Consider the following 57671-nt stretch of genomic DNA (forward strand, 5'->3'; position numbering starts at 1 on the left):
GGCCTGGGTGGGGCGGGTGGCCTTGAGGAGCTCCAGTTGCGAGCGGACCGAGACATATTCGCCGGCACCCATGGACAGGGCGCCCGCCAACAGGCCCGCGATGCCGCTGAAGAGGACCACGGTTGCGGGCACACCTGTGGCGGCCATGCCCATCACAAGGGAAAGGTTGCTGACCAGGCCGTCGTTGGCACCGAATACCGCGGCGCGGAAAGTGCCGGACAACCTGTTGCGGCCGCGTGTCGCCAGGCCGCGGACAACTTCTTCGTGGATCTGTTCATCGGCAGCCATGGCCCGGGTTGCCGCGGGATCCTTCGCGTAAGGGGAGCGGCCTTCCGCCCTTTGCGCGAGGGCCAAGACGAACACTGAACCGAAATTCCGTGCCAGGAAGCCAAGCATTTGGCTGCGGATGGAGGCCGCCTTGGGCATGCCTGCGTGTTCGCCGAGGAGCTTGAGCCAGTGTGCCTCATGGCGGCCTTCGGCCTCTGCGAGGGCCAGAAGGATCTCGCGTTCCTCACCGTCGCGGCGCTGAGCGAGTTCGCGGTACACGGCGGCCTCGGCGCGTTCGTCGGCCAAGTATTGCCGCCAGCGCTTGATGTCCGACGACGATGGGGGAGTCTTGGCGGCTGCTGCGTCTTGCGATGGACTGCTTGAGTCCAACGGACTGTCTGAATGCGGGGCTTTTGCGTGCGGGTGCACCGGGACTCCTGGGTTGCTGGGGCGGGCTTCATCGCCTCATTGCACGTCCACTTTATCGCCAATTTTCGCGGCTTTTCGGCCGGTAATCCTTACTCGGCGTTTTAGGTGTGCCTCAAAAACGCCAGAGGCCCCCGCGAAGCCTTGACCACCGGATGGGGCAGTGCTGGGATGGATGGACAGGGTCCACGAAGGGCGGGGTGGCGTGTTGACCGGCTGCCTGATCTGCCTGGCGATGGGCTCAGCGGCACGTCGAACGGAGGTTGCACCATGGACAGCACCGAGACCCACGCCCGCCACCCCGACCGTCCCACGGTCGAGGCCGATCCCGCCTACGACTATAACGAGGACCTGGAGGTGGACGAGGATTGGGAAGAACAATCCGAGGTCCTCGACGACGACGAACGGCCGGTTCCGCTCGACGTCGACGAACACCGTGAGGTTGGAGAGATCGAATAGCTCCGGCAGCGTCGAATAGCCTCGACTCGCTGAATCTGGCGCTAAAACGCGCTCAGGATGAAGTGACGCTCCACGCCCGCCCGGTGCCCGGTTGCGGCCACCGTGAGCGTGAGCTTCCGGGTGGCCGGAAACCAGCGGGCAGGCTGCACTGCTTGTGACAGGGCTTGCGTGATGAGCCGCGGCTCGTGATGCCAATGGCGTTCCAGCCGGCCGTCCACCACGAACGTGATGGAACCTTGGGAGAGGTCGACGCCGGGAATCACCCGGACGAACTCGTCAACACGCCTGGCTCGGGCCGCGGGCAGGGTGCTTGGCTGTGTGATGTTGCTGGCTGTGGCGGTAGCGCCGGTTTCCAAAGGCATTGCCTTCTCCTGGTGGAGTTGCTCTTGCCCGCTCGGTTGTCTCTGGTCCGGGGTCGGGCCGCTTCTTCATCCGAACCACCCGTGAACATGGGGTTGGCGTATGGCAAGTCGGAGCTTGGCGCCACATCTCTTGAAGCTGTTCCTACTGTACAGGCAGGCCCGCCCCAGGCGCCTCCGTATTCCAGTGCCTCTAAACTAAAGCCCCCAGACACGGCAGCGGCGCCGCAGCCCTCGAATGAGAAGGTGCGGCGCCGCCGTCGTGATCAACTCTGTGAAGCTTAGTGCGTGGCCACCGGGTGGGCCTCCAACGGGAGCTCCTCCGTGACCGCTCCGGCGACACGGCGGTCCCAGGCTTCGCGGACCTCGGGCTCCGTGGGAGGTGTGAGGAGGGAGACCACGATGTAGATGAGCAGTGACGCGCCGAGTCCCCAGTAGATGGGATCGTTGGCGTAGACGCCGTCTTCGCTGGGAATGAGCCCCGTGGCGTACGCGATCAGCAAGGCCAGGGTCAGGACCGAGCCGACGGCCATGGACCATGCCGCGGCGATGCCTGTGCCGCGCTTCCAGACCAAGCCACCCAGGATGGCGACCAGCAGGCCGCCCACCAGGATGTCGTAGGCGATGGTCAAGGCCACTACGACGTCTTGCGCCGCCATGGAGATCAACACGGCCACGATGCCCAGGCCAAGGACCCAGTAGCGGTTGGCCTTGACGTCGTGCTCCGGGTTTTCGGTGTCGTCGGTGTTGATCGTCTTGCCGAACCAGCTTGCCACGAACGGGACAACGTCGGCGCGGGCCACAGTGGCTGCGGCAATGAGGGCACCGGAGGCCGTGGACATCATGGCGGCGACTGCTGCGGCCATGACCAGGCCGCCGATGCCGATCGGCAGGATGTGCGTTGCCACCTCCGCGTACACAACGTCCTTGCCGAGGGCCTTGACGTCGATGTTGGGCAGGGCCACACGGGCTGCCAGGCCGATCAGGGCGCCGGCGACGCCGTACAGGACGCAGTAGACGCCGGCGGTGGCGCCGCCCCAACGGGCCACCTTGGGGGTCTTGGCGGTGAAGACGCGCTGCCAGATGTCCTGGCCGATCAGCAGGCCGAGCGTGTAGACCACGAAATACGTGATGATGGTCTGGGCTCCGATGCCGTCCAGCTGGAAGAAGCTGGCGTCAACGCGGGCACGGATGGCGTCGAGCCCGCCTGCTGCGTTGAGGGCGAACGGGAGCATGAGGAAGAAGATGCCCACCGTCTTGATGATGAACTGCACCTGGTCGGCGAGGGTGATGGACCACATGCCGCCGATGGTGGAGTAGACCAGGACGATCGCGCCGCCGACGGCGATGGCGAGCCAGCGCTCCCAGCCGAAGAGGACAACGAAGATGGTGGCGTAGGCGCCGGTTGACGTGGCGCAGAGCATGAGGGTGTAGGCCAGCATGACGATGCCGGAGGTCTGCGTGGCGCGCTGGCCGTAGCGAAGGCTCAGCATCTGGGAGACCGTGTAGATCTTCAGCCGCTGGATGGTGCCGGCGAAAAGCAGGCTCAGGAGGAGCACACCGGAGCCGATGGCGACCACCAGCCACATACCGGAGATGCCGAACTTGTAGCCGAGGCCGACGCCGCCAACCGTTGATGCACCGCCGAGGACCACGGCGGCCATGGTGCCGGTGTAGAGCATCGGGCCGAGGCGGCGTCCCGCCACCAGGAAGTCGCTGTTGTTCTTGGTGCGCGACTTGCCCCACCAGCCAAAGGCCAGCATGGCAAGCAAGTACACCACCACTATCGCAATATTGATGAACGAAGAGTCCATGGTTGGCTCCTGAAGCTGATGCGCAGAGCTCTTGGGGATTCCGACGCCGGTCCCGCTGGGTATCCGTGCGGGTTGCGGAAGGTCTCTGCGCTGGTGATTGGGGAGGGTAGTCTGTGATGTATGCCTCACAAACAACACTTGTTGCCTATGAGGATACGTAGTGATGCGAGTAACAGTCAAGACGCCGCTGTCCCCACGAGACGCTCCGGCGTCCCAAAAGGCCCGCCATGCCAGCGATCCGGCTACTATTGCTGCAATGACAGGGCCGCAGCAACGGCCTGAAAGGTTCGTGAATGAAGGCTCTCCCCGTTGAACCGAGCAACGTACCCGTTGCCATCGGTTCCAGAATCCGTGCCGCTCGCCAATCGCAGCGGCTCACCATAGAACAGGTTGCGGATGCCACCGGCCTGACCAAGGGTTTCCTGAGCCGCGTCGAGCGGGACCTGACATCGCCGTCGGTCGCTTCTCTTGTGACGCTTTGCCAAGTCCTTTCAGTGTCTATCGGCGACCTTTTTGCCGCCCCCGAAACGCACTTGACCCGGCGCGATGATGGTCCGCGGATTTCGCTCGGCGGCCAGGGGATCGTGGAGCGGCTCCTGACCGCCCGCTCAGAGCGGCGGTTGCAGATTCTGCAGGCAACCATCGAGCCCCGGGGCCGCGGAGAAGCCGAGCTTTACGCCGTTGATTGCGACGTCGACGTCCTGCACGTCGTCAAGGGGCGCATCAGGCTGATCCTCACCAACGAAGAGTATGAGCTCGGAGAAGGCGACACCTTGTCCTTCCCGGGCCGCGAACCCCACACCTGGGTCAACCCCACGGACGAGCCTGTCGAGGTGCTCTGGATCCTGGTGCCGGCAGCCAGCCGCTGACCCCGGCTCCTTGCGACACGCGCCGCGTAACAAGCCGGAAACCTGGCTGACTTCAGAAGTTAACCTACGGGCCTTCTGTGTTACGTGCCTGAAATGATTCGTGCCGAATGCCGAAACAGGGCGGCTGTACCTTCGAGTCAACGCACCTTGTCAAGGTCGGTACCTCGTCAGGTATCAGGACCTGTTCGTTTTAAAAATGGTCTCGCCGTGCAGGCGCCATGGAGCGCCGTATATGCAGGAAGGCTCCCAAAATGGACACAGCATTTCTTAGCGTAGGGCTGGATGTGAACCCCCAGACCCTTGATCCCGGCGCCACAGCCTGGATGCTTGCAGCTTCCGCCCTCGTACTCCTCATGACGCCAGGCTTGGCGTTCTTCTACGGCGGCTTGGTCAGGATGAAATCCGTCCTCAACATCATGATGATGAGCTTCGGCGCCATTGGCGTCGTCGCGGTGGTGTGGGCCCTATGGGGCTACGGACTCGCGTTCGGCCCTGACACCTTGGGCGGCTTCATCGGAGACCCCTTCGCAAACTTCGGCCTCAGCGGCCTGGCCAGCGTCATCGGCGGGAAAGCCCCTGGACTCCCGGACATGGTCTTCATAGGATTCCAGGCCACCTTCGCGATTATCACCGTCGCCCTGATCAGTGGCGCGGTGGCTGAACGCGTCCGGTTCGGTCCCTGGCTGTTGTTTGCCGGCCTCTGGGTCACCCTCGTCTACGCGCCCATTGCCCACTGGGTCTGGGGCGGTGGCCTCTTCGGATCCACCGGGATCATCGGCAGCAAGATCTCGGCGCTCGACTTCGCCGGTGGCACTGTGGTGCACATGAACGCAGGCATGGCCGGGCTGATGCTCGCAGTAGTGCTGGGCAAACGGCTCGGATTCATGAAAGATCCCAACATCAGGCCGCACAACCTCCCCTTCGTGATGCTCGGCGCGGGCCTGCTGTGGTTCGGGTGGTTCGGCTTCAACGCTGGTTCGGAACTGGCTGCTGACGGCATTGCCGCGCTCGCCTGGACAAACACCCTCCTGGCCACGAGTGCCGCGCTCCTGGGTTGGCTTCTCGTCGAGAGGCTTCGCGACGGCCATGCGACATCCCTTGGTGCCGCATCCGGCGCCGTCGCGGGCTTGGTGGCAGTCACCCCGGCGTGTGGATTCGTGGACCCCGTGGGTGCAATCGTGATCGGCGTGATCGCCGGCGCCGTCTGCGCACTTGCCATCGGGCTGAAGTTCAAGATCGGCCTGGACGACTCCCTGGACGTGGTTGCCGTCCACTTTGTCGGTGGCCTGTGGGGGACCCTGTCCCTCGGATTTTTCGCCGTACCCTCGGCCAAGACTGAAGGCGGCCTTTTCTACGGCGGCGGCCTGACCCAATTCTGGCCCCAGATATTGACTGCGCTGATGGTCACCGCTTGGACGGCGATCATGACCACGCTCATTGGGCTGGCCATCCACAAGACAGTGGGCATGCGCGTCAAAGAGCACGAGGAATTGGCGGGCATCGACATCGCGGAGCACGCGGAAACCGCGTACGAGCTGGCCATGGTCGGCGGAACATTCCACCCGGGTGATGGGAACGGCAAAACGCCCGTGACCGCGGGCACCTCCGAAGAAACAGTCGAGGAAACGGAGCTGACGCGCAGCAGGGCCTCGACGTGAAGCTTGTCACCGCGATAGTGCGGCCGGAGAGGATCGACGAGGTCCGTGACGCCTTGGAACGTTTTGGAGTCAACGGGATGACGGTGAGCCAAGCGAACGGCTACGGCCAACAGCGGGGGCACATCGAGGTCTACCGCGGTGCCGAGTACAACTCCGATCTCCTCCCGAAAATCCGGGTTGAGGTCCTCGCTACCGACGAACTGGTGGACGGAATAGTGGACGCCATCATCTCCGGTGCCAGCACGGGCCAGTTTGGGGACGGCAAGATCTGGACCGTCGAGGTATACCAAGCCGTACGCGTCCGGACCGGGGAGCGTGGCGCCTCGGCGATCAGCTAGGCGGCCAGCTAGAAAGACTGTGTCGGTGCCGCACCAAGGTGCGGCACCGACACTGCCATGTCTAGCCTACGTGCACCCAAGGCCTGCGCGTGATGTCCGGTTCTGCCTCCCGGAGCACTTCGCGCGTTACCGGGGCAATCTCGCCCTCGCCGAAGAATAGGAATTTGCTCAGGTTGGCGATCGGATTGCCTTCGGTCCAGCGGAAATAGATGTGCGGCATGAGCCCCGTGACGTCGCGGATGTGGAGCAGCACTGCGGCCAGCGTGTTGGGCACGTTGTTGCTGTGGATCTCCAGGATCTTGAAACCGTGCCGGCGCTTGCCTTCGACCAGGAGTTCCTGCTCAAAGTCGGAGCTGTCGTCCACGATGATTTCGATGAAGATCGCGTGGCTGTCTTCCGGCAGGTGGTTGGCCTGCTGGGCATGCTGCAGCTTCAACTGGTACCGGTCGGCGCTCAGCCTCTTGGGCTCGTGCGCGATGATCCGGATGGGACCTTCCTCGTTGGCGGCCGTGAATTCGAGCGCCGTCTGGTCCATCTTGATGTGCGTGGCGCGCAGTTCGAAGGAACGGCGTACCCGCGACGCGAAGCTCACCAGGACAATGCCAAGGATGAACAGCGCCGCGATCCTGATGCCGTCCGGTCGCTCCACCACATTGGCCACCGTGGTGTAGGCGAAGACCACGGCCACCGCGCCGAACGCGACGGTCTTGCCCTTTTGCTTCTTCCTGCGGGCGGACAGGGTGACAGCGATCGAGGCCGAGGTCATCAGGACCAGCACGCCAGTGGCATAAGCGCCGCCCTGGGCTTCGACGTTGGCTTCGAAGACCAGCGTGATGATGAAGGCAACCGCGGTGAACACCAGGACCAGAGGGCGGACGGCCTTGGTCCAGGCCGGGGCCATGCCGAAGCGTGGCAGGTAGCGGGGCACCAGGTTCAGCAGGCCGGCCATGGCGGAAGCGCCGGCAAACCACAGGATGGCGATAGTGCTGATGTCGTAGACCGTGCCGAAGCCGTCGCCAAGGTATTCGTGGGCCAGGAAAGCGAGGGCACGCCCGTTGGCCTTCCCGTCGGGCTGGAATTCAGCGGCCGGGATCAGGAACGTCGTGATGAAGCTCGAGGCCACCAGGAAGGCACTCATGATGAGCGCCGCCGTCGTGAGCAGTTTGTGGGTGCCGCGGATGCGGCCGGCGGGATTTTCTTCCGTGTCGCTCGGGCTGCCCTTGATCTGCGGCATGACCGCGACGCCGGTCTCGAAGCCTGAGAGGCCCAGCGCGAGTTTCGGGAAGACAAGGAGGGCGATTCCCACCATGATCAACGGGTTTCCGTGTTGCTGGTTCAAGGCGGCCCACCAGTCGGTCACCACATGCGCCTCGGCCACCACGTGCGTCAGGCCGACAACGACGACGACGGCGTTCAGCACCAGATAGACGCCCACCAGCACGACCGCGACGTTGATGGCTTCCTTGAATCCGCGCAGGAACACCACGCCAAGGCCCGCGATGAGCGCCAAGGTGATGGCGATTTCCTGTCCGTGGAGCCACTCCGGCGCGAACGGGTTTTCGATGGCGTGCGCGCTCGCGTCCGCGGCGGAGAGGGTCATGGTGATCATGAAGTCCGTGGCTGCGAAGCCCAGCAGGGCCAGCACGAAGAGTTTGCCGCCCCAGCGGGGAGGAGGCGCTCGAGCATCGCGATGGAGCCTTCGCCGCGCGGGCTCTCGGAGGCGACCCTGCGGTAGACCGGCAAAGCGCCAAGGAGGGTGACGGCCACCAGGACGATCGTCGCCAGCGGTGAGACGATGCCGGCCGCAAGTGCCGCGATTGCCGGTTGGTAGCCGAGGGTGGAGAAGTAGTCGACGCCGGTGAGGCACATGACCTTCCACCAGGACTGTGGCGTGTGGTCCTCGTCCGGTTTTCCGTGCGGACCTTGCCGCTTTCCCGATGTTTCGGGCATGCCGTCGAGCAACCATCGCTTGAATTGCCCTGTGGGTTTGCGCCGGTCGGTGGGGTCGGCGGGCGGCCTGGTCAGCGTTGTCACGTGGTCCTTTCGCGCAGCCTGGAAGCTGCTCCAGATGGAGCGTACGGGCGGCTTGGAGGCGAGGATGGCGGTTTTTATGGAATCTTTACGCCTCCTGTGATGGGAGTCACCATCATGAAGATCACCCTTCTGTAAACAGATGATGCATATAAGACAACTTTGAGTGTATGATTGGTATCACAGTCAGTAACCCGATCTCAGCTATTCACTAAAGGAGTGGCGCATTTTGGAAGAGCTTCGTATTGAGGCCAACGGCAACCTTGGTCCCATTGATTCGGCCCGAATCCCGCGCTACGCCGGTGCTGCCACCTATGCCCGCCTGCCCCGGTTGGACCAAGTGTCCAAGGCCGATGTCACCGTTGTCGGCGTCCCCTTCGACTCGGGTGTTTCCTACCGCCCGGGCGCCCGTTTCGGTGCCAATCATGTGCGTGAAGCCAGCCGCCTGCTGCGCCCGTACAACCCGGCGTGGGACGTCAGCCCCTTTGAGAACATCCAGGTTGCCGACGCCGGCGACATGGCCGCGAACCCCTTCAACATCAACGAGGCCATCGAGACCATCCAGCAGAACGCGCTGGACCTGACCGCCAACGGAAGCAAGCTCGTGACGCTCGGTGGCGACCACACCATCGCTTTGCCGCTGCTCCGCGCCGCCGCCGAACGCGCCGGCGAGCCCGTTGCCATGCTGCACTTCGACGCCCACCTGGACACCTGGGACACCTACTTCGGCGCCGAATACACGCACGGCACCCCGTTCCGCCGCGCTGTCGAAGAAGGCATCCTCGATACCGAGGCCATCAGCCACGTCGGTACCCGCGGCCCGCTTTACGGCAAGAAGGACCTCGACGACGACCACCGCTTCGGCTTCGGCATCGTCACCTCGGCAGACGTCTATTACCAGGGCGTCCTGGAAACCGTGGCCAAGATCCGCGACCGCATCGGAAACCGCCCGCTGTACATTTCCGTGGACATCGACGTCCTGGATCCGGCCCACGCGCCGGGCACGGGTACTCCGGAGGCCGGTGGCATCACCAGCCGCGAGCTCCTCGAAATCATCCGCGGTTTCCGTGGCATGAACCTCGTGGGCGCGGACATCGTCGAGGTTGCTCCGGCATATGACCACGCTGAGATCACGGGTGTCGCGGCCAGCCATGTTGCCTACGAACTCGTCACCCTCATGGCGGACAACGCCGTCGAAGGCAACCGCCACGGTGCCCCGAACGGCTATGCCGCCCAGGCGCTTGGCCAGGAATCCCGGCGCCCGGCCGGTTTCGCCGCGGCGGTCACGAAGTGACGGACCAGCGCAACGGCGGGGACCTCGTCGTCGAGACCCTTGAGGCGCTCGGTGCGAAGACGGTCTTCGGCATCCCAGGCCAGCATGCCCTGGGCCTGTTCGACGCCATGGGCCGCGGCAAGCTGCATTTCGTGTCGTCTCGTGTGGAGAACAACTCCGCTTTCGCTGCGGACGGATATTCCCGTGCCACGGGCGAAGTGGGCGTGCTGTTCCTGTCCACCGGGCCGGGCGCGCTGACGTCCCTGGCCGGGCTCCAGGAAGCATACGCGACTGGCGTGCCCATGGTTGTGGTGGCTAGCCAGATCCCCCTGGAGGGCCTGGGTGCGCGCCGCAAGGGCATGCTCCACCAGCTCGATGACCAGAAGGCCTCGGCTGCGAACGTCACCAAGAGCCAGCGCCTCATCCAGCATGCCTCCGGGATTCCCTCGGCCATCCAGGACGCCTGGACCGAGGCCATCTCCTCCCCGCAAGGCCCGGTGTGGATCGAGATTCCGCAGAACGTGCTTCTGGACCCCATCATGGTCCCGCCGGTGGAGGACGCCCTCGCCGAAGCAGCCGACAACCCGCCGCGGGTGGAGCTGATCCGGGAAGCCGTGAAATGGCTCTCGACGGCGGAGCGTCCAGCGATCATTGCCGGCGGCGGTACGCGCCGGGGCAGGGCGGAGAAGTCGCTCCTGTCGATCGCCGAAAAACTTCGGGCGCCGGTCATCTGCACGCCGGGCGGCAACGGAGCGTTCCCTTGGAGCCATGAACTGTCCCTGCAGTCCTGGATCGAAGACCGCCACATGACGGACGTCCTCGAGGACGCCGACGTGCTGATCGTCATCGGTTCCTCCCTAGGCGAGGTGACGTCCAACTACTTCACCTTCGAGCCTCGCGGGCGCATCATCCAGATCGACGCCGAACCCCGGGTCCTGGAGTCCAACCGTCCCGGTTTGGGTATTCGCGCCGACGCAGGCCAGGCCCTCGCGGCCCTCGATTCTGCTTTGGATGAGGCACTGTCGGCGACGGTGGCGGCACCGGACTGGCACGGCGCCTCGCCCGAGGACCTAGTCAAGGAGTCCCTGGCCAAAGTCAAGGCTCGCCTTGAATCGCAGGATCTCGGCAAGGAACTGAAGTTCATGGCCGATATCCGCGAGGCCGTTCCGGCTGACATGCAGACCTTCTGGGACATGACGATCTCCGCGTACTGGGGATGGAGCTGCTGGGATGCCCGCGAAGGCCAGTTCCACTCGGCCCAAGGCGCCGGCGGCCTCGGCTACGGTTTCCCGGCAGCCATCGGCGGCGCAGTGGGCCTGGAAACCGTCGGCAAACCTGGCCGCGTGCTGGCGGTCTCCGGTGACGGTTCTTCGATGTACTCGATCTCGGAGCTGGCCACCGCCAAGCAGCACAACATCCCGGTGACCTGGCTGATCGTGGACGACGGCGGTTACGGCATCCTGCGCGAATACATGGTGGGCGCCTTCGGCAAGGCCACGGCCACCGAGCTGTCCCGGCCGGACTTCGTGAAGCTCGCCGAGGCCTTCGGTGTCCCGGCCCGCCGCGTGGCCCCCGAGGAAGTCGGGGACGCGCTCAGGGAAGGCTTCGCAGCGGACGGCCCCAACGTCGTCGTGGTTGAAACCCTCCTGAAGATGTTCGGCCCCACCCACTTGGGCGACTGACACACCAATCACTCCAAACCCCAGCGCGAGCTGGCAGATAATGACCCCTTCTTCGAAGATTGAGGGCATCATCTGCCAGCTCGCGCTCGGCGTTTAACGCATCTCACACATCATTAGTTTCCCAAAGCAATCAAATCGGCGTATAGTTGCTTTAGGCAAACAAAAGTGAGGTGTCTTCCATGGCTGTCGCATCCAGCACGGCAACCGAGCTCGTCCACCAGATCTTCGATCTGCAGCGGGTCTTGCGTTGCATCGTGACCGCAAATATCGCGAAGGATGCCGACGTCGGGTTCGCCCTGCAGGGTGTCATGCGCTTCATCGGCGAGGGGGAGTCCCGGGCCACGAAGCTCGCCTCGCGCCTCGGCGTCAGCCCACCGGTCCTCAGCCGGCACATCGCCGAGTTAGAAGAACTCGGCCTAGTGGTCCGGCGACCCGATCCCGCGGACGGCCGGGCCCAACTGGTGGCGTTGTCCGAAACCGGCATTCAAAAGGTCCGGGACTTCGAAGAACAGCGCAGCCTCAACTTGCGGGCCTACCTCGCGGAGTGGAGCGAGGAAGACGCCCTGGAAGCTGGTCAAGTCCTCGAGAAATTGACCGCGTCACTCAACCACTCAGTCCGGGCAACGGCGGCCGGCTCCCACCACTCGAACCACAAAGCTTAGGAGCAGCAGCAATGGCAACCCGAATACAAGAACGTTCGACGGCGGTGCCGGCATCATCCGCGCCCATGACGCACCGCCAAATCATGGAAGCCCTGACCGGCCTCCTCGCGGCATTCTTCACCGCTATCCTGAGCAGCACCATCGTGGCCAACGCCCTGCCCACCATCATGTCCGATCTCCATGGCACGCAAACGGACTTCGCGTGGGTCATCACGGCCGCGCTGTTGGCCAACGCCGCCACCACCCCCATCTGGGGCAAGCTCGCCGACCTGTTCGACAAGAAGCTCCTGGTCCAGCTAAGCATCGTGATCTTCGTAGCCGGCTCGGTCATGGCCGGCTTCTCCCAAAGCATTCCCTTCCTGCTGACCGCCCGCGTCATCCAGGGCATCGCCCTGGGCGGCCTCACCGCCTTGGCCCAGGCCATCATCGGCACCATGATTCCGCCGCGGGACCGTGGCAAGTACTCGGGCTACATGGGCGCCGTCATGGCGGTCGGTACCGCAGGTGGCCCGCTGCTCGGCGGCTTCATCGTTGACAGCCCGCTCGGCTGGCGCTGGACGTTCTTCGTCTGCGTGCCGCTCGCCGTCGTCGCGCTCATCCTGCTCCAGGTGACCCTCAAGATCCAGCACATCAAGCGCCCTGCCAAGATCGACTGGCTCGGCTCCATCCTGCTGACCTCGGGCGTGAGCCTGCTCCTCATCTGGGTTTCCTTCGCCGGCAACCCGGACTACTACGACTGGATCTCCTGGCAGTCCGCCCTCATGGTGGGCGGCGGCGTGGCTCTGCTGGCCCTGTTGGTGCTGGTCGAATCCAAGGTGGCCCAGCCCATCATCCCGTTGAAGATCATCTCCGAGCGCACCACCGCTTTGGCCATCCTGGCTTCCGTGGCCGTCGGTATCGCGATGTTCAGCTCGTCGACGTTCCTGGGCCAATACTTCCAGGTAGCCCGCGGGGCCACGCCAACCGAGGCCGGCTTGCTGACGCTCCCGATGATTGCCGGCAACCTCTTGGGCTCGGTGGCGTCTGGCCAGCTGATCAGCCGCTACGGCAAGTGGAAGCGGTTCCTGTTGGCAGGCACCGTGCTGCTGGCCGGCGGCCTCGCCTTCACCGGCACCATCGACCACACCACTGAGCTGTGGATTACCTGCTGCTACACCGCCATCTTCGGCCTGGGCCTCGGCCTGCTGATGCAGAACCTGGTCCTCGCCGTCCAGAACACGGTCCGTGCCCAGGACATCGGTACAGCCAGCGCGTCCGTGGCATTCTTCCGCTCCGTGGGCGGCGCGATCGGCGTCTCGGTGCTCGGTGCCATCATGGCCACGCACGTCAAGGACCTTGCCACCCAAGGCCTCGCCGCAGCCCACATCCCGGTGAGCGGCGGATCCAGCGGTGGAAGCATGGATCTTGCTGACATGCCTGCCCCGCTCCGGGACATCATGCGGGCCGCGTATGGCGATGCAACCGCCCAGATCTTCCTTATCTCAGCGGCCATTGCCGTGGTCGCTTTCCTCGCGGTCCTGTTCATCAAGGAGGTTCCGCTGCGGAAGACGGTGGACGCAACGCCTGAGAAGGAACTGCTGGCAAACGCTTCCGGCGAGGCCGCGATGACACTGGACACCTCGGCGCTGCCCGTTATCGAATCCACCGAGCTTCCCCAAGCAGCCGACGACGGCGGCACCCCCTTGGGTGCCAGCCGCGCCCGTGCGGCAGCCGAGAAAGAGCACGATGATCTGGACCTTGAGTTCGCACGGATCCTGACCCAGGAACGGCCGGATCCCGCCGCAGGCCTGCGCGAGGTCCAGGACCAGCTTGCCCGGACCCAGCGGCTGTTGGCTGAGCAACAGCTTCAGCTGAGCCAGGCACAGCGCGAACTCCAGGCGCGCGCGCAAGAACAGCACGCCACCGCCGTCGAGCAGTCGCGGACCGCTGAGGAGTTGGCCGCGCTGCGCAAGGAACTCAAGCGTGAGCGTCGCCGCCAGGAACGGGCAGCCCTGCTGCTCATCGCGGGGGAAGCTTCGAGGGCAGGGGAAACCGGGCGGCACGCCGGCTAGGGCGCGCTCCAAGAGCCGCTGCGGCGGGCTTGGAAGCGCGGCAGCGGCCAAGATACGCCTCAAGGATGATATTTAGCTATCAATATTTCGCTGAGGCAACGGATTTCGTAGAGTTGAGGGACTAATACTGTCAGCGCCTGCTGCTATCTGTGTATTAACTCATTCGCGCACTCTCTCATTAAGGATCCGTGGGCATGCTTGTCACCCTGATACGGCGCTACTCCAAGCCGTATTTGCCGCAGATACTGGCCGTCATCATCTTCCAGTTGGCGTCCACCATCGCAACCCTCTACCTTCCTAGCCTCAACGCCAAGATCATCGATGAAGGGGTTTCCCGGGGAGATACCAACTACATTTGGCAGACCGGTGCCTTGATGCTCGCTGTCGCGCTTGGCCAGGTTGTTGCGGCCATCGCGGGCGTCTATTTCGGTTCCCGCGTGGCCATGGCCATGGGCCGCGACTTGCGCAGGGACGTCTTCCGCAAGGTCAGCAGTTTCTCGGCCAAGGACGTCAACAGCTTCGGCGCACCCACCTTGATCACCCGCGGCACCAACGATGTCCAGCAAGTCCAGATGCTCATGCTGATGGGCCTGAACTTCATGGTGTCCACGCCCATCATGTGCGTGGGCGGCATCATCATGGCCCTGCGCGAGGACCTCAGCCTCTCCTGGCTTGTCTGGGTCTCGGTGCCCGTCCTCGTGGCCGTGGTTGGTTACCTGGTGGTCAGGCTCATGCCGCTCTTCCGCTCCATGCAGAAGAAGATCGACGCCATCAACGGCGTGCTGCGCGAACAGATCATCGGTATCCGCGTGGTGCGGGCCTTCGTTCGTGAACCGTACGAGGCCAAGCGCTTCGGCGACGCCAACAAAGATCTCACCTTGGTGTCGGTCAAGATCGGCAACCTGTTTGTCTTGATGTTCCCCGCCATCGGAATGATCCTGCACCTTTCCACGGCAGCAGTGCTGTGGTTCGGTGGCCAACGGGTGGATGCCGGCAACATGCAGGTGGGCTCGTTGACGGCATTCCTGCAATACCTCCTGCAGATCCTGATGGCCGTCATGATGGGTACCTTCATGGCCATGATGATCCCGCGCGCCTCCGTCTGTGCGGACCGCATCGGCGAGGTCCTCGACGTCGAACCTTCCATCCACGATCCGGAGGCGCCCGTAGCGCCCGCGGAAAAGAAGGGGCGCGTCGAATTCCGCGATGTCACCTTCAAATACCCCGGCGCTGAAGCTCCCGTGTTGAGCAACATTTCCTTCACCGCGGAGCCGGGCCAGACCCTCGCCATCATCGGGTCCACTGGCGCAGGGAAGACCACCTTGGTGTCGCTGCTGCCACGCCTGTACGACGTCGCGTCCGGCGATGTATTGCTCGACGGCGTTCCGGTCACCAGCCTTGACCGCGATGAGATCACCAGTCGGGTGGCCACGGTACCGCAGAAGCCGTACTTGTTCTCCGGAACCATCGAGCATAACCTGCGCTTCGGCAAGACCGACGCTACGGACCAGGAACTCTGGGATGCGCTGGAAACCGCGCAGGCCAAGGATTTCGTCATGGAAAAGTCCTCCGGCCTCAACCGTCGTGTGGCCCAGGGCGGCACCAACGTCTCCGGCGGCCAGAGGCAGCGCCTCTGCATCGCCCGGGCCTTGGTGACACAGCCCAAGGTCTACCTCTTTGACGATTCCTTCTCGGCCTTGGATGTGGCCACGGACGCCCGCCTTCGCAGGGCGCTGAAGGAGAAGACGCAGGATGCCACGGTCATCATCGTGGCCCAGCGCGTCTCCACCATTGCGGACGCGGACCAAATCCTGGTGCTGGACAACGGCAGAATTGTTGACCGGGGCACCCACGATGAACTACTGGAAACGTCACCCACGTACCAGGAGATCGTCGAATCCCAGCTGAGCGCGGAGGAAGTGGCATGAGCGAACAGAACCAGCAAAAGCGTGGCTGGGCCGCGAAGGCCGCAGCAGCCAAGGCAGCGCGCGAAACTGCGGAAGCGAAGGATGCAGACGCAGCCGGTGCCGTTACAGCCGTGGACGATGACGACGTCGAAGAGGCCGAATACACTCCAGGCGAAGCCGACGGCGGGATGTTCGGCAACCTGCCGGCCAAGAAGGCCAAGGCCTTCGGACCGTCGGCGAAGCGACTCCTGGGGCTGCTCAAGCCCGAGGCCGCCGGAGTTGTCTTCGTTATCGGCCTCGTGGTGGTCTCCGTTGTCCTGAACGTCATCGCCCCCAAGATCCTTGGCAGCGCCATGGACGTCATCTTCGGCGGTGTCATGGGCAAGCAATTGCCCCCCGGCGTGAGCCAGGCGGCCTTCGCCGAAGGGCTCCGCCAAGCCGGCCAGAACAACTTCGCGGACATGGTCTCCAAGATGGAGCTCACCAACGGAATCAACTTCTCGAAGCTGACGTTCCTGATCTCGATCGTGCTGTTGATGTACTTCGTGGCCAACATCTTCCTGTGGGCCCAGGGCTACATCCTGAACAAGATCGTCATGAAGGTCATCAACCGCCTCCGCAATGACGTCCAGGCCAAGCTCAACCGTTTGCCCCTGAACTACTTCGACACCCGCCAGCGCGGCGACATCCTGTCCCGCGTGACCAACGACGTCGACAACGTCCAGCAAGGGCTCCAGCAGGCGTTCGCGCAACTGGTCAGCTCGGTGCTGACGGTCTTCGGCATCACCATCATGATGTTCATCGTGTCGTGGCAGCTCGCCCTGATCGCGCTGGTTGCCTTGCCGCTCTCCGGTGTCCTTGCCGGCGTGATCGGCTCGCGCAGCCAGAAGCTCTTCGCGGCCCAGTGGAAGAACACCGGCTCGCTCAACGGCCAGATCGAGGAATCGTTCTCCGGCCACGAGCTCGTCAAGGTCTTCGGGCGTGACGCGGACATGCTGGAGCGTTTCGACGAACGCAACGAAGCCCTCTACAAGGCCTCCTTCGGGGCGCAGTTTGTTTCCGGCATCATCTTCCCGGCCATGAACTTCGTCTCGTACCTCAGCTATGTGGGCATCGCCGTCGTCGGCGGCTTGCGTGTGGCCTCCGGCTCTATGAGCCTTGGCGATGCCACGGCCTTCATCCAGTACTCGCGTGAATTCACCCAGCCCCTCGGCCAGATCGCAGGCATGGCCAACATGCTCCAGTCCGGTGTCGCGTCGGCTGAACGTGTTTTCGAGTTCCTGGACGCCGATGAGGAAATGCCGGAGAACGCGGCCCGCCACCTGCCCCCGCGCACGGACGGCCACGTCGAATTCGAGAACGTGTCCTTCAGCTACGTTGCCGACAAGCCGCTGATCGAGGACCTGTCCCTCAGCGCCGAGCCGGGACACACCGTCGCGATCGTTGGGCCCACGGGCGCGGGCAAGACCACCCTGGTCAACCTCGTCATGCGGTTCTATGAGCTCAACTCGGGCCGTATCACCCTCGACGGGGTGGACATCAAGGAGCTGAGCCGTTCCGAGCTTCGCTCCAAGGTGGGAATGGTGCTCCAGGATGCTTGGCTGTTCGGCGGCACCATCTACGACAACATCAAGTACGGCAACCTCGACGCCACTGAGGAGCAGATCATGGAGGCGGCCAAGGCCACCTACGTTGACCGCTTCGTGCGTGCCCTGCCGGACGGCTACCAGACCATCATCGACGAGGAAGGCAACAACGTCAGCGCGGGCGAGAAACAGCTCATCACCATCGCCCGGGCCTTCGTTTCCGATCCCTCGCTGCTGATCCTGGACGAGGCCACGAGCTCTGTTGACACTCGTACCGAGTTGCTGCTGCAGAAGGCCATGGCTGCCCTCCGCACGGATCGAACCAGCTTCGTCATCGCCCACCGTCTGTCAACCATCCGCGACGCCGACACCATCCTGGTCATGGAAAACGGCAGCATCGTGGAGCAGGGCAACCACAACGAACTGCTCGCGCTGCAGGGTGCGTACTACCGCCTGTACATGTCGCAGTTTGCCGGTGAGGATGCCGAGGAAGTCGCCGTGGATGATTCGACGGCGGTGCACAGCTGAGCGCGGATACCGGAGTAGTGGCAGGGGCGGATTCGGACGAAACATCGGGGCTGAGCGCCATGGAAAACCCGGACGCTGCGCCCGCAACGGACACAACCCCCGGCCAGCGCATCAAGGTCCTCGTGCCGATGCGTTGGGGCGACATGGACGCCTACGGGCACATCAATAACGTCCAGATCGTCCGCATGCTGGAGGAAGCCCGTATCGCGGCCTTCGGTCCGCCCCGCGGTGCCGGTTTGCCCGGCGTGGAGCCACCTGTCTCTATTTTCAATGATGTTGAAGACGGGGTCATGACCCTTGTGGTGGAACACAAGGTCCGGTACGTCCGCACTTTGGAATACCGGAACGTACCGGCAGTTGTTGAGATCTGGGTGGGTGCCGTGAAGGGTGCCAGCTTTGACCTCCACTACGTCATCAAGGATCCCGTGACCGGCGAGGACTGCGTCAAAGCCAGCACGCACCTTGCTTTTGTGGATGAGTCCACCGGCCGGGTCCGTAGGCTCACTCCGGAGCAAAAGCAGCAGTTGGAACCCTACCGGGCCTAGCCCCTGTCTGCTGAAGATCGTGGGTGCGGGCCGTGGACTGCGTTCCCGAACGCAGCTCGCGGGCCACACCCACGGTCTAGGCACTCACCTGGCCGTAGAGTTTCCCCATGAAACTCGAGATCGTCGCCGTCGGTGCCCAGGGTGCTGCCGTTGCCGCTGAAGAAGGCGCGGACCGGATTGAACTATGCAGCGCCTTGGAACTTGGGGGACTGACCCCGAGCCAAGGCCTCATGGACGCCGCGCAGGAAGCCGTGGCCGGAAGGCTGGAGATCCATCCGCTCATCCGGAGCCGTCCCGGTGATTTCCTGTACTCGGGTGCCGATCTAGACACCATGGACCGGGAGATCCGGTTCCTGCTCACCCAAGGAGCGCATGGGGTGGTGATCGGGGTTCTGACGGCCGCCGGCGAAATCGACATCCAAGCCACACGAAAACTTGCGGACGCGGCCTTGGAGACCAACCCCGCCGCGCAACTGACATTCCACCGGGCCATCGATCAGACGCCCGACCCCGCAGCCGCCGTCGAACAGCTCGTGGAACTCGGATTTACCAGGGTGCTCACTTCCGGGGGTGCCCCCACCGTGGGGGCCGGACTCGCGACCCTAGGCCACATGGCAGAGCGGGCCGCGGGCCGGCTTGAGGTCATGGCAGGCGGCGGACTCGCCCTGGACGATATCCCGGCCTTGCACGCCGCGGGATTGAGCGCGGTCCACCTGTCAGCCAAGTCCACGGTTTCCACTCGGAAGGGCCGGGACAATTCCCTCGAGACGGCGGATTCTTCTTCAGACCCGACGGCGTACATGGTCACCGACCGCGAAGTAGTGAGGGCGGCCCGCGCAGCTGTCGGATGAGATCCCAACTAATACGAAAGTAGGGGTGGGTCAGGCTGCAGTGACCGGTGTGAGCGTGACGTCGTAGCCGAGGCTGGTGAGTTGCTTGATGGCGTTGTTCTTGGCGCGGGTCGGGTTGATGCGGGTGAAGTGGTCGGCTCCGGGCTCGTTGTAGCACTCTCCGTTGGCGAGCATGTGCCAGGCTGCGGTGAGGATGGAATGTTCGACGGCGACGAGGGCTTTGTTGCGTCCGCTTCGGGCTGTGATGCGGTGGTATCTCGCGGCGAGGTAGGTGTTCTTGGACCGTGCGGCCGACATGGCCGCGGTGCCCAGGGCTGCCTTGAGGTATTTGTTCCCGGGCAGGATGTGCGCGGATTTGATCCGTCCGGCGGACTCGTTGGATCCGGGACTGACGCCGGCCCAGGACGCGAGCCGGGCGGGGGTTTCGAACACGGCCATGTCCGCACCGGTTTCGGCGATGATCACTTCGGCAACTTTGAGGGAGACTCCGGGGATGGTGGCCAGGGCTTCCCTGGCGTCGCGAAAGGGTTCCATCGCCTCCTCGATCCGTGCCGTGAGGGTCTCGATGACCCGGGTGTGGGTGTCGATCTGGTCCAGGTGCAGGCGGGCCATGAACGCGTGGTGGGGTTTGAACCGCCCGGTGAGCGCGTCAACGAGGGCCGGGATCTTCGAGCGCAGCACTCCCCGGGCCATGCCGGCCAGGACATCGGGGTTGCGTTCCCCGTTGATGAGGGCCTCGAGCATGTCCCGGGAGGACACCCCGGTCAGGTCCGAGACCACGGAGGAGAGCTTGATCCCGGAACTCTCCAGGAACTTCTCCAGCCGCTGGATCTCCCGGGCCCGGTCGCGGGTGGCGATCGCCCGGGCCCGGGTCAGGTCCCTGAGTTCACGGATCGGTTCCGGCGGCACGAACGAGGCCCGCAACAACCCGAAAGCGGCCAACTGCGCCAGCCAGGCCGCGTCGGAGACGTCCGTCTTGCGCCCGGGGATGTTCCGGGCGGCCTTGGCGTTGACGAGCATCACCGGCAGCGTTTCCTCCATCAGGTAGTAGAAGGGCTTCCAGTAGTCACTGGTCGCTTCCATCACCACCGTGGTCACATGTTCGCGTTCCAGGAACTCCCGCAGTTCCAGGATCTTCTGTGTAGTCGAGCCCCAGGTCGTGACCGTCGACGCATAGGTCCCGGCCCGCGGGCCCGGCACCCGCACGCAGAGTTTCGCGTCGCGTTTGGAGATATCCAACCCCGCGGCCCGCTCGTGAACAATGTCCATTCCTTCTTCCCTCCAACACCCTCAGGCGGCCATCTACTGTGTCCGTCTCGGGGAGGACAGGGAATATGTTCAGGAATCTAATACCCGTGCTTCACAGCAACAATCCACGGTTCCCGTGGAAGCCCTCCCACACCACGCTGACTCACGGACTCAAGGCACCAACTTGGGTCGGCGTTCACCAAGACGAACACCTCCATGATCACCGAGCCGCCCGGAGAGGGCCAGAGTCCAGGTGCGCCAGACGCATACTTTCCCGGTCCACGGCGCGCTAGCGGCGCTCATCCGCTGACTCGCAGTTAATGCCGTTATCAGCCCTCATAACGACAACAAATGCGAGCCAGTTGGGATTGCGCTTTGCAATGACCCTTTACATGATGACGCCTGGGGTCAAGGATGGTTGCAATATTCCGATTGAAAATGCCATTCAGGAGTCATAAAGATGCAATCTGGTCATACCGCTGTCCGCCCGGAACTTTCGGGCCATCCGGAGGTGGAATGTGGCACGGGGGCATGGGACAAGCTGCTCTATGGAAACCACCGCTTCGTCGTGCGGGTGGACGCGGAGGGCGCTCAAGCTGACGCGGAGGCAGTGCAAGCCGACGGGACCCGCTCCACCACCGGGGTTATAGCGAGTCGGGTGATCCTGCCGTGGCGGCGCCAGGACGCCGACCCAGCGAGCGTGGAGATCATCGTGGTCTCTGCGGAGAGCGGCCGCCGAGTCCGCAATGTTGTGGTGGAGCGTGCTGAGCGGGAGTCCGGCCAGCTCGTCTTCGAACCAGTGGACGGCCCCGGCGACTACTGGTTCTACTACCTTCCCTACGCGATGCTTGGAAAGCCCCACTACCCCCAGGCCCAGTACCTCCCGCGAAGGCCGTCCGCGGATCCGCTGTGGGCTGCCGCCGTCGAGCAGTCCGCCTGGCACCTGCAACCAACGCGCCTGCCAGCACTGCACATCCCCAGCGCGCGGGTGATCAGCTACGAGGCCGCCAGCGCCCGGGATTCGTTCGCTCCCATGAACTTCACGGCCACCGCGGACGAGGTGGCCGCACTGCGCGAACAACACTGCACGGAACCTTTCCTGCTCTTCCCGGAGAACCGGCTCACACCCATCTCGATGCGGGACGCCCTCCCGGCGCACTGGGCCATCGATGGTCCACGCAAGGAATTCAACGACGTCGCGCAACCCGGCGAGGACTACATTGTGCGGCTGGGCCTCTACGCCATGCAGGACCTCACGGGTGTCACGGTGGAAATGCAGCCACCCACGGCCGGACATTGCCTTAACACCGCTGGAACGGACCGCTTGGGGAAGCCCCTGTCCCGGACGTTGACCGTTCCGCGCGGCAGGGTGCAGGCCCTGTACACCGTCTTGTCCGTCCCGATCGACGCCGCCGGAACCGCCCTCACAGCGAATATTGCCGTGGCCGCGGATGGCGCTGCAGCCAGCACCGTGACGGTCACATTGGACGTACTGTCGCTCGACGACGCCGATCCGGACATTCCCGACGGCGGTTTCGGCGAACCCGAGTACCTTCGCCGCCTTGCCTGGTTGGATTCGACGGCGGCCCAGGATCGCGAACTCGTCGCCCCGTTCACGCAGGTGCTTCTCGACGAACGGGGCCGCACGCTGAGCATCCTGGGTCGCCACGTACGGCTTGCGGAATCCGGACTCCCGGCCCAGCTGACCTCGACTTTCACTCCCTCGGTAACCGCCTGTGATGGCCCCGCCGTCGAGCTGTTCGCCGCGCCTTTGCACTTCGGCGTCACCCTTGCCGACCCCGCAGGCGGGAAAGCGCCGTTGCGATGGAGCTACTCGCCCCTGGAATTCACGGCGGACGGCCCGGCCCAAGTGTCGTGGCGCTGCCGGTGGACGGGCCGCACCGGTGAGCCGGGCAGCGCCGGCGGGCCGGCCGACGTCGGGCTCTCAGCAGAGCTGCGGGGCACCTTGGAGGCCAACGGCGCGTGCACCTTTTCGCTGCACCTCACCGCCGGGCAACCGCTGGAGATTGACGACGCCGGCTTGCGGCTCGACTTCCACGAGGCCACTGTTCCGCTCGCCATGGGACTCGGCGTTCCGGGCGGCCGGCGACCCGAAACCCTTGGCTGGACATGGGACGTGGCCAAGCGCAACCAGGACTCCCTCTGGCTGGGCAGCGTGAACGCAGGCGTGCAACTTGCCCTGCGCGACGGCAACTATGAACGGCCGCTCAACACGAACTTCTACCGGGAAAAGCCGTTGGTGGAACCGGCGTCGTGGGCCAACCGGCACAACGGCACGGTGCAAGACGGTTCGGTGCAAGACGGTTCGGTGCGGGGAGGCGTGGCACTGCGGACTGCAGGCGAAACGGTCACGGTGTCGGCCTTCAGCGGCAACCGTACCCTGGCCACGGGGGAGGCATTGGACTTCGATTTCCGGCTCTTGCTCACCCCGTTCAAGCCCATCAACCCTGCCAAGCATCTGGCCAACCGCTTCTTCCATGCCCCTGCCGAGCCGGAGGCCATTGCTGCGTCGGGCGCCACCCTGGTCAATGTCCACCACGCCACGACGCCGGCCCCATACATCAACGATCCCCTTCTCACGGCGGGGAAACTGGCGGCCTATGTCGAGGAAGCCCACCGGAGCGGCCTCAGGGCCAAGGTCTACAACACCGTCCGGGAGCTGACCTTCCATAGCCCGGAGCTGCTGCCCTTGCTCTCGCTGGGGCACGAGGTGTTCAGTGACGGACCGGGCCTCGGCCATATCTGGCTGCAGGAACATGTTGGCAACGGCTACGTGTCAGCGTGGTTCGCCTCCGATGTGGATGACATCGCGGTGGTCACCAGCGGGGAATCGCGTTGGGAGAACTTCTACGTGAGGAGCCTTGAGGAGCTGGCCAGGCGTACGGGCTTGGATGGCATCTACCTCGATGACATCGCGTATGACCGCCACACCATGCTCCGCGTCCGCAAGGTTCTCGAGCGCAACTGCGGGACTACCGACGGGCCGGACATTGACCTGCATTCGGCCAACCAGTTCACTGCGCAGGACGGGTTGGTCTCCTCGGCGAATCTGTACATGGAGCACATGCCCTATGTGGACAGGCTGTGGTTCGGGGAGTACTTCGACTACGAAAATACCTCGCCCGAATATTGGCTCGTTGAGCTTTCCGGGATTCCCTTCGGCCTCATGGGGGAGATGCTGGAGGGTGGCGGCAATCCCTGGCGCGGAATGGTGTTCGGCATGACGGGCAGGGCTCCCGCCGTCGACAACAGGCCGTTGTGGCAATTCTGGGCAAACAACGGCCTGGAAGAAGCCACCATGATCGGACACTGGGCAAGCGACGCCCCGATCCGGAGCAGCAATCCGGAGGTTCTGGCGACAACCTGGCTGACGCCGGATGGCGCGGCTGTGGTGGCGCTCGCGTCGTGGGCGGCTGAGCCGGTGGACGTGACATTGGTGTTCGACGGCGGAGCGACCCCAGCGCTGTCGGCGGAAGGGGCTGCGGGCCTCGCCTCGAGCCCGGTGACCGTGCACTCCATCGAAGGATTTCAAACGGCTGCGAGTTACGGGCCTGGCCAGCCCATCACCCTTGAGCCGAAGCGCGGGCTTCTGTTGACGATTGGAAAACACTGATGTTCGAACATACCGAGAAGACTGGCACGGCAAGCACCCTGGACTTCTCCACCGTCACCCTGAATATGGCGGAGTTGGGTCCCAATAGCCCCCTGCCGGTGGTCATGGCTGAGTTGGACCAGCCGTACCGAATCGGCGACGGCGTCCCGGAGGAACTGCAGGCCGCGGCACGCTACGGCCAGGTGCCCAACATGTTCCCGTACCTGATGCAGGACGGCTACTCCCGTGAGCGGACCGCCCACGACGTGCCCGCCGTCGTGCTCGAAAACAGCAAGCTGCGAGCCGTGGTCCTCCCCACCCTGGGCGGGCGGCTGTGGGAGCTCTTCGACAAGGCTTCGGGCAAGCAGCTCCTCCACACCCACGGGACGCTGCAGTTCGCCAACATCGCCCTGCGCAAAGCCTGGTTCGCCGGCGGTATCGAATGGAACATTGGCACCCGCGGGCACTCGCCCACCACCTGCGATCCTTTGCACGCGGCCATCGTCAAAACGCCCGAGGGCCACGACGTGCTGCGGATGTGGGAGTTCGAACGCCTCCGCGAAGTGGTTTTCCAAGTGGACATGTGGCTTCCGGAGGACTCGGACGTCCTGCTCACGGCGGTCCGGATCCGCAACCCCCATGACCACGACGTCCCCATGTACTGGTGGAGCAATGCCGCCGTTCCGGAGACATCGGAAACACGTGTGATTGCGCCCGCCTCCGAGGCTTTCGGCAGCGACTACACCACGGACATCGCCCGCGTCCGGCCTACGGAGCACCAGGGCACGGATGCCACGTGGCTCGTGAACAGCCCGCACGCTGCGGATTTCTTCTTCGACATCCAGCCAGGACACCGGCATTGGATCGCCGCAGTGGACCGCGACGGCGACGGCCTCGCCATGCTGTCCACCAGCCTCCTGCGGGGGAAGAAGCTGTTCGTTTGGGGCCAGGGCGACGGCGGGAAGCGCTGGCAGGAATGGCTCAGCCCCGGGGCCGAGCCCTACGCGGAGATCCAGGCAGGGTTGGCGCAGACCCAGTTCGAGCACCTGGTCATGCCTGCCCGTGCCGAATGGAGCTGGGTGGAGGCCTACGGCAACGCCAAACTGGATCCCGGAACCTCCCATGGCCAGGATTGGGACGAGGCCGTGGCCCATGCCAGCGTCCGGCTCGAAGACCTTGTCCCGGACGCGGAGCTGGAAGACGCGCTCGCCGAAGCCACACGGAACTATGCGCTGCCTCCGGACGTGATGCTGGTGCGCGGCAGCGCCTGGGGTGCTTTGGAGAGCGCCCGACGGCGACGCTCAGGGCGCGTTTGGCTGGACGAAAGCGGCACACCCTTCGCCGACGATACGACGCCTGACACCATCGAGGAAACAGGCCCCTGGCACAGCCTGCTGGAAGGCGGGAGTTTCACGGGCGCCGATAGTTTCGTGGCTGGAGCCGATTGGGAAGAACTCCTGGCAAAGGACGGGGGAGCGGAAGCACAGTTCCACCTGGCCACCATGAAGCACGCCCGCCAGGACCTCGTTGGTGCGATTGCCGGGTACGCCGACGCGTTGGCGGCACATACCCTCTCGCCCCGTTCCACGGTCCTCGCCCGCCGTGGCCGCGCCGTTGCCTTGCTCGCCACCAACAATATTGGCGAAGGCTTGGCTGAACTGGCTGCAGCGAGCCGCCTCGAGCCCTCCAATGTCCCACTGCTCAGCGAAGCCATGACGCTGAGCATCCGGCACGGAAATCCCGCCCAGGCACTCGCCTTGGCGAGCGAGGCACCTGCCGGAATGTCCGACGTCGGGCGCATTCGGTTCCTGACGGCCCTCGCCCTTGCGGGCGTCGGCAGGGGCGAGGAAACAGCAGCAATACTGCGGGACGGCGTCGAGATACCGGACATCCGCGAAGGAGAAGACGGGATCTCCGCCCTATGGCAGGAAGTGTGCCCTGGAGAGCCTGTGCCTGCCAACTACCGCTTCGGAATGCATTGATTTGGGGAATGCTCGGGCGCGGGACGCATGCGGCAGAAAGCAAGAGGCGGGACGCATGTGGCAGAACACATGAGGTGGGGCGCATGAGGCGGGTACGCCGACTTTCCTGATGCCGTCACCCTGCCAAACCATGTAAGTTGGCAGGGTGACTCCCTCCACCAAAACCCCGCTGACCCGTGCCCCCGGTATCTCCAAGGAGATCGAAGATGCGGCGTGGTTCGTGCTGGGCCCGGGGCTGCAAGGCAAGGCTTCGGCGCTCGACTCCGGCACCCGCACCTGGACCGTGGACGCCGCCGCCGAGCTCCTGGAACGGCTGGAGCACGGCGTCGGGGACTCGAAAGCGCCCATGATGACCAATCTGCGTCACAACTTGGAAGGGGCATCCCGCGAGGCTAAGTTGCTCGCCGTCGAGCTGCTCTTCCTGCAGTCCCTGCCCCTGGCCCATGAAGTCAAATCGCTGAAGGTGAAGCGTGCCCGCGTTGCCGAGGCCGCGTCCTGGCTCGATCCCGAGCTCGAACTGCCCAAGGAGCTGTACCAAGGCATGACCGATCACGGCGTTATCCGTGACCGGACCGCAGAGTTCAACTGGACCATCTGGGACCACCTCACTTGGCTGTGCCGCTTCGTGGCGCACGTCGATGGCCAGTCCAACGCGAGCATCACCAAAGCCCTCAAGGACCCGCTGAAATTCCACGAGCTCGCCGCAGCAACACCCGAGGACCAGCCAGCCATACGGCGCAGCATCGAATACTTGGCATGGCCCAGCTACTTCGAGCCCGTGGTCGCAGACGTTGAGCGGCGCGAAATCCGGGACGCTTTCGCTTCGCTCGTGGGCGGCGCCCACGGCGAAACCGAAAACGACATCACTGCGGACGTCCACCGGATCCGGCTGCACCTGGACGAACAGGCCGGCCAGCGTATCGATTGGTACGATCGGCAGCTCGTCAGCCAGTGGCGCAAAGTGGGGGATCCCGGCCGTCGTGCCTGGCTGCTGCGGACGCACCAAGACTCCGCCGAGCTCCTTGCCGCCTGGCAGGACGAGGAAAAGGCAACCCTCGACGTCGAACACCTCCGCGAACTCAGCCCCGGCGTCACAGCAGGCGTGGTCCAGCATGCGGTGGATGAAGACTACAAGCACCTCGGCTACGTAGAGCGGGAAGACACCAAGACCGCCGTCTTCGCGTTCCTGACCGTGATGAAACCGGGCGACCTCGCCCTGTTCCAGAGCTCCGGAGCCGGCAGGATCGGCGTGGTCCTGGGCGAACCAGAACACAACGGAGACAACCGCCGGCTCCGTCGCAAAGTGCGCTGGTTCGACGAGACCCATCCCATCGCGGAGGCTCCACGGCATGTCCAACGCCAGCTCTCCACCCCGGGGATTGTCGTGGACGTTACCAAGGTCATCCAGTCGCTGCAGTCGCTCCTGCCCGCGGAAGCCGAATCCGACGGTGAGGACACCGCCGCTCCGGACGCCGTCGTCGAGCCCGTCCAGGAAGGGTTCCGCCCGCTCACGGAAGAGTTCGCCGCCTCCTTGCACATGGAGCTTGAGCCGCTCAAGGAGATCGCCGAGCTGCTGGAAGAGAACCGCCAACTGGTGCTCTACGGCCCTCCGGGCACAGGCAAGACGTACCTCGCCAAGCACTTGGCTGCCGAGCTCGCCGGGGACAGCACCGATGAGCGAGTCAAGCTGGTGCAGTTCCACCCGTCCTACGCGTACGAGGACTTCTTCGAGGGCTACCGGCCGGATAAGACCGACGACGGCCAGGTTTCGTTCAAACTCGTGGCCGGACCGCTGCGTCGCCTGGCGGAAGAAGCCGCGAAACCCGGGAACTCCAACAAGCCGTACTTCCTCATCATCGACGAGATGAACCGGGCAAACCTGGCCAAGGTGTTCGGTGAGCTGTACTTCCTGCTGGAATACCGGGACGACCGCATCTATCTCCAGTACAGCCCCAACGAGCCGTTCAGCCTGCCGGACAATCTCTACATCATCGGCACCATGAACACGGCAGACCGCTCCATCGCCATGATGGACGCCGCCATCCGCCGTCGGTTCGCGTTCGTTGAATTGCACCCGAAGGTGGAACCGATCCGCGGCTCGCTGAGGCGGTTCCTCTCGGCCCGCGGCCTGGACACCCTCAACGCGGACCTGCTTGACGCCTTGAACGACTCTATTGACGATTGGGACCGGGACCTGATGATCGGCCCGTCGTACTTCATGAAGAACGCGGCCCAGAACCCGGCCGGGCTGCGCCGGATCTGGAAGTACGAGCTCATGCCTCTCTTGGAGGAGCACTACCACGGTCAGCTGAACCGGGCCCAGCTGGAAGAGCGTTTCGGTCTGGACCAGTTGTTGGGTCGACTTGCGGCCCGCTAAGGCCGCTCCACCCCGGCCCGCCCGCGCACCGGGTATCGGACGGCCTGCCGCCCGCGCTTCCGCGAAGGTCCCGGCTATCCGGCACATCGTCATGGACGAACTCTCCGGCGGCATTGTGGACAAGCTTGATCCGGACGCCGCCGCGCTGCTCAATTCCAGCGGGCTCGCGAAGGCCTCGCCCATGGGGATGGGCCTCTACAGGATCGAGCCCGTGGGCAAGGTCGGCTCCGTGCGCACCCCGACCGTCCAGTTCGAGATACGGCCCAAGGACCGCCTGGGCTTGAGCCGGCTGCTGTTCCTGCTCAGCTACGCCGGAGACCAGGGATTCCGCGAGGATTCCGTGGCCGCCGTCGAGCACAAGGACCTGTGGAGCGCGCTGGCGGAATCCCTCGCCCAGCTGGCGGAACGCGCCCTCAGTCGCGGTCCGCTGCAGGGTTACCTGACCGTGGATGAGTCCCTCCGGACGGTCAAGGGCCGCATCCGGATCTCGGACCAGATCTCTCGTCGCCCCGGGATGCTGGTTCCGCTGGAAGTCTCCTACGACGAATTCACCGAGGACATTGCCGAAAACCGTATTCTCCGTGCCGCCCTTGAGCGAATGGGCAAGGTGCCCGGCGTGCGGCAGAACGTCTTGAGCCGCTTGCGGCAGCTTAAGGGAAAGCTCGACGCCGTCACGCGTCTGCAGTCCGGAGCTCCCCTCCCGCGGTGGCAGGCCAATCGGATGAATCTCCGGTACCACCCCGTGCTCCGTTTGGCCGAGCTCATCCTGCGGAACGCGTCTGCGGAAGCGGGCGAGGGAAAGCAGCAGACCGCCTCGTTCGTGGTGGACATGTCCCGTGTGTTTGAGGAATTCGTGGGCGTGGCACTGCGCCAGGCCATGCGAGCACATCCGGGTGAAATGCGGCTTCAATACGGTGCCACACTCAACGAGGCCGTGCGGGATTCGGACCGGCTCACAGTGCGCCCGGACGCCGTACATTTCCTGGGTGGCAGGCCCGTGGTGGCGTATGGCACCAAATACAAGGCCGCCACGGATTCCGGGGCATCGCTGAACGCGGACCACTACCAAATGCTGGCTTACTGCACGGCCCTGCAGGTACCCACGGCGTGGCTGGTTTACGCGGGGAAGGGCGAGATGAAGCTGCGGCGGATCCTCAACACGGACATCGACATTGTGGAGTATCCGCTTGACTTGTCACGGCCGCCGGCGGAGATTCTTGCCGCGGTCACGGACCTGGCCCAGCAGTCGTGGGGAGAAGTGGTCCGGCAGGCGCGTGGGTGAGGCTATGGTTGTTCCGTCCGGGCGGCAGGCGGACTAGCCTGAGAGAGCAGTCATTTGCAGATGGAGGCATCATGCGCGGCAAGAAGAAGAAATCCTGGAAGGACATGACCCCCGGGCAGCGCGCCGGTGTGCTCGTGGTGGGTGCGGGACAATTGGCGCTGCTGGTGGCGGCCCAACGAAGCATCGCCAAGACACCCGCGGCTCAAATCCGGGGCAGCAAAGCAGTGTGGCGGGCCGCATGTTTCATCAACTTCTTTGGGCCGCTGAGCTACTTCCTGTTCGGCCGCCGTCGAGGAACTGCGTGAGCTGACTCTCCAAAGCCGAACTGTCCCGCAGTTCGCATTCCCACACGGTGAGAACCTCCCAACCTGAGGCTCTCAGCAGTTCCCGTTGTGCGGCGTCGCGCTCCCGGGTGCGGTTTCGCTTGGCTTCCCAGAAGTCCGCGTTGGCCGTTGGCGCGTGCTGGCCCGCCTTGCAATCGTGGAAGTGCCAGAAGCATCCGTTGACGAAGATCACCTTGTGCCGGCCCGCAAACACGAGATCCGGGCTGCCGGGCAACTTCCCGCCCGCGGCCCGGCCATGGAGCCGGTACCGGTACCCCTTGGCATGCAGGAGCCGACGGACCAGGAGCTCGGGCTTGGTGTTCTTGCCCCGGATCTTGGACATGTTCAGGCTGCGTTGCTCAGGCGTCAGCAGATCACGGCTCTCGCCCATATCCTCAGTCTACGCAGGGCCTCTCCAGCGACGCTCGCTCACCTATGTGCCCAAAATCCCCGACCCTCGCTCACGTCTACGGCCAAAAACGGGAACGCTCGCTCACATGATGTGAGCGGGGATCGGTGGGAAAGGCTTCGGATGTGAGCGGGGATCGGTGGGAAAGGCTTCGGATGTGAGCGGGGATCGGTGGGAAAGGCTTCGGATGTGAGCGGGGATCGGTGGGAATCGCGTTGGATGTGAGCGGGCGTTGGTAGGGCTCAGGCTGGAACGCGGAACGTGAACGTTGTCCCTTCGCCGGGAACGCTCTGCAGGCCGATGGTCCCGCCGTGGGCATCGACGATTGCCTTGCAGATGGAAAGTCCCAAACCGACGCCTTGAATGGCCGTATTACGTACGTTTCCTGCCCTGAAGTACCGGGTGAAGGCATCTGCCTGGTCCTGCTTGCCCATGCCCATGCCGGTGTCTTTGACGCAGCACACTACTCCGTTTTCCTCCTGCATCAGCGTGACGTGCACGTCGCCGCCGTCGGGGGAGTATTTGATGGCGTTGGAGATGAGGTTGTCCAGGACCTGGGAAATACGGTTGGCATCGACATGTGCCTCCAATCGTTCGGGGGCGTCGACGTGAAGCCGCACTCCGCCGTCGTTGGCTTTTGGCTCGGCTGAGGCGACACTCGTCCTGACCAGCTCGGAGAGGTCCACCGCGTGTGGTTGAACGATCATGTGCCCCGAGCGGACAGCCAGCAGGTCCGAGACCAGGGAGAGGAGCCGTTCCGCGTTCCGCTGCACAATCTCGAGTTGCTGCACCGCCCACATGGGCAAGTCCTCGGCCTCCTCCAAGACAAGTTCCACGTAACCCGTGATGGACGTCAGCGGGGTGCGGAACTCGTGGGAAACGTTCGATACGAAATCGTCCTTCGCGGCAAGCGCGTTCATCAGAGCCGTGACATCGCTGAACACGATCACTGAACCCGAGTAACTGCCGTCATCGTCCTTCATGGAGCGTGCACTGGTGGTGAAGGCGCGCTGTTCGCTGCCTGCTCCGACCCAGACGAGGTAGTCAGTGAACTCTTGCCCCATCGCGGCGCGGTGTATCGGCCTGCGATCTGCCGCCGTGGGCGTGGTGCGGTCCGCGTCGAAAACCAAAAGTTGCGATTCGCCGTGGCCGCCTGCGCCTCCAGGTGTAGCAAGCACGTGGTTTTTTCGCTGTTTTCGGTTCATCATGATTTCGCGGCCGTCAGCATCTATGGCAACGACGCCAAGATGGACGGTTTCCAGAACTGTGTTGAGCAGTCGTTCCTTGTGCTGACTATCCGCCAGGGCCCGGAGGAGCGCGGCGTCCCTTTCCTCGAGGCTCTTTTGCTGCAAGACCATGCTCTGGGTCATGACGCTGATCGACACGCCGATGCCGAGCATCATGATGGGCAGCAGCAAACCGCGCATCAGATCCTGAGGCGTGTACGTTCCGTGGAGGAATTGCGGCACCCAGATCATGGCGAGCGGTCCCAGGAAAGAAATAACCAGGGCAGAGCGCCGGAACAACCCCGAGGCGCAGAGCCAAATGACGGGAAAGACAGTCAGCAGGCTGATTCCGATGGGGCTGTCCTGGCCTCCTTCGCGTCCCAAACTGATGGAGACCATGTCCAGGAGCGGGATGGCGAGGAAGGTGGGGAAAGGGAGTCTGTCCCACGGGACGGCGCAGCAGAGGACCCAGGCTGCAGCTTGGGTCGCCAGGAAGACGACGAAGAATGGATTGCCCAGGGTGGCGGGAAAATGCAGGGCGACAAGGACCGCCGTGAGGCAAACCGTCACGGTGAGGGGCAACTGGCTGAGCGCTACTCGATCGGTGAGCGAATACTCATGGAAGGCGTGCTGAAAGAACATAACCCGGCCGCTCTTGGCGTCCCATTCAAACGGACGTTTCATGCCGCCAAAAATCGTATCTGCTCGAGGTCACGTCGCATGCCTGAAGGATACCGGTCGCCCGATATACTTCCATCCGAAGCAGGGCTGAGAGGGCTGGGATGACTGTACTGCGGGTTGGACTTGTCATAGAAGACAACCACGACATCCGAGAACTGGTCCGTGTTGTCCTGGGCCAAGCCGGCTTCGAGGTTCATGTGGCAGCGAGCGGGAGAGCCGGTATCCGGGCAGCGCGTGATGTGCAGCCGGATGTGATCACCTTGGACCTGGGCTTGCCTGATATTGACGGTTTCGAAGTGGTACGCCAGGTCCGGGAATTTTCCGACGCTTATATCGTCATGCTGACAGCCAAGGCCGACGAGCTGGACACCCTCTTGGGCTTGGAATCAGGGGCTGACGACTACTTGACCAAGCCTTTCCGGCCCCGCGAGCTTCGCGCCAGGGTGGCCGCCATGATGCGCCGGCCGCGCTCCGGAGCTTTCGCCGCAGCGGCAAACTCAGGAAATATCCCGCCTTCCGATCGGACTTTCCGGCACAACGGTCTCGAATTCAGTTATGCGACGCGGACCATTTCCATCGACGGCCACGATGTCAGGCTGACTCCCACGGAGTTCGACCTCCTGTACTCATTCCTTGAGGCGGACCGCACGGTCTTGAGCAAAGCGGCCCTTGTGCGTCGCCTCCGGAACGAACCCTACGACGTCGGGAATTACACGAGCGAAGCCGACGAACGGTCCGTAGAGGTGCATATCGGAAATCTTCGCCGCAAGCTCGGCGACGACGCACAGAATCCGCGCTGGCTCCAAACGGTGCGCGGGGTGGGCTATCGCCTGGCCCCGGCAAAATCGTAAAGTTTTTCACACAGCGAGCAACTGATAGCATTCGCCGGTGGGTCGAGGAATCTTTCAGCGAATGGTCGGCATTGTTATCGCAGTAACCGTTAGCGGTGCGGCGGCCCTCTTGTGGTTGGCCGTTGCCTCAACGGGAAATTCAGCGGTCGGGTCGCGGGCCGAGGGCATCGTTATCGGTGTGTGGAGGGTTCTCTACGATTCGGTGGCGCCGGAACCGCGAGTGATTCTCGTGGCTATCGCATTCGCGCTTCTGCTATCGGCCGGCGTGGCTTTGTTGGAGCGGCGCATTGCCAACAGGTCGCGTCGCTCGGCGAATCCGCAGACACCACTGGCTCCAAAGATTGTCATGGCGGAAACCCGCGGTGTGTATGCCGGCCCGGTATCGGTGACGGTCTTGATCCCCGCGCACAACGAAGAAGTTTCGCTGCCATCCACTATTGCTTCCCTTTTGTCCCAATCGCATCGCCCGGAACGTGTGATCGTGGTTGCCGATAACTGCACGGACGCAACTGTCGCCCTTGCACGTGAGGCCGGAGTTGAGGTCTTTGAATCCGTGAACAACACGAAGAAGAAGGCCGGTGCCCTCAACCAAACGCTGACGTGGCTGCTGCCCGGCCAGGGCGATAACGACGTCGTCATGGTGATGGACGCCGACACCAGGCTCGACGATGGATTCCTGGAGGCCGCGGTTTCGCGGCTGAGCAATGACAGGGCATTGATGGCTGTCGGCGGTCTTTTCTATGGGGAAGAGGGACATGGAATTGTCGGCCAGTTCCAGCGCAACGAATACATCCGGTACTCACGGGAAATCGGACGACGGCGTGGCCGCGTATTTGTGCTGACCGGTACGGCTTCGATCTTCCGCCCCCGTGCTTTGCGCACTGTTGCGCAGAGCCGCGGTGAGTCGATCCCCGGAATTCACGGCGACGTTTATGACACCGCGTCGCTAACCGAGGACAATGAGCTGACGATTGCCCTGAAGTCGCTCGGTGGCCTCATGATTTCTCCCATGCAATGCACCGTGGTCACCGAATTGATGCCGAATTTCCGTACCCTGTGGGCGCAGCGGCTCCGTTGGCAGCGGGGGGCCTTGGAAAACCTCGGCGCGTACGGTGCCACACCGCAGACACTTCGCTACTGGGCGCAGCAATTCGGCATTGGCTATGGGGTCATTGCCCTCAGTGCCTACCTTCTGCTGATCCTCTTGATGGTTTTGTCGCTGGATACCTGGGTTTGGTTCCCGTTCTGGCTGGGACTTGGCGTCGTTTTCTCGATCGAGCGAGTTGTCACGGTATGGAAGGGTGGCTGGCGGGCACGCCTTTTGGCTGTCACGCTCTTTCCGGAGTTGTTTTTCGACATGTTCCTCAACGTGGTTTATGTAAAGGGAATCATCGACATCTCCCTAGGCCGGCAAGCAAAATGGAAACACCTCAACCATTCACAGGCCAGTGAATTCTCGAAGGCGGCATAACCGTGGCTATTTCCGCGTCCCTGCCCGCTGGAATCCTGTTTCCCGAGGAAATCCTGCATTCCGAGTGGTTTGCCATTTTGGCGGCCTTTGTCGCGATCAATACCTTGATGTATGGCGCGTTGGCCATCGCAAAAATCCTGCCGAAGGTGCACCCTGGCGACTGGATTCGCACCCGGAACCAGCGATCGGAGACCCGGAGCATCCACCCGGATGCTCCGGCTGTGAACGAAGCCACCGACTTCGTCAGAACTCGACGCTGACCGTCCGCGGCGCCTGGAAGGACAACAAGCGGAGCCATTCGGGTTCCGGGTCCGCCAGGCGAACGCCCTGTAGCGCTGCCGCGGTTTCCTGCACGACGACGGCGGCCTCCAGTTCCGCGAGCTTCGCACCAAGGCAGCGGTGGATCCCTGAGCCGAAGGCCAGACCGTAGGCCGTTGGACCGAGTCCGTGGGCAGTCGAAGCCTGGCCTGGCGACCCGTGGTTCCCCGTGAGCTCCAGCAGGATTTCGGCACCCGCGGGGATGCGTTCGCCGTCGAGCACGGAGTCCTGTGCGGCAATCCGGCGCCAGGTGGGGACTGAAGACTCGGTGGCCAGGACGTGCCGGATGAGGTCGCGTGATGTGGAGCCGGAGGCGGCGTCATCCCAGGCAAAGCCCGCGGACCCCTCCGCAAGCCGAAACAACGCAGTGCTGATGAGCTGGGTGGTGGTTTCCTGCCCCGCGATGAGTAGGAAGTAGCCGAGGGAACAGATTTCGGGGGTGCTGAGGCCGTGTTCTGCCAATGACCTGAATAGATTGCGCCCGGGCGAGGCCACGGCCTCGAGGACGAGCTCCCGCAGCCAGCCGTAGAACTCGGCCGCGCTGTGAGCCAGTTCCAGTTGCCGCTCGGCTTCCGGCCAGCCCCAGAAAAGCTCCAGGGAGTCCAGGCTCCACGCTTTCAACTCCGGGAGGTCGCGCACGGGGAGCCCGAGAAGGTCCAACATCACGATTGCCGGTGGGAGCGCTGCCACGGCCTGAACCAGATCCACCCGCCCAACTGTTTCCAGCAGCCCAACCGCGGCGGCGGCAGCGTCCTGTGCGATCTCGCGAATCCGCGGCTCCACGGCGCCCACCGTTGCCGGGGTGAAGAACCCGGCCACCACCTTGCGGATCCCTGGGTGTGAAGCTGTATCGTTGCTGGCCAGCACCGGCGGTAGTGCAAAGCGGGCACGCTGGAGCACACGCAAGGATTGTCCGGACAAAGGCGTCACGGCGATGAGGGCATTCGCCGGGCTGAAGTCCTCCGGTCGGTGCAGGACTTCCCGCACCACGGACGGCTCGCGCAGCACCAGATAGGGGCACGTCTGGGTGCTTGCGCTGGCAGGGGCGTTCATGACCAGGCCCCGTTCAAGCAGTCCAAACCGCTCAACCAATGCGTGCTTGCTTCCCGGAAAGTCACCGGCGGAAGGTCCGCGGCACGCTCAGGCAATACCCCGAGGAGCGGTCGCAACGCGCCGAGAGTTGCCCGGTTGCCGTGTTCCAGGCCCCCCGGTTCATCAGGCCACGTTCCCAGGACCACCCCTTGGATGGTCAGTTCCCTCCGGTCCAATGCTTCGAGAGTCAGTGCCGTGTGGTTGAGGGTTCCCAACGCGGGACGCGCAACCACAACAAAAGTCGCGTCCCGTCCAAGGTGCCCGCCCAGATCCGCCAGCGTGCCGCCGTCGGGGTCTAACTCGACGAGAAGGCCGCCCGAACCCTCCACCAGGACATGGTCATGGGTGCTCGCGAGTTCGCGGACGCGCGCGGCATGTGCCGCGAGCGGTGGCAACGTGGTCCCGTCCAGTGCGGCCGCGGGAACCGGGGCGAGGGGTTCTTGAAGCACGACGCCGGCCTCGGCAGTGAGCGGTCCGGCCAGGCGAATGATCTCATTGCAGTCGGAGTCGCCAGCTGCAGCGCCGCTCTGGCAGGGCTTGTACACGGCCACCGAACGGCCCTCAGCCTGCAGCGCGGACGCGAGTGCCGCCGTCGTGACCGTCTTGCCGACGCCGGTGTCCGTTCCGGTGACGAGCACTATGTGGGGTAGTTTCACTGAGTTTCCTCCAGGATGCGGCGCAACGTTGCGCACGCGTAGTCGATGTCATGGGGCGTCAGGGTGGCGCGGGCCGTCAGCCTGAGCCGCGAGACGCCGTCGGGAACCGACGGCGGGCGGAAGCAGCCGACGCGGACACCCGCCCGGTGTGCCGCCTGGCTTGCCGCAAGCGCGGCAGAGGTTGAGGGCATGGGGATGGATTGCACGGCACCAGCCGCCTGAAACGGCCCGTCCACGGGCCCAACGCCGGCGCCCCACCGTTGAAGCGCCGGCGCCAGCCCGGCGGTGAGGCTTGCGGCGTTCTGGTGGACGGCCGCCGCACGCCAGGGTTCCGTGCGGATGATCCCGACGGCGGCCAGCGCGGCAGCAGCCGAAGAAGGTGCGAGGCCGGTGTCGAAAATGAAGCTGCGGGCCCTGTTGACGAGGTGTTCGCGGAGCAGGGCACTGCCCAGGACTGCACCCCCTTGGCTGCCGAGCGACTTGGAAAGCGTTGCCGTCAATACAACGTTGGGGTGGCCTGAGAGATCGGTTCCAGCCACCGAGCCAAACCCCTGAAACATGACGCGGCCGGCAACGCCTAGGCTGTGGGCCTCGTCCACGAAGAGCATCGCATCGTGCTCTTCGGCCAGTGCCAACAGCTGGGGGAGCGGGGCGGCATCGCCGAAGACACTGTAGATGGATTCGACGGCGATCAGGGCACGGGGTTCGGTGCGGGTGCGCAGCTGGTGTTCGGTTGCGTCGAGATCGTTATGAGGGACCGTTTCCACCCTCGAACGGCTCAACCGGAAACCGTCAATCAGCGAGGCATGGCAATGCTCGTCGGCAACGATGAGGGTTCCGGGGCCGCCGAGCGCCGTGGTGACGCCCAGATTGGCCAAATATCCGGAAGAGAAAACGAGTCCGGATTCCATGCCCGTGAGGTTCGCGAGTTCGGCTTCGAGTTCCAGGTGCAGAGCCGTGGTTCCCGCAACCAGCCGTGAGGACGTGGCGCCGGTTCCCCAGCGGCCGATCGCGCCACGGGCAGCCTCGGCCAGCCTGGGGTCCATGGCGAGGCCCAGGTAGTCGTTGCTCGCCAGGTCCACCTCGGACTCCCCACCGAGGCGTGTCAGCGGAGTCCGGACGAGACCCCGGCGCTCGCGGACCGCAGCCTGTTGTTCCAACCATGCGGTCATTGACCTGCTCATGGGCCGTGCACCTCGGCCACGGCAGCCACCATGCCTTCCGCCATCCGCCGGACCTCTTCCGCGGTGCTGATGTACGGCGGCATCGTGTAAACAAGGTTCCGGAAGGGCCGCACCCACACGCCGTGCCCGACGGCGGCACTCGTCACGGCGGCGACCTCCACTTCCGCGTTTAACTCAATGACGCCCACGGCGCCGATCGTACGGACCTCCTTGACGGCGTCGAGCGCGTTAGCGACTTCGAGGCCGGCGGCCAAGCCCGAGCCGATCCGGGCCACGTCCGCGCGCCACGCGCCGCCGTCGAGAATTCCCAGGCTCGCATTGGCCACGGCACACGCGAGCGGATTGCCCATGAACGTTGGGCCGTGCAGCAAGGCGCCGGCACTGCCAGTCGAAACACGGGCCGCCACTTCGCCCGTGCACAGCGTCGCCGCAACGGTGAGGTATCCGCCGGTGAGGGCCTTCCCTACGCACATGATGTCCGGAACCACGCCTGCATGCTCCGCGGCGAACAGCTCGCCCGTGCGGCCGAAACCAGTGGCGATCTCGTCCAGGATCAGGAGGATCCCGTGCCGATCGGCGATGTCCCGGAGGATGCGCAGGCATTCGGCGGCGTAGATGAACATGCCACCAGCGCCTTGAAGCACGGGCTCCACGATGATCGCGGCCAGTTCATTGGCGTGTTCTTGGGCGAGAGCTTCGGCGTGCGCCTGCCACTCCTCGATCTCCTCCGTCGGCGCGCCCGCGGCGGGTGGCCTCGCGGCGAACACGTTGGCGGGGAGCAGTCCGGGGAAAGCCGAATGCATGCCATCCACGGGGTCGCACACTCCCATGGCCGCGAAGGTATCGCCGTGGTACCCGCCGCGGATGCTCAGGAAACGTTGCCGCTTCGGGAAGCCCGAGGCAGTCTGGAACTGGACCGCCAACTTGAGCGCCACCTCCACAGACACCGACCCCGAATCTGCCAGGAATACCCGCTCCAGCAGTGGCCGATCCGCGGCGGAAGGAGCCATGGCCACGAGCCTTTCAGCCAATTCGACGGCGGGCTCGTGCGTAAGGCCGCCGAACATCACGTGGCTGAATGTGTCTAGTTGGCGCTTCGCCGCGGCGTCCAAGAGAGGGTTGCGGTACCCATGGATGACCGACCACCACGAGGACATGGCGTCGAGCACCTCATGCTTGCCGCCGGCTTCGTCGCGGAGCCGCAGCGTCACGCCGTCGGCGTCCTCGACCTCCCACAGTGGCAGCGTCCCCGACGCCGGAGCGTAAGGATGCCAGAGGCTCGCCCGATCTCGCTGGATGACGTCTCGTTGGATGACCCTCATGACGTGACCCGTCCGTGGCGCGAGCATTCGGCGCTCCAGCCGAGCGGCGTGACCTGGACCTTCATGCGCCGCCGGCACGTGGCGCAATAGCGGGGAGGTTCCATCGCGAGGCGCTGCTGGCAGCCCTGGTGAGCGTCCGACGTCGGGGGCCCGCCTTGCATTTCCGGCTCGCCTTGCGCGGCGGGCTCGCCGCAGTGGCCGCAGTAGCTTGCCGTGTCGGTGTTTGGAACGGTAGTGCTCACAGCGACTTCTGGAGTTCCTTGATGGGCATGTTCAGCTCCACGAGGAGGTTGAGGTCAGCGTCGGCCGGACGGCCCAGGGTGGTGAGGTAATTGCCGACGATTACGGCGTTGATCCCGCCCATGAGGCCTTCGCGGGTGCCCAGATCGCCCAGGGTCAATTCTCGCCCGCCGGCGTAACGCAGCACGGTCCGCGGCATGGCCAGGCGGAACGCCGCGATCGCACGGAGCGCGTCCTTGCCGTCCATGATTCCCTGGTTTTCGAGCGGCGTTCCGGGGCGCGGATTGAGGAAGTTGAGCGGGACTTCGTGGGGTTCGAGGGCCGCGAGCTGGCTCGCGAGTTCGGCCCGCTGGGCGGTGGTTTCGCCCATGCCGATCAGGGCGCCGCAGCAGAGTTCCATGCCAGCGGCTTTGACCATGTTGCAGGTGTCCAAACGCTCCTCGTAGCTGTGGGTGGTGACGACTTTCGGGAAGTAGCTGCGCGCGGTTTCGAGGTTGTGGTTGTAGCGGTGAACGCCCCATTCGGCGAGTTGGTTCACTTGGCGCTGGGTGAGCATGCCCAAGGAACACGCGATGTTGATGTCCACTTCTTGGTTGATGCGGTCGATCGCGAACTTGATCTGGTTCATGAGCTTGATGTCCGGCCCGCGGACGGCTGCGACGATGCAGAACTCCGTGGCCCCGGTGGCTGCGGTTTCCTTGGCGGCTTTGACGAGCTCGGGAATATCGAGCCAGACGCCGCGGACCGGGCTGTCAAACAGGCCTGATTGGCTGCAGAAATGGCAGTCTTCGGGGCATCCTCCGGTCTTGATGGAGATGATTCCCTCGACTTCCACGTCCTCGCCGCAGTGTTCCAGGCGGACTTCGTGGGCGAGTTGCAGGGCCTCCGGGATGGCTTCGTCCGGGAGCTCCAGGATCTCGAGCAGTTGGGATTCGCTGAGGCCTTCGCCATTCGCGAGGACTTGCTCGCGGGCTGTTTCCAGAATCGGATATGTGGACGTACGCCTTGGGTTTGGCTGGGTGGTCATGGTGCTCCTCGGCCGCTAATTGCAGGGGATGGTGCGTTCCTTCATGACGCTAGTGGGCCTATGGGATCGCGATTTTGTTGGACGTCCACAAACCGGGAGCTGCAATCTTGGCGGCCGACTCGCTGGATAAGTTACAGCGCGGAAACATCGTGGTGACGCCGTGGTTTCATCCCGTGGATAGCGTCAGGCCCATGTTCAGCGGGGAAACATGTCCAGACGAAGAAAGTTGCGGGGATGACTGACGATTCGAAAACGACGCAAGTGCTTGAGCCCCCGACGGCGGGCGGCTCCCCGGTGGGGGTCGCCGTCGTCGAGCCTTCCGTAGCGCTAGGCGCGCGGGGCCGCACGGCGGGCAACGCCGATGCGATGAGCGCGGCGAAGGAGAGCCTGGAGGACTACACCCTCAGGTTCGCGCCGCGGTCCTACCGCAAATGGGGTGCGGGTGTGGTGGCGACCAGCGCGCTTGGCGGAATTGCCTATTTGGCTGATTTCTCTATTGGCGCGAATATTGGCATTTCGTATGGCACCGTGAATGCCATTCTGGGAATTGTGGTGGCGGCCGTGGTTATTTTCGCCACCGGATTTCCCTTGGCCTACTATGCCGCCCGGTACAACATCGACCTCGACCTCATCACGCGAGGATCCGGATTCGGCTACTACGGTTCGGTGGTCACCAACGTGATCTTCGCGACCTTCACGTTCATCTTCTTCGCCCTCGAGGGTTCCATCATGGCGCAGGGCCTGGAACTTGGCTTGGGGATTCCGCAATGGCTTGGTTATGCGGCGTCCACGCTTATTGTCATTCCGCTGGTGATTTACGGGATGAAGGCCCTGTCCAAGTTGCAGGTGTGGACCACGCCTTTGTGGCTGCTGCTCATGGTGGTTCCCGTGGGGTATTTGGTGATTTCGCACCCGGACAGCATCGGGGACTTCTTCGCGTTCACGGGCAAATCCGGCGCTGAAGGCACCAACCTGGCCTCCGTGATGCTGGCCGCAGGTGTTTGCTTGTCCCTCATGGCGCAGATCGCGGAACAGATTGATTACCTGCGCTTCATGCCTCCCAAGACCGCCGAAAATCGCGGTGCCTGGTGGCGGGCCGTGATCCTGGCCGGACCGGGCTGGGTGATTTTCGGCGCGGTCAAGCAGATCGTGGGCATGTTCATTGCCATCTATCTGATTGCGACCCTGGATCCGGCCGCGTCCGTCCACGCGAACGAGCCCGTGCACCAGTTCCTTGGCGTGTACCAGGAAATGATGCCGGCCTGGTTGGCGATGACTTTGGCGGTGGTGCTGGTGGTCATTTCGCAGATCAAGATCAACGTGACCAACGCCTACTCCGGCTCGCTCGCGTGGACCAACAGCTTTACCCGAATCACCAAGAGCTACCCGGGCCGGATGGTGTTTGTGGTTGTGAACCTGGTGATTGCGCTGGTGCTGATGGAAGCGAACATGTTCGAGTTCCTCAACACCATTCTTGGTTTCTACGCGAACTGCGCCATGGCATGGGTTGTCACCGTCGCGTCCGATATCGCCATCAACAAATACCTGCTCAAGATCTCGCCCAAGGTTCCCGAGTTTCGCCGCGGCATGCTTTATGCGGTCAACCCGGTCGGCTTTATCTCGATGCTCATGTCAGCTGTTGTTTCGATCGCAGTGTTCTTCGGCGCTTTCGGTTCGGCTGTTCAGCCGTACTCGCCGATCTTCGCCGTCGGGTTGGCCCTTGTTTTGCCGCCCGTACTGGCTCTCTTGACCCGCGGGAAGTACTACTTGCGCCGTTCCGGCGACGGCATCGAGCTGCCCATGTTCGACGCCAATGGCAACCCTAGCGACGCCAAGCTGCTGTGCCACGTGACAGGCCTGGAGTTCGAGCGTCCGGACATGGTCCGTTCCGCCCAGGACGGGCCCGACGGCGAGCCGCAGTTCATCTCTTCCCTCGCCTTGTCGACGGATAAGTCCGGGGAATTGGTGCTGCCGGCTCAGAAGTAGGCACCAAGGTAAAGGCCCCATGGGCCTCGACGACGGATGGGCGGCCTGGCCGCGGTCCCGTCGTCGAGGCCTTTGGTTTGGGTGCTTTGGCTGGGTGGCTGGGTGACGGGGCGAGCGGCCGGGGCCTGTGGATAACTTTTCGGGCAAGGTTGGCACTTGGGTTACCCTTTTGGGAAACGTTTAGTCTTGAAAACTATTTGGGGATAGCTAGCCATGACTCCACACACTTCCAATTTCGCCCGCGCCCGGCTCTTCTTCGTTGCCGCCTTAGCAGCAATGTTGACGCTGACTGCTTGTGAGAACGGTGGCCAACCGCGTGCCGAGCAATCTGCGTCGCCAGCTGCTTCTGCTTCAGCCAGTGTCACGGTCGCACCTACTCCGACTGCCGCCTATAAGCCGGCCGATGCCAAGGGGAAGGCGCAGAATGTGCCGGTCCCGGTGCTGCCGGAGGCTGCGAAGGCGAACAGCAAGGAAGGGGTGGAGGCGTTCGCGAGGTACTGGTTCCAGGCGCTTTCGTACGCTTATGAGACTGGTGATATGGCCGTTTGGTCGGCGAAGACCGCTCCCCAATGTGTCTTCTGCGCACGTATCAAAAAGGGGATAGAATCCGGGTACTCCAAAGGCAGATGGGTTGTGGGAGGCAAGATGACAACACCATCAATTAAGGCGCTACACAAACCGAGTGCGCCTTCGCAGCAGGTAGAGATTCAAACGATCCAGGATCAAATCGACTACTTCGAAGCCGATGGAAGGGTTAGCCAGCCGTCAACGCCTCCGTCGAACTCTGCGTCAGTCATGATTGCAGTTTTTGAATCAGGTGCTTGGAAAGTCTCAGACCTCGGGCTGATTCGGTAGAGCCCGAATGAAAGCGCCATATTGGATAGTTCCTGTTTTGGCATCTGCGATGACGTTGATCGCTTCCTTCGGACCCGCTGCCGCCTCGGAGGGTGATCCCATATCGATGGGATATCAACAGGGCGGCGTCGAAGTCTCCGCGAATTTTGTCCGTGACCCTCAAACCGGTGAGCTTGTCCCAGCCCCGCCAAACTTTGTCAGCGACGACCCGAACCAGTACAAGGCAGATCTCCAGTGCCAGGTTGACGACAATTCCTTGGCCAAAAAGTGCCTACCGGGGCAGGTGCAGTGCCCGCCCCGTGAGGCTGGTGGGAAGGCCGGCACTCCGGTCATTTGGAAGGTCGCGCCGAAGTCGGTCTCGAATCCTGTGTGGACGGATTGGACCCCCAACGGAAACGGTCCGTCCTGCCTGTACGACCAAAAACCGGAGGACCTCCTGCCACGGATTGCGGCAAGAATTGAGAGCGACTTCCGCAATCTTCCGATCAAGCCCGCGGAACTGACCGCCCAGCCAAGCCCTCACACGCTCAAAGGCGCTGAAACCAACATCTTTGCGGACGCGGTTGAACAGCAATTCGATGTGACGCTCCTTGGACAACAGGTCCACATTGTGGCAACTCCAGCGGAATATACCTACACCTACGGGGACGGTAGCAGCTTTGGACCGACACCCTTCGCCGGTGGTCCGCTTCGGGAGGACGAATGGGGTCACAAGACCCGCACGAGCCATGTGTATCAACAGACCGGTGATTTTCAGATTTCGGTGACCACCACCTTCCGTGGCACCTACTCCGTGAACGGGGGCCCGAGTCTGCCGATTCCCGGCACGGGCCAGTTTGCCTCGCCGCCCCAGACGATCAGCGTCTGGCGTTCAATCACGCGCAATTACGCCGACAACTGCATCGTGAATCCCCAGGGCGAGGGCTGCCCGGGAGCGCCGTCCAAGTAGTTCGCAGCCGTCCAAGTAGTTCCCCGCCGTCGATTTGGGCGAGCATTCAATGGCGGTCTTGCGGGGACTATCGGCCGGTCATTGGCAGAGCCGGTCGAGGGTTTCCTGTGCAGCCCATTCCATCTGTTCTTCCAGCAGCTCGATGCGGCGTCCGGCGCCCTCATCTTTTGAAGGCAGCGGCGGGGTTGACATGGTCATGGTGACCTGGCTGCCGCCGTCGGCAGTTGTGATGGAGGTGGTGAGGTAGCCGTAGACGCTTCCCAGATGGCCATATCGGTTGTTGCTGGAACAACCATCACGAAACTGCCGTAGACCGAGACCGTACCCGTAGGTGGCGGGCTTCGTCTTCATTTGCGCCAGAGAGGCAGGAGAGAGAAGCTGGCCGCGGAGGAGGGCCCGGAAGAAGGTGTTCACATTCTGCGTGGTGGAGATGACGCCGCCGGCAGGGGGACCGACAAGAAGCTCCGACTGTGTGACGTCGAGCCGCTCGTTTCCGTCAATGACATAGGCGTGAAGGTTGTCCGGGGCAGAACGGTCCGGTTCGGCAAGCGAAGTGTGTTGCAGACCCAGGGGGTCGAAGATGTCTCGTTTGAGGACTTCGCCGATCGGTCTTCCACGCAGTTTCTCGATCAGCTGGCCCAGGGCCATGTAGTTGGAGCTCGAGTAGGAATACGTGTCCACTCTTCGGAGCTCCCAGGGGAGCGTTGCGGCGAGTTCGAGTGCTCGTTGCATGCTGAGCCGAGTGTTCACAACCTGCTTTGTCGGTCCAGTGGCGTATTCGGAGTCTCCGAAATCAGGCATCCCAGATGTGTGGCTCAGTAGCTGGCGGACGGTGATCGGCCCGGGCGGGTGCAGGGTGGATTGGAAGCTCTCGAGGACACCATTTACGGGGTCGTCGAGGCCAACAAGTCCCTCGTCGACGAGTTTCAGGACCGAGACGGCAACCATCGATTTGGTGATACTTCCGACGGAGACCCGGTCCTGGGGCAGGGCAGGGGCTTTGGTGTCCAGGTTTCGCACTCCATAGGCCTTGGACCATTCCCCGCCGGGCCATCTCACCTGCACGACGAAGGAAGTCGCTCGGCCATCCATGAAGTGCTGAATGTTGAGGTCCAAGGAATCCGTCGCCGACTGTGTCGCGGCACTGGATGCCCCCGGCGCGGGGGTGGTCTGTGTGCAACCACCCAGAGCGACGACAAGGGCCACGGCGAATACGGCCGCCAGTGTGCAACGACGACCCCACCACCGATCTGCCAACCCAGGCATGACATCGTTCTACGCTCAAACGTCTCCGAAGAGTAGACCCTGCCACCGCCGTCGTTACGTGATCCCGGTCTCAGCAGGAATAGTTGCAGGCGCGTGGCAGTTGCCGCCAGTGGACCTGTTCCCGTTTGAAAGGCACTGCTCATGTTGTTTTCCCCGTTGACTCTCGGCGAGCTTGAACTTCCCAACCGCTTGGTCATGGCGCCGCTGACCCGTGTCCGATCTGGCGCCGAAGGCATTCCCGGCCCGCTGGTTGAGGAACACTACCGCCAGCGTGCCTCCCTCGGGCTCATCGTCAGCGAGGGCACCTACCCGACGCCGGCGGGCCAGTCCTACCCGGGGCAGCCTGGCCTCGTCACGGAGGAACAGATCGCGGGCTGGAAGAAGGTGACCGACGCCGTCCATGCTGAAGGCGGCCGGATGTTCGCCCAGGTCATGCACGGTGGACGCGTTTCCCACTCGGATATCACCGGTGGTCACGAGATTGTGGCACCCAGTGCCGTGGCCATCGACGGCGAAGTCCGTACACCGAACGGCAAGAAGCCCTACCCGGTGCCGCGCGAACTGAGCACCGATGAACTTCCTGCAGTGATCCAGGAAATCGTCACGGCATCCCGGAACGCCATCGAGGCAGGATTCGACGGCGTCGAACTGCACTCTGCCAATGGATACCTGCTCCACGAGTTCCTTGCCCCCAACACCAATGTCCGCACCGACAGCTACGGTGGCTCCCCGGAAAACCGAGCCCGCTTTGTGATCGAGACAGTCAACGCGGTGGTTGAAGCCCTGGGCGCCAACAGGGTGGGCATCCGGATCTCCCCGGAGCACTCGGTCCAGGGGATCGCCGAGCTCGACCCCGCCGACGTTCGCGCCACTTATGAAGTCCTGGTGGAGACGATCGCCCCGCTCAACCTCGCCTACCTGAGCATCCTCCACCACGATCCCAAGGGCGAGCTTGTCCAGGACCTGCGCGAGCGTTTCAAGGGCACGTTCCTGGTGAACACCGGCTTCGGCGAAGTAACCACCCGGGATGAAGCCGCGGCGCTCGTAGCCGACGGTCACGCCGACGCCGTGGTAGTTGGCCGCCCGGCCATCGCCAACCCGGACCTGGCACGCCGCTGGCGTGAGAGCCTACCGCTTAACGAACCGGACCCCTCCACGTTCTACGGTGAAGGGGCCAAGGGGTACACCGACTACCCGTTCTACGCCAACTAGAACCCCCGAAACTACGACGGCGGCACCTGCGAAGGTGCCGCCGTCGCGGTTTTAACGCCTCGGGTTGGTTTCCCTCTGCCATCCCCCATTCCCGAGGCCTCCGAATCGGCACACAGCGTCCAAAGCCGCCACAAAGGGCCCATTCCTATAGGATTTGTCTATGAAACTCGCTTCTTCGCGGGATCGCGCCCCCGGCCGACCCGTCAGCCGCCAGGTTCTCGCCGACCACGTCTACGAGGAGCTCCTTGCCTGGCTCATGGACGGCCGGCTGGAACCGGGGGCCGCGGTCAGTATCGACGGGACGGCGCGCGAACTGGACGTTTCGCCCACTCCCGTCCGCGAGGCGTTGGCGAGGCTTGAACACACGGGCATGGTCCGCCGGGTTGCCCTCAAGGGTTATAGGGTGGCCCCGGTTTTCACCCGCGAAGACTTTGCCGAACTCATGGAGGCGCGGCTGGCGATCGAGCCGGTCAACGCACGATTGGCGTGCAGCCGGATCACCCCGGAAGGCTTGGCAGATCTGCGCCGGGCCGTGGAGGATCTGGAGACCGCTCCTCGAGGGCCATCATTCGTGGAGTTCCGGGACTACCTTGAGGCCGATGAGCGTTTCCACAAGCTGATCGCCGAGCAGTCCGGCAACCAATTCATGCTTTCGGCCTACAACGCCTTGGGGGGACAAGTCCAGCGGTTCCGGCTGTTCGGGGGAGTGGGCATCACCGACGCCGAGCAGGCCATCGCCGAACACAAGGCCGTGTTCGAGGCCATGGCCAGCGGGGACCCGGAGCAAGCCGCGGCCGCCATGGCTGACCACGTCCACAAGGTTCGCGCTCGGGCCATTGCCGACGCGCCTGCTGACTGAGCCGTCGCCCTAAGACCGCGCGCCCGACGGCGATTCAAGACAGCGGCTCGACACCGCAGGAACCGCAAAGCCCGCCCATCGGCGGGCTTTTTGCGTGCTCCTTGCAGTCCATACCCGGTGACCCACTTCACAAACATATGTAAGACATATAGGATCTTCGATGAAGCGAGGCAATCGAGGCCAGTCGGCGGAAACTCCAAACAAATATGTTGACAGCCTCGCTCAGATAGTAAATCCTATAGGAAACAGGATTCCACGAAGGAGTGAAAAGCTATGGCTTATACCGCCGAAAACTGGCCCATCACCGCGGCCTTGCTGCAGTTCCCCGGGACAGACGCCACCGGACGGCACATCAACGACGCCGATGCTTCCGCTTGGGCCGAGGTCCTGCAGGAAGTCAAGGACGCCGGCTTTGCCAACGCGGACCTCACCGATAGCTGGGTCCGCCCGGGGGACCTCAGCAAGGAACGCCTCGCGGAGTTCAAGCAGACCGCGGACAACGTTGGCATAGGCATCCCGGTGATCTCGGCCATCCGCCGCAGCGTCATTCACGCCCAGGACTGGGCCGACAACCTGGCCTACAGCCACCGCACCATCGACGCGGCAGCCGAGCTGGGCTGCGAGGTTGTCTCTTTCGGACTCCACCAGGCCATCACCGCAGAGCAGCAGAAGCAGCTGTGGTTCTGGACGGTGGAAGGCTACAAGGATCCGGTGGGGGACAAGGAAGCCTGGGGCAACGCCGTCGCACGCTTGCGGGAACTGGGAGAGCACGCCGCGGAAGTCGGCGTCCTCTTGTCCCTTGAAATGTATGAAGACACGTTCCTGGGTACCGCCGACTCCTCGGTGCAGCTGGTCCAGGACATCGGGCTCGACAACGTGGGTCTCAACCCGGACCTCGGCAACCTGATCCGTCTCCATCGGCCCATCGAGGACTGGCGCGAAATGGTGGCCAAGACCCTCCCGTACTCCAACTACTGGCACATGAAGAACTACATCCGCGATGAAGACGTCGCCCGCGACAGCTACATCACCATGCCGGCTCCGATGGAGAGCGGCCTCATCAACTACCGCGAAGCCTTCAAGGTCGCATTGTCCGTAGGCTTCCAGGGCATTCTGTGCACTGAGCACTACGGCGGCGACGGGCTGAGCGTCACGGCAAGCAACCAGGAATACCTGCGCCGCCAAGTCCTCCCGAAGACCGAAAACTACGCTCTCGGCGAGAGCCAGGTTGCCCAGGGCCGGCAGCAGCCTTCCAGCTCCACCCAGCCTTCCGACCGGACCGAGTCCGCTTCCCAGCTGGCAGGCGTGTAGGACCATGACAAGGATCTTCGACAACCCCGCAGACTTTGCGGACGATGCGCTGGACGGATTCGTCGCCGCCAACCGTGGTTATGTTGCCCGGGTGGATGGCGGGGTAGTCCGCTCCACCGAAGTCCCCGCCGGGCAGGTTGCCTTGGTGGTGGGCGGCGGCTCGGGACACTACCCTGCTTTCGCTGGACTGGTCGGACCAGGCCTGGCAACGGCCTCGGCGTGCGGCAACATGTTCGCTTCCCCGGCCGCCGGGCAGGTGTATCGCGTAGCCAAAGCAGCGAATGCCGGGGGCGGAGTCCTGCTCAGCTACGGCAACTACGCAGGAGATGTGCTGCACTTCGGCCAGGCCCAGTTGCGCCTCAACGCCGAAGGTATCGAGACCCGCACCGTGACTGTTACCGACGACATCGCCAGCGCGCCGTTGGACCAGATCGAAAAGCGGCGTGGGATCGCGGGAGACCTCACGGTCTTCAAGATCGCCGGCGCCGCCGCCGAAGCGGGACTGGAACTCGACGCCGTCGAGCGCTTGGCGATCAAGACGAACTACCGTACGCGTTCGCTGGGGGTGGCCTTTGACGGCTGCACCCTTCCGGGCGCCAAAGATCCGTTGTTCCACGTTCCGGCCGGCCAGATGTCCCTTGGCTTGGGTATCCATGGCGAACCGGGGATCTCCGAGCACGCGATGCCCACCGCCTCCGAACTCGCCGAACTGCTTGTCTCCAAGCTCCTCAATGACAAGCCCGACGACGCCGGAGACCGCGTGGTGGCGATCGTCAATGGCCTCGGCACGGTCAAGTACGACGAGCTCTTCCTGCTCTTCGGCAAGATCGAGAAACTCCTCAATAGAGCGGGCCTCACCGTCGTGGAGCCCGAGTGCGGCGAGTTGGTAACAAGCCTGGACATGTCCGGTCTTTCACTGACGCTGCTGTGGCTGGACGAGGAGCTCGAACAGTATTGGGCAGCACCCGCGGACACTCCCGCGTTCCGCAAAGGCAACCTCGCGCCGCGCGCGCCTCGCAACCACGCGAGCGTCACCGCGGTGGACGAGTCCGACGTCGAGCAGCCCACCACGGCCGCTGCCGAACTCGGGCGGCAGGCTGTGGCCGTGCTCGCCCAGGTGCGGGACGTCGTCGTCGAGCACGAAGACGAACTCGGCAAGCTGGACGCCATTGCCGGCGACGGCGACCACGGCATCGGCATGCGTCGCGGCGTTGACGCGGCCTTTACTGCCGCCGAGACGGCATGTGGAGCCTCAGTGGGGCGGATCCTGACGGCCGCGGGGGAGGCTTGGAGCGAACGCGCCGGCGGAACTTCGGGCGCGCTGTGGGGCTCGGCGATCATCGCGGCAGGGCAGGCGCTCGGCAACAAAGCGGGCTACTCGGGCGAGGATGCCGCGGCCGCCGTCACGGCGTTCGTTTCGGCGATCACCGAGCTCGGCAAGGCCGAACCCGGCGACAAGACCATGGTGGACGCGCTGCTCCCGTTCCGGGACGCGTTCCTCACAGAGTTCGACGCCGGAGCTCCGGTTGATCGGGCGCTGGCGGCAGCGGCCGCGGCGGCTGAGTCCGCGGCGGCAGAGACGGCCCGTTTGCGTCCCCTTAAGGGACGCGCCCGTCCCCTCGCAGAAAAAAGCGTGGGCCACCCTGATCCCGGCGCGGTCTCCTTCGGCTTGATCACGGCGAGGATCTCACAACATATCGATCCACAGCTGGGCGGTTCACAGCTGGCGCCCCCGGCACGAAACGGAGTTCAAGCATGAGCGGATCAGAAGGCTGGCGGATCGTCGTCGGCAATGACGAAGCCGGTGTCGAATACAAGCAGGCGCTCATGGCGCTGCTTGAGGCCGATCCCCGGGTGGCGTCCGTAACCGACGTGGGCGTCGGCGCCAACGACTCCACGGCGTACCCGCACGTTGCCGTGGACGCGGCCCGCAAAGTTGCCGAGGGCCAGGCGGACCGTGCCCTCCTGATCTGCGGGACGGGACTGGGCGTGGCCATCGCGGCCAACAAGGTCCCCGGAATCCGTGCCGTCACCGCGCACGACAGCTACTCCGTGGAGCGTTCGGTCCTGAGTAACAACGCCCAGGTCCTGACCATGGGACAGCGGGTGATCGGCTTGGAACTGGCCAAAAAGCTGGTGGGCGAATGGCTGGGCCACCACTTCGACGAAACATCATCTTCCGCCGCCAAGGTGGACGCCATTTGCTCCTACGAGCCCGATTACACAAAGGCAGTGTGACATGACTGAAACGCAGAAGACCCCCGCTGACGCAGCGGCGGCCCGGAAGATCGCCGTCGTCGGCTCCGGATACATGGGCGGCGGGATCGCGCAGGTCCTTGCCCTCGGCGGAGCGCGCGTGGCGCTGGCGGATGTGTCTGCGGAAATCGCGCAGAAGAACTACGACCGCCTGCTCGTCGAATCGGACGAATTCGTGGCCGCCGGACTCTTTCCCGAAGGTTCCACGGCAATCCTGAAAGCCAATCTGTGGGCCGCCAAGGACATCGAAGAGGCCGTCGCGGACGCCGACTTCATCGAAGAAGCCGTTCCCGAGGTTCTCGATATCAAGCACCAGACCCTGGCCCGCATCAGCGCGGCTGCCCGTCCGGACGCCCTGATCGGCTCCAACACCTCCACCATTTCCATCGCCGATCTTGCCGAGGCCGTCGCAGGTCCGGAGCGATTCCTCGGCGTGCACTTCTCCAACCCGTCCCCGTTCATCCCGGGTGTCGAGATCATTCCCCACGCCGGCACCACGCCGGAGACCGTTGCCGCTTCCCGCGAACTGGTCCACGCGGCCGGCAAGCAAACCGCCGTCGTCAAGGACGTCACCGGCTTCGTGCTCAACCGGCTGCAGTACGCGCTTTTCCACGAGGCCGCCCAGCTGGTGGAGCAGGGGATTGCAACAGCGGACGACGTCGACACTTTGGTCCGTACGACGTTCGGCTTCCGATTGCCGTTCTTCGGTCCATTTGCAATCGCGGACATGGCCGGATTGGACGTCTACAACTTCTGCTACAAGTCCCTCCAGACCGGTTTCCCGGAGCGCTTCGCCACGCCGAAGATCCTGAGCGACCTCGTGGAAGCGGGAAAGCTGGGCACCAAGACCGGCGCAGGCTTCCTCAATGTCCCCGCGGAACGCACCCCCGAACTCATCGCCTACCGGAACAAGGCCTACGTGGCCATGCAGAAGCTCATTGATGAGCTCGGCCCGGCACCTATCAACTAGCCCTACCATTCACAGGAGAATACCCATGAGCATCTTTCCCGCAGAACGAACCGCGATTGTCACCGGCGCCGTCTCCGAGCGCGGAATCGGCCGGGCCACCGTCAACTACCTGGCCGCGCAAGGCTGGAACATCGGCATCATCGACCTGGACAACGCCCTGTGCAAGAGCACCGCGAAGGAAATCGCCGCCGAATATGGCGTCAAGGCCTATGGCGTGGGCGCCAACGTGGCCGATGAAGCATCCGTCCGCTCCGCCATCGACACGCTCGAGGCTGAGTTGCCGCAGATCGTCGCCCTGGCCAACGTTGCCGGTGTTAGCTCGCCGATTCCGTACCTGGAACTCGAGCCCGCGGAATGGAACCGTGTCCTGAACATCAACCTCAACGGCGTCCACTACGCCACCCGCCGCGTGGCCGAATCCATGGTCAAAAACCGGATCGGACGCATCGTGAACATCTCCTCGGTTTCCGCCCAGCGCGGCGGCGGGACGTTCTCCAAGACCCCGTACTCGGTTGCAAAGGCCGGAGTCATCGGCCTGACCCGCGCCACCGCCCGCGAGCTCGGCGAATTCGACATCACCGTCAACGCCATCTCTCCCGGCCCCATCGACACCGACATCATGGGCGGCACCCTCAGCGAGGAACGCAAGGACGAACTCACCAAGGACCTCGTGGTGAACCGCGTGGGCTCCACCCGGGACATCGCCGCCGCCATCGCCTTCCTCATCAGCGAGGACTCCGGTTACATCTCGGGCCAGACGCTGAATGTCGACGGCGGACTGTACATGCATTAATTCCGGACCGTATCACCCCTTGAAATGCCCCAACCCTGACTACTCAGCTCTGATTACTCAACGAGGAGTTTCGATGTCCGTTGCAACTACATCCACGAAGGAGATGCTGGATTCGCCGATTCTGAAATCGGCCATCCGCAAGGCTGCCGCCCGGCTCATGCCGATGCTGGTCATCCTTTATGTCGTTTCCTTCCTCGACCGCACCAACGTTGGTTTCGCTGAAGCCGCCCTCGGTGCGGACAAAGGCGTCTCGGCCGGGGCGTTCGCGCTCGGTGCCGGTATCTTCTTCATCGGCTACGCAATCTTTGAAATCCCCAGCAACCTGCTGCTCAAGAAGGTCGGCGCCAAGATCTGGCTCGCCCGCATTGCGATCACGTGGGGCCTCGTCTCGGCCTGCTTCGCCTTCGTGCAGGGTGAGACATCATTCGTGATCCTGCGGTTCCTGCTCGGTGTGACAGAGGCGGGCCTGTTCCCGGGCGTGATCATGTACTTGGCCGAGTGGTTCCCGAACAAGGTGCGCGTGCAGATGTTCGCGATCTTCTACCTTGCCCAGCCGTTCTCCCAGATGATCGGCAACCCGCTCTCCGGCTGGTTGATCAACATCGGCGACCAGATTCCCGGCGTCCGTGGTTGGCAGGTCATGTTCTTCACCGAAGGTATCTTGGCTGTGCTCGCAGGCATTGCGGCGTTTTTCTTCCTGATCAACGGCCCGGAGAAGGCCAAGTTCCTCAATGCGGACGAGAAGTTCGCGCTCAAGGAGATCATGGCGCAGGAGGACACCGTCAAGGATGAAACCGGCCCGCGGGGTGTGTTCGCCGCTATGCGCAACGGCCGCGTGTGGTACTTCACGATCATCTACTTCTGCCTGCAGATCGCCGTCTACGGTGTCACCTTCTTCTTGCCGCAGCAGGTTTCCTCGCTGACCGGCCAGAAGGTGGGCCTCGCCGTCGGCCTGCTGATCGCCGTTCCGTGGTTCTTTGGAATCTTCTCCTGCTACCTGATCGGCCGTGCGGCGAACACCGTTGCCAAGCGCCGCACGTTCGGCACCGTCCTGTTCGTGTCCACGGGTGTCTGCATCCTCGGTTCGGCTTGGGCCGGGACGAACCACCAGCCGGTGCTTGGGCTGATCTTCATCACGCTCGCAGTGTGCAGCTTCCTGGCAGTCGGTCCGGTCTTCTGGGCCTACCCGACGGCGTTCCTCGCCGGGTCCGCAGCCGCCGCCGGTATTGGCCTTATCAACTCGCTGGGCAACCTAGGTGGTTTTGTGGCCCCCATCCTGCGAACCGCGGTCAACAGCGCCACCGCCGACCCCACGGGATCGGCCGGCGTCTACGCACTGGGAATCCTTCCGTTCCTGGCGGCCGCCATGATGTTCGGCACCCGGGCGTTCAAGAACAAGGCTGACGAGTTCCTGGGCAAGTAGCCATGTACATCGGTGTGAGCACCAAGATGTACATGGGGTTCCGGCACACCGTGTTCCTGGCTGGAGCAATTGCGAGGTGAAGTGGACGCCCGCCCGGCCCTTGTGGCCGGGCGGGTGGTCCCGTTCGTCATCCCGTCGTTTCCCATGCTGCCCGCTGCAGCCCAGATGCTGGAGGATTCTCCTCTGCTCTTGGGTGCGCAGAATTGCGGCTGGTCCGACGGCCCGTGGACCGGGGAAGTGTCGCCGTCCTTGCTGGCGGAGCTTGGTGTGCGGCTCGTGGAGATCGGACACGCGGAACGACGCCGACATTTCGCCGAGGACGACGTAGTAGTCGCGCTGAAGGTCCGGGCCGCGGTGGACGCCGGGCTGACCCCGCTGCTGTGCGTCGGAGAGGAAACCGTCTCCGAGCCGGAGGTCGCGGCGTCGTTCGTGTACCGGCAGATCTCAGCCGCCGTCCAAGAGGATTGGGCGACGGCGGGACGGCTGGTCGTCGCGTACGAACCGGTGTGGGCCATCGGCGCGCCCGAGCCTGCCCGGGCAGCTTACGTCTCCGACGTCGTCGCTCACCTCCGGGAGTTGCTCGCCGAGCATGGCCTGGCTGGGCTGCCCATCATCTACGGTGGCTCTGCCAAGCCCGGGCTCCTGCCTGAGCTCAACGGCGTGTCCGGACTCTTCCTGGGCCGATTCGCCCACGACCCGGCGAACTTCGGGACAGTACTAGACGAAGCGCTGGAGTTACCCAACTAATACGAAAGTAGGGGTGGGTCAGGCTGCAGTGACCGGTGTGAGCGTGACGTCGTAGCCGAGGCTGGTGAGTTGCTTGATGGCGTTGTTCTTGGCGCGGGTCGGGTTGATGCGGGTGAAGTGGTCGGCTCCGGGCTCGTTGTAGCACTCTCCGTTGGCGAGCATGTGCCAGGCTGCGGTGAGGATGGAATGTTCGACGGCGACGAGGGCTTTGTTGCGTCCGCTTCGGGCTGTGATGCGGTGGTATCTCGCGGCGAGGTAGGTGTTCTTGGACCGTGCGGCCGACATGGCCGCGGTGCCCAGGGCTGCCTTGAGGTATTTGTTCCCGGGCAGGATGTGCGCGGATTTGATCCGTCCGGCGGACTCGTTGGATCCGGGACTGACGCCGGCCCAGGACGCGAGCCGGGCGGGGGTTTCGAACACGGCCATGTCCGCACCGGTTTCGGCGATGATCACTTCGGCAACTTTGAGGGAGACTCCGGGGATGGTGGCCAGGGCTTCCCTGGCGTCGCGAAAGGGTTCCATCGCCTCCTCGATCCGTGCCGTGAGGGTCTCGATGACCCGGGTGTGGGTGTCGATCTGGTCCAGGTGCAGGCGGGCCATGAACGCGTGGTGGGGTTTGAACCGCCCGGTGAGCGCGTCAACGAGGGCCGGGATCTTCGAGCGCAGCACTCCCCGGGCCATGCCGGCCAGGACATCGGGGTTGCGTTCCCCGTTGATGAGGGCCTCGAGCATGTCCCGGGAGGACACCCCGGTCAGGTCCGAGACCACGGAGGAGAGCTTGATCCCGGAACTCTCCAGGAACTTCTCCAGCCGCTGGATCTCCCGGGCCCGGTCGCGGGTGGCGATCGCACGGGCCCGGGTCAGGTCCCTGAGTTCACGGATCGGTTCCGGCGGCACGAACGAGGCCCGCAACAACCCGAAAGCGGCCAACTGCGCCAGCCAGGCCGCGTCGGAGACGTCCGTCTTGCGCCCGGGGATGTTCCGGGCGGCCTTGGCGTTGACGAGCATCACCGGCAGCGTTTCCTCCATCAGGTAGTAGAAGGGCTTCCAGTAGTCACTGGTCGCTTCCATCACCACCGTGGTCACATGTTCGCGTTCCAGGAACTCCCGCAGTTCCAGGATCTTCTGTGTAGTCGAGCCCCAGGTCGTGACCGTCGACGCATAGGTCCCGGCCCGCGGGCCCGGCACCCGCACGCAGAGTTTCGCGTCGCGTTTGGAGATATCCAACCCCGCGGCCCGCTCGTGAACAATGTCCATTCCTTCTTCCCTCCAACACCCTCAGGCGGCCATCTACTGTGTCCGTCTCGGGGAGGACAGGGAATATGTTCAGGAATCTAATACCCGTGCTTCAAAGCAACAATCCACGGTTCCCGTGGAAGCCCTCCCACACCACGCTGACTCACGGACTCAAGGCACCAACTTGGGTCGGCGTTCACCAAGACGAACACCTCCATGATCACCGAGCCGCCCGGAGAGGGCCAGAGTCCAGGTGCGCCAGACGCATACTTTCCCGGTCCACGGCGCGCTAGCGGCGCTCATCCGCTGACTCGCAGTAGTTGTCGTTTTCAGCCCTCATAACGACAACTACTGCGAGCTAGTTGGGCTGGCCCGGTGGCAAAGGCCCACAAAACCGCCCAAGTGTTCCAGCCCTTCCGGTTGGGTAGGCAGGTAGTTGGTCAGCTCGGGCGAGCGTACGACGACGGCGCGCCACTGACCGCGCGATATTGCCACGTTGATCCGGTTGCGGGAGAGCAGGAACTCCATGCCGCGAGGCACCTCTCCGGCAGCGGAAGCGGCCATGGAAACGATCACCACAGGAGCTTCCTGGCCCTGGAACTTGTCCACGGTGCCGACGCGCACACCACGGAGTCCGGCCGCCCTCAGCTCGCGCTGGATGAGCTGAACCTGGGCGTTATAGGCCGCCACCACGAGAATGTCCTTTTCGACGAGCGGCCGCTCCTCAGGCGATTCCCGGGGGTCCAGCCACGCCAAACCGAGGTGTTCCTTGACTTGCCCGACTACCTTCACTGCCTCTTCCGGCGACTGGGTGGAGTTACCGCTGTGCGGGACGTAGACGCATTCGACGCCGGCCCGTACTCCGGAGAGCCGCCGCTTGGAAGCAGCCGGTGCTGAATGCAGCCGGCCGTCATACGACAGCTCGGACACTGCGGCGCACAAATCCGGGTGCATTCGCCATGAGGTCGCCAGGAAGTAGCCGAGCTTTGCGGGCAGGGTGTGCAGGCCATGGGCCAGCCAGCCGAGAGCCGACTCGTCCACAGGTTCCGGGTGTTTGCCCTGCGTGACTTGGGGAAGCTGCTGCGGATCGCCGAGGAGCAGGAGCCTCTTGGTTGCCCGGCTCACCGCAAGCGTGTTGGCGAGCGAGAACTGCCCGGCTTCGTCGATGACCAGCAGGTCCAACGATCTCACTGGAACGGT

The 57671-nt window shown here is 63.8% G+C and carries 46 protein-coding genes, 2 pseudogenes and 1 riboswitch (2 of these 49 only partly in view); of the genes and pseudogenes, 32 read left to right on the forward strand and 16 right to left on the reverse strand.

What is annotated here, in order from left to right:
- Positions 1–657 carry the 5' portion of a VIT1/CCC1 transporter family protein gene (locus ACX5I4_RS04745; protein ID WP_461838647.1) on the reverse strand. The gene continues 468 nt to the left of window position 1, outside the view, so 657 of the gene's 1125 nt are visible here — the first part of the coding sequence; its start codon is at positions 655–657; its stop codon lies off the left edge, out of view.
- Positions 658–963: 306 nt separating this feature from the next.
- Here ACX5I4_RS04745 and ACX5I4_RS04750 point away from each other — a divergent pair, with 306 nt between their 5' ends.
- Positions 964–1152: a hypothetical protein gene (locus ACX5I4_RS04750; protein WP_265980291.1), complete on the forward strand. Its 189-nt coding sequence runs from the start codon at positions 964–966 to the stop codon at positions 1150–1152.
- Between the two features lie 41 nt (positions 1153–1193).
- Here ACX5I4_RS04750 and ACX5I4_RS04755 read toward each other — a convergent pair whose 3' ends face one another.
- Both ACX5I4_RS04755 and ACX5I4_RS04760 read right to left on the reverse strand, forming a co-directional pair.
- Entirely contained in the window at positions 1194–1514 is a 321-nt protein-coding gene (locus tag ACX5I4_RS04755) for a hypothetical protein (protein ID WP_461835649.1), read from the reverse strand.
- A gap of 15 nt (positions 1515–1529) precedes the next feature.
- Positions 1530–1650, reverse strand: a riboswitch (SAM riboswitch).
- Positions 1651–1792: 142 nt separating this feature from the next.
- Complete coding sequence (locus tag ACX5I4_RS04760; protein WP_461835650.1) at positions 1793–3325, reverse strand: sodium:solute symporter family protein; 1533 nt, start codon at positions 3323–3325, stop codon at positions 1793–1795.
- A gap of 293 nt (positions 3326–3618) precedes the next feature.
- Between ACX5I4_RS04760 and ACX5I4_RS04765 the strand changes: the two genes are divergently transcribed.
- The 3 genes from ACX5I4_RS04765 (at position 3619) to ACX5I4_RS04775 (ending at position 6190) form a co-directional block, all read left to right on the forward strand.
- Positions 3619–4194 (forward strand): helix-turn-helix domain-containing protein, encoded by a 576-nt coding sequence (locus ACX5I4_RS04765; protein WP_461835651.1) that lies wholly within the window; start codon positions 3619–3621, stop codon positions 4192–4194.
- 251 nt (positions 4195–4445) lie between these two features.
- Complete coding sequence (locus tag ACX5I4_RS04770; RefSeq protein WP_461835652.1) at positions 4446–5852, forward strand: ammonium transporter; 1407 nt, start codon at positions 4446–4448, stop codon at positions 5850–5852.
- Complete coding sequence (locus ACX5I4_RS04775; protein WP_461835653.1) at positions 5849–6190, forward strand: P-II family nitrogen regulator; 342 nt, start codon at positions 5849–5851, stop codon at positions 6188–6190. The genes ACX5I4_RS04770 and ACX5I4_RS04775 overlap by 4 nt, the downstream gene beginning before the upstream one ends.
- 61 nt (positions 6191–6251) lie before the next feature.
- Here ACX5I4_RS04775 and ACX5I4_RS04780 read toward each other — a convergent pair.
- Positions 6252–8224: pseudogene (locus tag ACX5I4_RS04780) on the reverse strand (APC family permease).
- Positions 8225–8450: 226 nt separating this feature from the next.
- Here ACX5I4_RS04780 and speB point away from each other — a divergent pair.
- The 8 genes from speB (at position 8451) to ACX5I4_RS04820 (ending at position 19306) form a co-directional block, all read left to right on the forward strand.
- Positions 8451–9515: an agmatinase gene (gene speB, locus ACX5I4_RS04785; RefSeq protein WP_461835654.1), complete on the forward strand. Its 1065-nt coding sequence runs from the start codon at positions 8451–8453 to the stop codon at positions 9513–9515.
- Entirely contained in the window at positions 9512–11176 is a 1665-nt protein-coding gene (locus ACX5I4_RS04790; protein ID WP_461835655.1) for a thiamine pyrophosphate-binding protein, read from the forward strand. Before speB ends, ACX5I4_RS04790 begins: the two co-directional genes overlap by 4 nt.
- A 179-nt stretch (positions 11177–11355) precedes the next feature.
- Positions 11356–11838 (forward strand): MarR family winged helix-turn-helix transcriptional regulator, encoded by a 483-nt coding sequence (locus ACX5I4_RS04795; RefSeq protein WP_461835656.1) that lies wholly within the window; start codon positions 11356–11358, stop codon positions 11836–11838.
- A gap of 11 nt (positions 11839–11849) precedes the next feature.
- Positions 11850–13889 carry an MDR family MFS transporter gene (locus ACX5I4_RS04800; RefSeq protein WP_461835657.1) on the forward strand — a complete coding sequence of 680 codons (2040 nt, stop codon included), beginning with the start codon at positions 11850–11852 and terminating at the stop codon, positions 13887–13889.
- A gap of 194 nt (positions 13890–14083) precedes the next feature.
- On the forward strand, positions 14084–15817 hold the full coding sequence (locus ACX5I4_RS04805) for an ABC transporter ATP-binding protein (protein WP_461835658.1): 1734 nt from the start codon (positions 14084–14086) through the stop codon (positions 15815–15817).
- Entirely contained in the window at positions 15814–17910 is a 2097-nt protein-coding gene (locus tag ACX5I4_RS04810; RefSeq protein ID WP_461835659.1) for an ABC transporter ATP-binding protein, read from the forward strand. Before ACX5I4_RS04805 ends, ACX5I4_RS04810 begins: the two co-directional genes overlap by 4 nt.
- Before the next feature lie 128 nt (positions 17911–18038).
- Positions 18039–18455, forward strand: coding sequence for an acyl-CoA thioesterase (locus tag ACX5I4_RS04815; RefSeq protein ID WP_461838648.1), 417 nt, complete (start codon positions 18039–18041; stop codon positions 18453–18455).
- Between the two features lie 107 nt (positions 18456–18562).
- Positions 18563–19306, forward strand: a complete 744-nt coding sequence (locus ACX5I4_RS04820) for a copper homeostasis protein CutC (protein WP_461835660.1) — start codon at positions 18563–18565, stop codon at positions 19304–19306.
- 30 nt (positions 19307–19336) lie between these two features.
- Here the strand turns inward: ACX5I4_RS04820 and ACX5I4_RS04825 are convergent, their stop codons facing one another.
- Positions 19337–20575, reverse strand: coding sequence for an IS110 family RNA-guided transposase (locus tag ACX5I4_RS04825; RefSeq protein WP_461835174.1), 1239 nt, complete (start codon positions 20573–20575; stop codon positions 19337–19339).
- 439 nt (positions 20576–21014) lie between these two features.
- Here ACX5I4_RS04825 and ACX5I4_RS04830 point away from each other — a divergent pair, with 439 nt between their 5' ends.
- The 5 genes from ACX5I4_RS04830 (at position 21015) to ACX5I4_RS04850 (ending at position 30113) form a co-directional block, all read left to right on the forward strand.
- Positions 21015–24188, forward strand: coding sequence for a glycoside hydrolase domain-containing protein (locus ACX5I4_RS04830; RefSeq protein ID WP_461835661.1), 3174 nt, complete (start codon positions 21015–21017; stop codon positions 24186–24188).
- Entirely contained in the window at positions 24188–26149 is a 1962-nt protein-coding gene (locus ACX5I4_RS04835; RefSeq protein WP_461835662.1) for a DUF5107 domain-containing protein, read from the forward strand. The genes ACX5I4_RS04830 and ACX5I4_RS04835 overlap by 1 nt, the downstream gene beginning before the upstream one ends.
- Positions 26150–26294: 145 nt before the next feature.
- Positions 26295–28526, forward strand: coding sequence for an McrB family protein (locus ACX5I4_RS04840; RefSeq protein ID WP_461835663.1), 2232 nt, complete (start codon positions 26295–26297; stop codon positions 28524–28526).
- A 91-nt stretch (positions 28527–28617) separates the two neighbouring features.
- The gene (locus ACX5I4_RS04845) at positions 28618–29808 is read left to right on the forward strand and encodes a 5-methylcytosine restriction system specificity protein McrC (RefSeq protein WP_461838649.1); all 1191 of its coding nucleotides are present in this window, start codon (positions 28618–28620) and stop codon (positions 29806–29808) included.
- A 71-nt stretch (positions 29809–29879) separates the two neighbouring features.
- The gene (locus ACX5I4_RS04850; RefSeq protein WP_461835664.1) at positions 29880–30113 is read left to right on the forward strand and encodes a PLDc N-terminal domain-containing protein; all 234 of its coding nucleotides are present in this window, start codon (positions 29880–29882) and stop codon (positions 30111–30113) included.
- Here ACX5I4_RS04850 and ACX5I4_RS04855 read toward each other — a convergent pair.
- Together ACX5I4_RS04855 and ACX5I4_RS04860 are read right to left on the reverse strand one after the other, a co-directional pair.
- Positions 30055–30522 (reverse strand): very short patch repair endonuclease, encoded by a 468-nt coding sequence (locus tag ACX5I4_RS04855; RefSeq protein WP_461835665.1) that lies wholly within the window; start codon positions 30520–30522, stop codon positions 30055–30057. The two genes, ACX5I4_RS04850 and ACX5I4_RS04855, sit on opposite strands and share 59 nt — an antisense overlap.
- A 260-nt stretch (positions 30523–30782) precedes the next feature.
- Positions 30783–32450 carry a sensor histidine kinase gene (locus tag ACX5I4_RS04860; protein WP_461835666.1) on the reverse strand — a complete coding sequence of 556 codons (1668 nt, stop codon included), beginning with the start codon at positions 32448–32450 and terminating at the stop codon, positions 30783–30785.
- Between the two features lie 98 nt (positions 32451–32548).
- On the opposite strand from ACX5I4_RS04860, the gene ACX5I4_RS04865 reads away from it, so the two are divergent.
- From ACX5I4_RS04865 to ACX5I4_RS04875, 3 genes are all read left to right on the forward strand, one after another.
- Positions 32549–33298: a response regulator transcription factor gene (locus ACX5I4_RS04865; RefSeq protein WP_461835667.1), complete on the forward strand. Its 750-nt coding sequence runs from the start codon at positions 32549–32551 to the stop codon at positions 33296–33298.
- Positions 33299–33359: 61 nt separating this feature from the next.
- On the forward strand, positions 33360–34769 hold the full coding sequence (locus ACX5I4_RS04870) for a glycosyltransferase family 2 protein (RefSeq protein WP_461835668.1): 1410 nt from the start codon (positions 33360–33362) through the stop codon (positions 34767–34769).
- Between the two features lie 2 nt (positions 34770–34771).
- On the forward strand, positions 34772–35029 hold the full coding sequence (locus tag ACX5I4_RS04875; RefSeq protein ID WP_461835669.1) for a hypothetical protein: 258 nt from the start codon (positions 34772–34774) through the stop codon (positions 35027–35029).
- On the opposite strand, the gene ACX5I4_RS04880 is transcribed toward ACX5I4_RS04875, so the two are convergent.
- The 6 genes from ACX5I4_RS04880 to bioB all read right to left on the reverse strand — a co-directional run bounded on the left by ACX5I4_RS04880 (position 35013) and on the right by bioB (position 40608).
- Positions 35013–36179: a cytochrome P450 family protein gene (locus ACX5I4_RS04880; RefSeq protein WP_461835670.1), complete on the reverse strand. Its 1167-nt coding sequence runs from the start codon at positions 36177–36179 to the stop codon at positions 35013–35015. The two genes, ACX5I4_RS04875 and ACX5I4_RS04880, sit on opposite strands and share 17 nt — an antisense overlap.
- On the reverse strand, positions 36137–36835 hold the full coding sequence (bioD, locus tag ACX5I4_RS04885; protein ID WP_461835671.1) for a dethiobiotin synthase: 699 nt from the start codon (positions 36833–36835) through the stop codon (positions 36137–36139). The genes ACX5I4_RS04880 and bioD overlap by 43 nt, the downstream gene beginning before the upstream one ends.
- The gene (locus ACX5I4_RS04890) at positions 36832–38007 is read right to left on the reverse strand and encodes an 8-amino-7-oxononanoate synthase (protein ID WP_461838650.1); all 1176 of its coding nucleotides are present in this window, start codon (positions 38005–38007) and stop codon (positions 36832–36834) included. Before ACX5I4_RS04890 ends, bioD begins: the two co-directional genes overlap by 4 nt.
- A gap of 8 nt (positions 38008–38015) precedes the next feature.
- Positions 38016–39341, reverse strand: a complete 1326-nt coding sequence (locus tag ACX5I4_RS04895) for an adenosylmethionine--8-amino-7-oxononanoate transaminase (RefSeq protein ID WP_461835672.1) — start codon at positions 39339–39341, stop codon at positions 38016–38018.
- The gene (gene bsaP, locus ACX5I4_RS04900) at positions 39338–39502 is read right to left on the reverse strand and encodes a biotin synthase auxiliary protein BsaP (protein ID WP_461835673.1); all 165 of its coding nucleotides are present in this window, start codon (positions 39500–39502) and stop codon (positions 39338–39340) included. The genes ACX5I4_RS04895 and bsaP overlap by 4 nt, the downstream gene beginning before the upstream one ends.
- A 77-nt stretch (positions 39503–39579) precedes the next feature.
- Positions 39580–40608 carry a biotin synthase BioB gene (gene bioB / locus ACX5I4_RS04905; RefSeq protein WP_461835674.1) on the reverse strand — a complete coding sequence of 343 codons (1029 nt, stop codon included), beginning with the start codon at positions 40606–40608 and terminating at the stop codon, positions 39580–39582.
- A 234-nt stretch (positions 40609–40842) separates the two neighbouring features.
- Here bioB and ACX5I4_RS04910 point away from each other — a divergent pair, with 234 nt between their 5' ends.
- The 3 genes from ACX5I4_RS04910 (at position 40843) to ACX5I4_RS04920 (ending at position 44398) form a co-directional block, all read left to right on the forward strand.
- Positions 40843–42594 carry a purine-cytosine permease family protein gene (locus tag ACX5I4_RS04910; protein ID WP_461835675.1) on the forward strand — a complete coding sequence of 584 codons (1752 nt, stop codon included), beginning with the start codon at positions 40843–40845 and terminating at the stop codon, positions 42592–42594.
- 213 nt (positions 42595–42807) lie between these two features.
- Positions 42808–43449 (forward strand): DUF6318 family protein, encoded by a 642-nt coding sequence (locus ACX5I4_RS04915; protein ID WP_461835676.1) that lies wholly within the window; start codon positions 42808–42810, stop codon positions 43447–43449.
- A gap of 49 nt (positions 43450–43498) precedes the next feature.
- A complete protein-coding gene (locus ACX5I4_RS04920; RefSeq protein ID WP_461835677.1) occupies positions 43499–44398 on the forward strand; it encodes a hypothetical protein in 900 nt (299 codons plus the stop codon).
- Between the two features lie 78 nt (positions 44399–44476).
- On the opposite strand, the gene ACX5I4_RS04925 is transcribed toward ACX5I4_RS04920, so the two are convergent.
- Complete coding sequence (locus ACX5I4_RS04925) at positions 44477–45664, reverse strand: serine hydrolase domain-containing protein (RefSeq protein WP_461835678.1); 1188 nt, start codon at positions 45662–45664, stop codon at positions 44477–44479.
- Positions 45665–45805: 141 nt separating this feature from the next.
- Between ACX5I4_RS04925 and ACX5I4_RS04930 the strand changes: the two genes are divergently transcribed.
- From ACX5I4_RS04930 to ACX5I4_RS04970, 9 genes and pseudogenes are all read left to right on the forward strand, one after another.
- Positions 45806–46876, forward strand: a complete 1071-nt coding sequence (locus ACX5I4_RS04930) for an alkene reductase (RefSeq protein ID WP_461835679.1) — start codon at positions 45806–45808, stop codon at positions 46874–46876.
- A gap of 160 nt (positions 46877–47036) precedes the next feature.
- Positions 47037–47735, forward strand: a complete 699-nt coding sequence (locus tag ACX5I4_RS04935) for a GntR family transcriptional regulator (RefSeq protein WP_461835680.1) — start codon at positions 47037–47039, stop codon at positions 47733–47735.
- Between the two features lie 273 nt (positions 47736–48008).
- Positions 48009–49046 carry a sugar phosphate isomerase/epimerase family protein gene (locus ACX5I4_RS04940; protein ID WP_461835681.1) on the forward strand — a complete coding sequence of 346 codons (1038 nt, stop codon included), beginning with the start codon at positions 48009–48011 and terminating at the stop codon, positions 49044–49046.
- A 4-nt stretch (positions 49047–49050) separates the two neighbouring features.
- A complete protein-coding gene (gene dhaL / locus ACX5I4_RS04945; protein WP_461835682.1) occupies positions 49051–50805 on the forward strand; it encodes a dihydroxyacetone kinase subunit DhaL in 1755 nt (584 codons plus the stop codon).
- Positions 50802–51284, forward strand: a complete 483-nt coding sequence (locus ACX5I4_RS04950; protein ID WP_461835683.1) for a ribose-5-phosphate isomerase — start codon at positions 50802–50804, stop codon at positions 51282–51284. The genes dhaL and ACX5I4_RS04950 overlap by 4 nt, the downstream gene beginning before the upstream one ends.
- 1 nt (position 51285) lies before the next feature.
- Positions 51286–52272 (forward strand): 3-hydroxyacyl-CoA dehydrogenase family protein, encoded by a 987-nt coding sequence (locus ACX5I4_RS04955; RefSeq protein WP_461835684.1) that lies wholly within the window; start codon positions 51286–51288, stop codon positions 52270–52272.
- Positions 52273–52297: 25 nt separating this feature from the next.
- A complete protein-coding gene (locus ACX5I4_RS04960) occupies positions 52298–53065 on the forward strand; it encodes an SDR family NAD(P)-dependent oxidoreductase (protein WP_461835685.1) in 768 nt (255 codons plus the stop codon).
- Positions 53066–53138: 73 nt separating this feature from the next.
- Positions 53139–54488, forward strand: coding sequence for an MFS transporter (locus ACX5I4_RS04965; RefSeq protein WP_461835686.1), 1350 nt, complete (start codon positions 53139–53141; stop codon positions 54486–54488).
- Positions 54489–54490: 2 nt separating this feature from the next.
- Positions 54491–55235: pseudogene (locus ACX5I4_RS04970) on the forward strand (triose-phosphate isomerase family protein).
- Between the two features lie 18 nt (positions 55236–55253).
- Here ACX5I4_RS04970 and ACX5I4_RS04975 read toward each other — a convergent pair.
- Entirely contained in the window at positions 55254–56492 is a 1239-nt protein-coding gene (locus tag ACX5I4_RS04975) for an IS110 family RNA-guided transposase (RefSeq protein WP_461835174.1), read from the reverse strand.
- A 327-nt stretch (positions 56493–56819) separates the two neighbouring features.
- Positions 56820–57671, reverse strand: the 3' portion of a protein-coding gene (locus tag ACX5I4_RS04980; RefSeq protein WP_461835687.1) for a TM0106 family RecB-like putative nuclease. 2820 nt of this gene lie beyond the right edge of the window; 852 of the gene's 3672 nt are visible here — the last part of the coding sequence; its start codon lies off the right edge, out of view; its stop codon occupies positions 56820–56822.

The organism is Arthrobacter sp. MMS24-S77, from assembly GCF_054888235.1.

Coding starts and splice junctions, on each gene's coding strand:
- ACX5I4_RS04750 (WP_265980291.1), top strand. CDS start 964: ATGGACAGCACCGAGACCCACGCCCGCCACCCCGACCGTCCCACGGTC.
- ACX5I4_RS04755 (WP_461835649.1), bottom strand. CDS start 1,514: ATGCCTTTGGAAACCGGCGCTACCGCCACAGCCAGCAACATCACACAG.
- ACX5I4_RS04760 (WP_461835650.1), bottom strand. CDS start 3,325: ATGGACTCTTCGTTCATCAATATTGCGATAGTGGTGGTGTACTTGCTT.
- ACX5I4_RS04765 (WP_461835651.1), top strand. CDS start 3,619: ATGAAGGCTCTCCCCGTTGAACCGAGCAACGTACCCGTTGCCATCGGT.
- ACX5I4_RS04770 (WP_461835652.1), top strand. CDS start 4,446: ATGGACACAGCATTTCTTAGCGTAGGGCTGGATGTGAACCCCCAGACC.
- ACX5I4_RS04795 (WP_461835656.1), top strand. CDS start 11,356: ATGGCTGTCGCATCCAGCACGGCAACCGAGCTCGTCCACCAGATCTTC.
- ACX5I4_RS04800 (WP_461835657.1), top strand. CDS start 11,850: ATGGCAACCCGAATACAAGAACGTTCGACGGCGGTGCCGGCATCATCC.
- ACX5I4_RS04805 (WP_461835658.1), top strand. CDS start 14,084: ATGCTTGTCACCCTGATACGGCGCTACTCCAAGCCGTATTTGCCGCAG.
- ACX5I4_RS04810 (WP_461835659.1), top strand. CDS start 15,814: ATGAGCGAACAGAACCAGCAAAAGCGTGGCTGGGCCGCGAAGGCCGCA.
- ACX5I4_RS04815 (WP_461838648.1), top strand. CDS start 18,039: ATGCGTTGGGGCGACATGGACGCCTACGGGCACATCAATAACGTCCAG.
- ACX5I4_RS04820 (WP_461835660.1), top strand. CDS start 18,563: ATGAAACTCGAGATCGTCGCCGTCGGTGCCCAGGGTGCTGCCGTTGCC.
- ACX5I4_RS04825 (WP_461835174.1), bottom strand. CDS start 20,575: ATGGACATTGTTCACGAGCGGGCCGCGGGGTTGGATATCTCCAAACGC.
- ACX5I4_RS04830 (WP_461835661.1), top strand. CDS start 21,015: ATGCAATCTGGTCATACCGCTGTCCGCCCGGAACTTTCGGGCCATCCG.
- ACX5I4_RS04835 (WP_461835662.1), top strand. CDS start 24,188: ATGTTCGAACATACCGAGAAGACTGGCACGGCAAGCACCCTGGACTTC.
- ACX5I4_RS04845 (WP_461838649.1), top strand. CDS start 28,618: ATGGACGAACTCTCCGGCGGCATTGTGGACAAGCTTGATCCGGACGCC.
- ACX5I4_RS04850 (WP_461835664.1), top strand. CDS start 29,880: ATGCGCGGCAAGAAGAAGAAATCCTGGAAGGACATGACCCCCGGGCAG.
- ACX5I4_RS04855 (WP_461835665.1), bottom strand. CDS start 30,522: ATGGGCGAGAGCCGTGATCTGCTGACGCCTGAGCAACGCAGCCTGAAC.
- ACX5I4_RS04860 (WP_461835666.1), bottom strand. CDS start 32,450: ATGAAACGTCCGTTTGAATGGGACGCCAAGAGCGGCCGGGTTATGTTC.
- ACX5I4_RS04865 (WP_461835667.1), top strand. CDS start 32,549: ATGACTGTACTGCGGGTTGGACTTGTCATAGAAGACAACCACGACATC.
- ACX5I4_RS04870 (WP_461835668.1), top strand. CDS start 33,360: ATGGTCGGCATTGTTATCGCAGTAACCGTTAGCGGTGCGGCGGCCCTC.
- ACX5I4_RS04890 (WP_461838650.1), bottom strand. CDS start 38,007: ATGACCGCATGGTTGGAACAACAGGCTGCGGTCCGCGAGCGCCGGGGT.
- ACX5I4_RS04895 (WP_461835672.1), bottom strand. CDS start 39,341: ATGAGGGTCATCCAACGAGACGTCATCCAGCGAGATCGGGCGAGCCTC.
- bsaP (WP_461835673.1), bottom strand. CDS start 39,502: ATGCAAGGCGGGCCCCCGACGTCGGACGCTCACCAGGGCTGCCAGCAG.
- bioB (WP_461835674.1), bottom strand. CDS start 40,608: ATGACCACCCAGCCAAACCCAAGGCGTACGTCCACATATCCGATTCTG.
- ACX5I4_RS04910 (WP_461835675.1), top strand. CDS start 40,843: ATGACTGACGATTCGAAAACGACGCAAGTGCTTGAGCCCCCGACGGCG.
- ACX5I4_RS04915 (WP_461835676.1), top strand. CDS start 42,808: ATGACTCCACACACTTCCAATTTCGCCCGCGCCCGGCTCTTCTTCGTT.
- ACX5I4_RS04920 (WP_461835677.1), top strand. CDS start 43,499: ATGACGTTGATCGCTTCCTTCGGACCCGCTGCCGCCTCGGAGGGTGAT.
- ACX5I4_RS04925 (WP_461835678.1), bottom strand. CDS start 45,664: ATGCCTGGGTTGGCAGATCGGTGGTGGGGTCGTCGTTGCACACTGGCG.
- ACX5I4_RS04930 (WP_461835679.1), top strand. CDS start 45,806: ATGTTGTTTTCCCCGTTGACTCTCGGCGAGCTTGAACTTCCCAACCGC.
- ACX5I4_RS04935 (WP_461835680.1), top strand. CDS start 47,037: ATGAAACTCGCTTCTTCGCGGGATCGCGCCCCCGGCCGACCCGTCAGC.
- ACX5I4_RS04940 (WP_461835681.1), top strand. CDS start 48,009: ATGGCTTATACCGCCGAAAACTGGCCCATCACCGCGGCCTTGCTGCAG.
- dhaL (WP_461835682.1), top strand. CDS start 49,051: ATGACAAGGATCTTCGACAACCCCGCAGACTTTGCGGACGATGCGCTG.
- ACX5I4_RS04950 (WP_461835683.1), top strand. CDS start 50,802: ATGAGCGGATCAGAAGGCTGGCGGATCGTCGTCGGCAATGACGAAGCC.
- ACX5I4_RS04955 (WP_461835684.1), top strand. CDS start 51,286: ATGACTGAAACGCAGAAGACCCCCGCTGACGCAGCGGCGGCCCGGAAG.
- ACX5I4_RS04960 (WP_461835685.1), top strand. CDS start 52,298: ATGAGCATCTTTCCCGCAGAACGAACCGCGATTGTCACCGGCGCCGTC.
- ACX5I4_RS04965 (WP_461835686.1), top strand. CDS start 53,139: ATGTCCGTTGCAACTACATCCACGAAGGAGATGCTGGATTCGCCGATT.
- ACX5I4_RS04975 (WP_461835174.1), bottom strand. CDS start 56,492: ATGGACATTGTTCACGAGCGGGCCGCGGGGTTGGATATCTCCAAACGC.